The organism is Nocardiopsis baichengensis YIM 90130 (assembly GCF_000341205.1).
Taxonomy (GTDB): domain Bacteria; phylum Actinomycetota; class Actinomycetes; order Streptosporangiales; family Streptosporangiaceae; genus Nocardiopsis_A; species Nocardiopsis_A halophila.
Genome location: NZ_ANAS01000008.1, coordinates 1 through 54,576, shown reverse-complemented (window position 1 = coordinate 54,576; position 54,576 = coordinate 1). Strand labels below are relative to the sequence as shown.

Below are 54,576 nucleotides of genomic sequence, written 5' to 3'. Positions count from 1 at the left end.
CTCAGCGGCCCCGGTAGCACCATCATCCACCAACAGATCTCGGGGAAACCGGCCTTATCAGGGCACTCATAAAGCCGACTTCCCCGAGATCAACGCGGGCTCGGTGCGACGCATGCGCCGTTGCGGAGGGACCGGGCGCGGCCGACGCGCCGAATGGCCGGGGCGCCCCCTTCTGAGCTGCGGAGAGGCTGCCGCGCATGGTGCGCACGGGAGCATTGCGATCGACGGTCCCCTCGAAAGGGGAACCGCACGGCGTTCTCGGAACGCCGCTCGCCTTCTTTTTCGGTCGTTCGATTCCCATATTTCCCGAACGGCGAATTCCGGGACGACGCCCTCCGGCCGGGTCCGGCCGTCCCCGCGACGCGGTCGTCGGGGCACGCGGTGAGAACGGCGGAGCCGACGGGCGATAGCATCGCCGGGTCGCCCTTTCCCCTCCGATCGCGCCGCCGGGCGCCTGGTCCGCCGTGCCCGGGACTCCGAGGGAGGGGACGGGGCCGGTGGAACCACGAGAACCTCGGGATCACGGGAACGGACGCAACGACGCAGATGGAATCCGAAACGACCCAAGTCATGAGCAGGACCGGCGAATTCTCGACCGTCCTGAACTGGGAGGCCTCCACCCGGAACCGGCTCGCGGCGGCCATCGACCGCTTCTCCGGTCCCCTCGCCGACCTGGTGGAGCGCGACGCCAACGAGGGCGACACCCGGATGCTGGTCACCGACTTCCTCAGTTACGGGCTCAACTTCAGCAAGTACGAGGAGATGACCACCGAGTACCGCAACAGCGGCGACTCGATCGACTACGCCCTCAAGCTCGACGACGAGCTGTTCGCGCCCATCGAGGTCAAGCGCTGCGGCCAGGACCTGGACGCGCGCAACATCCAGCAGGCGCGCCGGCTCGCGATCGAGGAGGGGGCCGAGTGGATCATCCTCACCAACGGCCGCGCCTGGCAGGTGTACCACCTGCGCTCGGAGGGGGACGACGCGCCGCGCACGGTCCGCATCATCGACGTCGACCTGATGGACGAGGCGGAGGAGGCGCACACCCGCGCCGTCGACGCCCTGTTCCACATCACCCATGAGGCGATCGAGCACGGCCGCCTGGAGGAGCTGCGCAAGTGGCGTGAGGCCGTGGAGCCTGCGCCGCTGGCGGAGGTCCTGGTGTGCGCACCCGTCGTCGAGGCGATCCGCTCGGAACTGCGGGCACGGACCGGCCACGCAGGCCACATCGGGGACGCCGACGAGGTGCGCCGCTCGCTCGCCGAGAACGTCATCGCCCGCGGACTGGCGCCCGACCTGGAGGAGGACGCCGAGGCGTAGGCCGACCGGCACCGCCCGGCGCCGCTCCCGGCCCCCGGAACAGACCCCGGAGCGGGCCCCGGGCCGCCGGCGCCCCGTTCCTCGGGCGAGGGACCGGGCGCCGGGCCGGGCGACCGGCGTCGCCCCTCCCTACCGAAGTCCCCGCGCCCGCGGACCGGTATCGGCCACGGCCGCGGTCCTGCGCCGGGCGGGGGCCCCGGGGGTACGTTGGAGCCCGGACCGCACCCCGCCGAGAGGACGATCATGCCCGACTCCGTTTCGCGCCGCGGTACCACCGCCGACGCCCTGATCCGCTCTGCCCCGACCCTCCAGGTCCTCGGGCGGCTCATCGATCAGGCCGGACGCCAGAGCGGGTCCGAGGCGGTCTTCGGCCCCGCCATCGAGCACGACGGCGCCGTGGTCGTCCCGGTCGCCCGCACCCGCTTTTTCTTCGCCTTCGGCGCCGGGACCAGCCGCGCGTTCCGCATCGTCGGCGACGGCGGGGGCGGCCAGGGCTTCTCCAAGACCGAACCGGCCGGGTACCTCCTCATCCGCGGCGACGACGCCGAGTTCCGACCGGTGCGCCAGCCCGCGAAGGCACTCGTCCTGCCGCTGGCGGCCATCGCCGCCATGGCCTCGGTGAGCATCGTGCGCTCGGCCATGCGCCGCAAGCGCCGCGCCGAGACCGCCAAGGCCCTGGCCGAAGCGGCCCAGGTCCGCCGCCACGGCCGCCAAGACGGCGATTCCCCGGCGCGCACGCAGGAGGAGACCGGGGCACGCGCCTGAACCGAGGCGGGCCGTCGCGGGCGCGTCCGGTGTACACGGCCCCGGCCCTGCCTCCGGGCAGGACGGCCTTACGGGCCCGCGCGTTCGGGAACGTGCGACCGATGGGCGACCGGGCACCGGCCGAGCGCGGTGCGGCGTACCGGCGGCGCGTTGAGAGGACCGCCTGCGAACGGTCGGACCACAAGCCCCGTCCGTGAGCGGAGACGGTGCGCGCCCCCGGGGAGGAGATCGGGTCACACCCACTTGGCCGCCCGGCGCTGGGCACTCAGGACCTTGGGGTACACCTCCACCAGTTGGTCCGAATGGGTCGCGCTCCGCGCCACCCAGGACCACTCCCGGTAGTCCTCCATCAGGTCCGCGTGGGCGTGCAGGTCCTCGGGCGCCCACGGACGCCCGCGTTCGAGGAGCGAGCGCAGGCGACGCAGGGCGGCGTCCAGCCTGCCGCGCATCACCTCGTACCTGAGGCGCTCTTCGTTATCGGCGTTGCGGAACGCCCAGGCGGCGCTCCGCTCCCCCGCCGCCCGGAGCCTGTCCTGCAGCCGAAGTGCGAGCCGTCGCATACGGGGATTCTGCCCGGCGTGCCGCGCCCCTACATGGTCCATGGGAGAACGCTGAACCGGCTGCGGACACGGCGTAGGGCGGCCATGACGGGTGTGCGGCGGTGCACCCGAACGGCCTCGGCCCGGGGCGGTGGTGCGGGCGCCGAGCGTGAACGGGAGCGCCGCGCCGCCCGCGCCCCCCGGGCCGGACTCCCGTTGATCTCGGGGAAGTCGGCCTTATGAAGGCCCACTTGAGGCCGAGTTCCCCGAGATCAACGACGCAGGGGCAGACAGGGGGAGCCTCGGACAGGGCCTAGTACTGCACCGTCAGGTCGGCCGAGGACTCGGCGAACCTGCAGCTCCCAGCGGGGCCACCCATCGACGCCGTCGAGGGGCGCGCTCACCACGGACCAGGTCCCGGGGTCCGCCTCGGGGAAGTGCCGTCGCAGTACTAGGTCCTGTCCGGAGTTCAGCGACGCAACGCCGAGTGGGCGCCCCCCGTCGATGATCTCGACGAAAGTGCTGTCATTCCGGCGGATTCGGCACCACTTTCGTCGAGATCAACGCCTGAGACGCCGGGCGGGGGAACTCCATACAGGACCTAGTCGACATCGCCGAGCCAGGGACCGCCGCCGTCGCCCAACGCCGTCTCCATGAGCTCCCCTGCCCACGAAGGCGGCTCCACCGCCCCCAGCGCAGCGGTGAGGAGCTCCGGCGCCGTCCTCCCCGGCAGGTGCGTGTGCTGCGCCACCGCCTCCACGAGCCCGTCCAGCGCCACCAGGCGCACCGCCCGCGCGTAGGGGTCCGCGGCCCCGCCCGCGTCCGCCTCCTCGGCATCGAGCGCGTCGTTCGCCTCCGCCAGGGCCCTCTTCCCCGCCGGGGTCACCGGCGCCAGGCGCTCCGGCCCGGCGAGGCGGTCGATGAGCAGGACGGCCCCGATGATGAAGAACAGGACGGCCATGCCCCCCGCCGGTCCCGCCCACCACCGCTCCCCCTCCGGGGACACGGCCCCGGTCAGTGCGCCGGCGAAGAGCAGCGCCACTGCCAGCACCCCGGCCACCGCCATGCCGAGCCATCCGACCCGCAGGACCGAGCGCCGGCGGGTCAGGGCCTGGAGGACCTCCGCGTTCCCCAGGAAGTACCCGTGCCCGGTCACCGCCGCGCGCGCACGGGCCGAGACGTCCTCCTGCTCCAGACGGCGCAGAAGCCGCTCCAGCCCCATCGGCCCTTCCGCGCCCAGGCAGGCCAGGGCCGCCCGCGCCTCCGGGGACGGCTCGGGCGTCGAGGCGCCCGTCCCGGGCTCCGGCTCCATGCCCGGCTCCGCCGCCGTCTCGGCCGCCGACTCCGCCAGACGCCCACTGCCGTCGACGGCCGCCCGGCCGCCGAACACGGCCTCGGCGACCGCCGTCTCGGCCGTCCGCCACGCGCCTCCGGCCAGGAAGGCGGCCTCATGGACGCCGAGCGCCGCCGACCGCCCCTGCGGACCGCCGGGCTCCCCGTCACCGGGTTCACCGCCCCGGCCTCCCGACCGCTCCCCTGCCAGGACGTGGGCCCGCCGGACCCGGTACAGCGCGAAGGCCGCGAACACCGACCCGGCCACGAGCATCAGCACGGGATAGAGAGCCGCACCAGGGGCCTCACCGAGCACTCGTCCCTCCCCTCCCGCCGGTCACCGGCTTGACCGCGATGACCCGGCGGAGATCGTGTACAGGGGGAACGCTACCCTCGCGGCCGGATCTCGCCTGCCGCGATCTGCTCCGCGTAGTGGCACGCGACCCGGTGGCCCTCGCCGACCGTCCTCAGCTCTGGGCGCTCGGTCGCGCAGCGCTCCTCCTGCCGCCAGGGGCACCGCGTGTGGAACCGGCACCCCGGCGGAGGGGCGGCCGGGGACGGCAGGTCCCCCTGGAGCAGGATCCGCTCCCGCGTGTCCTCCACCTCCGGGTCGGGCACCGGGATCGCCGACACCAGGGCGCGCGTGTAGGGGTGCAGGGGGGCGGCGTGCAGGGAGTCGCTGTCCGCCTCCTCGACCAGCGCCCCGAGGTACATCACCCCCACCGTGTCGCTCACGTGCCGCACCACGGCCAGGTCGTGGGCGATCACCAGGTAGGTGAGTCCGCGGTCCCGCTGCAGCTCCTCCAGCAGGTTCAGCACCTGCGCCTGGATCGAGACGTCCAGCGCCGACACCGGCTCGTCGCAGATGATCAGGTCGGGCTCCAGGACCAGCGCCCGGGCGATCCCGATGCGCTGGCGCTGGCCGCCCGAGAACTCGTGCGGGTACCGGTTCAGCGCGCGCTGGGAGAGCCCGACCGCCTCCAGTGCGTCGAGCACCATCCCCCGCCGCTCGGCCCTCCCGGACCCGACGTTGTGCACCTCCAGCCCTTCGGTGAGCAGCGACTCGATGTTCTGCCGGGGATCGAGACTGCCCAGCGGGTCCTGGAAGACCATCTGCGCCTGCCTGCGGCGCCGCCGCATCTCCTCCTCCGGCAGGTGCGCCAGGTCCACGCCGTTGATCCACACCTCCCCGTCGGTCACCGGGACCAACCGCAGCACCGCGCGCCCCAGCGTGGTCTTCCCGCACCCGGACTCGCCCACCAGCCCGTACGTGGTCCCCGCATCGACCTGGAGCGAGACCCCGTCCACCGCGTACACGTGCCCGACCGTCCGGTCCACCAGCACCCCGCTCTTGATCGGGAAGTGGACCTTGAGGTCCTTGATCTCCAGAAGGCTCATCGGTCCTCCCCCTTGGGCGCGGACGGTTCAGGGGCCGCAGGGGACTGCTCCGCGGATACGGCCGCCGCGTCCGTGCGCACCGGGTGCACGCAGCGGAACCGGTGGCCCGCGCGCTCTCCGCGCATGTGCGGCGGCCCTCCCAGGCAGTCCTCGGCGTAGTTGTCGCATCGGGGCGCGAACGCGCACCCGTCGGTCCAGTCGATGGCGTCGTTGACGGTCCCCCTGATCGGCGTGAGGGGCACGTCCCGCGAAGCGTGCAGGCGCGGGATCGAAGCGAGGAGCCCGGCGGTGTAGGGGTGGGTGGGGGCCCGGAAGAGCTCGTGGCGCTGCGCGCTCTCGACCACCCGGCCCGCATAGAGCACGTTGATCTCATCGCACAGTCCGGCGACGATCCCCAGGTCGTGGGTGATCATCAGCAGGGCGGTGCCCTCCTCGGTGACCAGCTCCTTCAGCAGTTCGAGGATCTGCGCCTGGATGGTCACGTCGAGCGCGGTGGTCGGCTCGTCGGCGATCATCAGGCGGGGCCGGCAGGCGACCGCCATGGCGATGAGCGCGCGCTGGCGCATCCCCCCGGACAGCTCGTGGGGGTACTCGCGCAGCCGGCGCCCCGGGTCGGGGATGCCGACGCGGGCCAGCAGGTCGGCGGCGGCCGACCGGGCGGCCCCGCCCTTGAGGCCGCGGTGGCGGACCAGGATCTCGGTGACCTGCCGCCCGATCGGCACGACGGGGTTGAGCGAGGACAGCGGGTCCTGGAAGACCATCGCCAGCTCCCGCCCGCGCAGGTCCCGCATGCGCCGGGACGGCAGGGACAGCAGGTCCGCCTCCGTGTCCCCGCCGCCCGGCCGGAAGCCGGCCCGGCCCGCGACCCGGACCCCGCGCGAGGGCAGCAGGCCCATCAGGGCCAGCGAGGTCACGCTCTTGCCGCACCCGGATTCGCCGACCAGGCCCACCACGCTCCCCTCGTCGAGGGAGAAGGAGATGCCGTCCACCGCCTTGACGTCCCGCCGCCGGCGCTGCGTGAAGGTGACCGAGAGATCGTCCACGGCCAGAAGGGGTCCTGCGGGCATCTCAATTCCTCAGTCTCGGGTCGAGTGATTCTCGGAGCGCCTCGCCCATGAGGGTGAATCCCAGAGCGGTGACGATGATGGCCAGCGCCGGGTAGACGGCCAGCTGCGGAGCGCTGCTCAGGAAGCGCTGGGCGTCGGCGAGCATGGTCCCCCATTCGGGGACCGACGGGTCCGGGTTGCCCAGGCCCAGGTACGACAGGGCCGCCGCGTCGATGATGGCGGTGGCCAGGCTCAGGGTGAGCTGCACCAGGATCGGCCCCATGGAGTTGGGGAGGATGTGCGACAGGGCGATGCGGCGCCGGCGCGCCCCGATCGCGCGCGCCGCCAGGACGTAGTCGCGGCTCCCCTGGGCGATCATCGCCCCGCGCAGCAGCCGGGCGAAGATGGGCACCTGCGCGGTGCCCACGGCGATCATGACGGTGACCAGCCCCTGTCCCAGCAGGGCCGCGATGCTGACGGCCAGCAGCAGCGAGGGCAGCGCGAGCATCATGTCGACGAAGCGCATGAGCACGGCGTCGACCCGGCGGCCGACCGCCCCGCCGAGCGCGTAGGAGGCGCCGGACAGGCCGCCCAGCAGCGCCCCGGCGGTGAACCCGAGCCCGGCGGCCACCACGCCCACCAGCAGCGTCTGGCGGGCCCCGATCACCATCCGGGAGAACTGGTCGCGGCCCAGGTTGTCCAGGCCCAGCCAGTTCTCGGCCCGCGGTCCGACGAACACGTTCTGGTTGGGGAAGACCTCGTCGCCCCAGCTCTGCTCGGTCGGGCCATAGGGCGCGATCAGGTCCCCGAGGACGGCCACCACGATGAAGACCGCCACCACGGCGGCGCCGGTGATCGCCATGGGGTTGCGGCTCATCCGGGCGAAGGCCTCGCGCCAGACGCCGCGCCCCTCGGCCTCCTCTCGGCGGGCCGCGGTCAGCTCGGAGAGGCGGTCGATGCGTTCGGTCCTGGCCGACATCAGCTCACCCGCACTCTCGGGTCGAGGAGGCTGTAGGAGATGTCCACGATCAGGTTGATCAGCACGTACAGGGCGGCGATGATCAGGATGAACCCGAGGAGGACCGGGTAGTCGCGGGTCTGGGTGGCCGAGTAGATGAACTGGCCGATGCCCCCGAAGGCGAACACGCTCTCGGTGAGCACCGCCCCCGCCAGCAGGGCGCCGCTGAGCAGCCCGATCGCGGTGACCACCGGCAGCATGGCGTTGCGCAGCACGTGCCGGCCGCGCACGGTGCGCCGGTGCAGGCCCTTGGCCTCGGCGGTGCGCACGTAGTCCTCGCCCAGCACCTCGATCACCCCGGCCCGGGTCATCCGCACGATGACCGCCAGCGGGATGCTGGCCAGCGCCAGCCCGGGCAGCACCAGGTGCATGAAGGCGTCCCAGGCCGCGTCCCACTCCCGGGTGGCGATGCCGTCCACCACGAACAGTCCGGTGATGCGGGTGGCGTCGATGCCCGGCGTCTGGCGGAACGCCGAGGGGAACACGCCCAGCTGCTCGGCGAAGACCAGCTTGAGCACGAAGGCCAGGAAGAACACCGGCGTGCAGATGCCCACGAGCGAGCCGCCGACGACCAGCGAGTCCAGCGCCCCGCCGCTGCGGCGCGCGGCCAGGTAGCCCAGCGGGACGCCCGCCGACACGGCGATGATCATCGCCATGACGGCCAGCTCGACGGTGGCGGGGAACTTCATGGCGAACTCGGTCAGGACCGGGCGCCCGGTCTGCAGCGACTGGCCGAGGTCGCCCTGGAGCAGCCGCCCCAGGAACGCCCCGTACTGGACGATGACCGGGTCGTCCAGGCCCATGGCGCGGCGCAGCGCCGCCCGCTGCTCGGCGGTGGCGTTCTCCGGGAGCAGGGCGTACTCGGGGCCCCCGGGGAGCGCGCGCACCCAGATGAACAGAAGGATCGAGAGGCCGAAGAGGGTGGGAACGGCCTGCAGGACACGTCTGACGATGAAGCGGAGCACCTCGGTAACCGCCTGCCTGTCCGGGGCCCGCCCGGCCGGGGTCCCCGTCCGGGCGGGCGCTCTCGCCTGGTGGTCGCTTGGTGTCCGGCGCGGCGGCCCTCAGGCCGCCGCGCACGCCCTCACTTGAAGGACGCCTGGTCGAACTGCTCCTGGGTCAGGGGGCTGACCGGCGGGGGTTCGACGTCGGGCGAGAACACGATCGACGGAGGTGAGTGCGAGATCGGCAGACCCGGCAGGTAGTCCATGATCACCTCGTTGGCCTCCTGGTAGAGCTCGGTGCGCTTGTCGGGGTCGGGCTCGGAGGCGACCTCCTCCATCACGCTGAAGACCTCGTCGTCGCGGAAGCCCCAGGCGCTGTCGTAGCCGCCGAACCAGGTGCCGAGGAAGTTGTAGGCCTCGTTGAAGTCGCCGGTCCACCCGAGCAGGTACAGGCTGCAGTTGCCCGAGTCGGTGTGGGGGATGTACTCGTCCCAGGGCTTGGAGTCGGCCTCGATGGTCAGCCCGACGTCCTTCAGGTCGGACTGGATGATGTCGAAGATGTCCTTGGGGGCGGGCATGTAGGGGCGGGTGACCTCTGTGGGGTAGCAGAAGTCGATGGTCATGTCCTCCTGCCCGGCCTCCTCCAGCAGCTCCCGGGCGCGGTCGGGATCGTGGTCGTAGGTCTGCACGTCGGGCGACCAGCCGTCGACCGTCTCGGGGATGAACTGGCTGGCCACCTCCCCGCCTTCGGGCAGGATCGTGTCGACGATGCGCTGGCGGTCCACGGCGTGCGCGAGGGCCTGGCGCACCTGCGGGTCCTCCAGCTCCTCGGACGCCTCCTGGTTGTAGGCCATGTAGAGGACGTTGAACACGTCCCGCACCGGGACCTGGAAGCCCGCCTCCTCAAGGGGCTGCACGTCGGCCGGCGCGACCAGGTCGTAGCCGTGCACGTCCCCGGCCTCCAGGGCCTGCCTTCGGGCGTTCTCCTCGGAGATGGTCTTGATGATCAGCGTCTTGATGTTCGCCGGCTCGCCCCAGTAGTCGTCGTAGCGCTCCAGAGTCACCTCGCGCCCGTCGTGGTCCCACTCGGAGTAGGTGTAGGGCCCGGTCCCGGCGATGACCCCCGCCTCCTGGCTGTAGTCGGGCAGCACCGGTGCGCCCTCCTCGCCGCCGACCTCCTGGCCGGCGGCCTCCTCGATGGAGGCGGGGCTCATGATGGCGAAGGAGGACAGGGAGAAGGCGCCGGGGAAGACGGCCGAGGGCTCGGTGACGCGGATGACCGCCGTCAGCTCGTCCTCGGCGGTGCAGGAGTCGTAGATGGACTCGGGCAGCTCATCGTCCTCGTTCTCGGCGAAGCCGCCGAAGACGTTCTGCCAGTAGTAGGTCTGGTTGCTCGACTGGTAGTCCCCGGTGAACCCGTTCCAGCGGTCGAAGTTGGCGCAGACCGCCTCGGCGTCCAGGGACGCGCCGTCGTGGAAGGTCACCCCTTCGCGCAGGTGGAAGGTCCACTCGGTGCCGTCCTCGGACTGCTCCCAGCTCTCGGCCAGCCCGCCCTGGATCTCGGTGCCGCCGGGCTCGTGCTCCAGCAGGGTCTCCATGACCTGGCGGGTGACGCGGAAGGTCTCGCCGTCGTTGGCCAGGACGGGGTCCAGGGAGCGGGGGTCGCCCGTCCCTGCGAAGATCAGCGGCCGGGTCTCGTTGGGGTCGCCACCGGCGTCCCTCTCGCTCTGGGCGCACCCCGCGGCCACCAGGGCCAGGGCCGCCGCGGCCGCCGCCGGAGCGAGGAGCCGCCCTTTTCTCCTTGTGATCACTGTCCACCTCGTCAGGGGGGGGTCGGTGGCACTGCGACTGCTGGCACGAACTTTATTGCTTTCGCCCCTTATTTCAGATCCCGTAATGGATCGTCAACGGAACCGTGTCCGTTCCGCGCCATGGCGGCGCACCCGATAGGAGAACTTTTCAGCATTTTGGCGCACCGATCGGAGTTTGTGTCGCGAGTGACGGCGGTGGCCATTGTTTAATGAGTGATGGATTTCCCTTTGCCTCTCACTCGGACCCGAATGTCACCTCGACCGCGCATCCGCGCATGTCTCTCCCTGTTCACCCGGCGACAGACGCTTCGACCGTATTCTGCCGTTTTCCGGCGACATATGCCTCGATGTTCTCCCGTGTCGTCGTCAGGATCCTCCGCACCGCCTGCCGGGTGTCGAACCCGCTGTGCGGTGTGACCAGCACGTTCCTCATGCGCAGCAGGATGTGGTCGGCCAAGAGCGTGCGCATGTCCCGGTCCCGGCGCGCGGCCAGGGCGCGCAACAGCTCGGCCTCCTCCCGCAACCCGGGTTCGGCTTCGAGCACGTCCAGGCCCGCCGCGGCCACCCGCCCTGCCGCCTCTTTCCTGCGGTTCGGGCCCACTCCGGGCGCCGTCGGAACGGCTCGTTCCCTCCCCATGACGGCCCCCCTTCCCCGAACGTCCCGAGAGTGAAGTTTCGGCAGTCCGCACGGGGAGTTGATTTCCGCTGACAAGACGTAACGGGATGGCAAAGTTCGGGAGGCCCTGAAGCGCGATCCGGCGGCGGGAAAGCACAATCGTCCTGTCAGACGGTCGCCTCGAACCGTCATCCCCGCCGACCGAGAGGACACCGATGGCAGTCCCCCGCGCATTTACCCTGCGCGCCGTCGCCGCGGCATTCGCCGCGGCGGTCGCCGTCCCCATGGCCGCCGCCCCGGCTCAGGCCGACACCCTGCCCCCCGAGGAGCTCCGGAGCATCACCGACCGGCTGGTCTTCGAGCACACCCTGGACGAGTTCATCGCCGTCAGTGACCGACGCCCGCACGAGCCCCAGCTGGACTGGTCCAACGACGGGTGCAGCATGTCGCCGGACGAGCCGCTGGGCTACGACTTCAACCCCGGCTGCGTCCGCCACGACTTCGGCTACCGCAACTTCAAGCTCCAGCAGCGCTTCGACGAGGCCAACCGGCTGCGCATCGACAACGTGTTCCGCGACGACCTGTACGGGATCTGCGACGGCGACTGGCTGTGCCGGGGCGTGGCCGACATCTACTACTCGGCGGTCCGCGGGTTCGGCGGCGTCGCCTCCGACCTGGACGACGCCCTGCAGCGGGGCGATGTCGAGGAGAAGACCGAGCGGTTCCTCGCCACCGCCGAGCGGGCGGAGGAGGCCGGCTCCACCGGCGAGGCCCGGCGGCTCATCGCCGAGTTCGAGGAGGAGACCGGCGTGGACCTCGAGAGCGGGGCCGTCCCGACGGGCTGAGCCTCACTTGGCCTGGCAGCCCGGACACCAGTACAGGGTCCGGGCCGCCAGGTCCGCCGAACGCACGGGCGTGCCGCAGACCCGGCAGGGCTCGCCCGTGCGGTAGCAGACGTAGAGGGTGTCGGGGCGGGGCACCGGCCGGGCGTCCGGGTCGGGCCGGTGCTCGGGCCGTGTGGTGATGATCAGGCCGTCGCGCACGCCGTCCCGGAGCAGGCCGCACAGGTCCGCCCAGAGGGCCTCCCACTCCCCGGGGGTGAGGTCGCGGCCGGGCCGGTAGGGGTCGATCCCGGCGCGGAACAGCGACTCGGCGCGGTAGATGTTGCCGATGCCGGCCACCACGTCCTGGCGCATCAGCAGGGTGGCGATGGGCGACCGGGAGCGCGCCACGGTCCGCCAGGCCCGGTCGGGGTCGGCGTCGGCGCGCAGCGGGTCGGGGCCCAGCCTCTCCTGGACCCCGTGCTTGTCCTCCTCGGTGATCACCTCGCAGGCCGAGGCGCCGCGCAGGTCGGCCCAGCCGTCGGCGGTGACCAGGCGGACCCGGACCGCGCCCACCGGCGGCGGCGGAACGGCGTAGCCCTCGGTGTCCCGCTCCAGCGGGCACCCGCCGGCCCCGGCGGCGCGCGGCGCCCCCAGGTGGCGCTCGCCGTCGGCGTCGCCGAAGGTCCAGGCCCCGTACAGGCCGAGGTGGACACGGAGCCACTCACCGGTGTCGAACCCGAGGAAGAGCTGTTTGCCGTGGGCCTCGGCGCCCTCCAGCACCCGGCCGTCGATACGGCGGGCCCCGTCGGCGAAGCGCCCCTGCGGGCTGGTGACCCGCACCCGCGCACCGCCGTAGTGCTCGGTGAAGTGCGCCGCCAGGCGGTGCAGCGTGTGGCCCTCGGGCACCCCGCGCCCCCTCGTGTCGTGATCCGTGGGTCCCGCGGCACCCGGCACCGGTCGGCCGACCACGGGAGGGGCCGCGCAGGCGCGGCGGCCACCGGAATCGCACTCTATACGCCGGACATGCCCGCTTCAGGCGCCCGCCGACCGCGCCGGAAGAGCGACGGCCCCCAAAGAACCCGCGGGGACGCCAGTCCTGCGGGCCTGTGGGGCCGGGGCGGAGGGGCGGCGCCGGTGTCCGTGCGAGTGGTGGGAAGTGGCCGGCGCCCCGCGGCCGGGCGGCACGACGGAGGCCGGTCCCGGAGGCGCCCCCGTGGTGTCCCGACGGCGCCTCCTCCCAGCCGGATGCCGAACCTGTCGGAAGTCGCGTGGCGGGGAAGCGCCTCAGGCCGCCGGGCCCGAGACAGGCGGACAGCCCTGGGCGGGGTCCGTGCCAGGACGTCTGCCGGGGCCACAGGCCACTGATCGGCGCGATGCGCCGATCAGCCCGGCCTCCGCGCGGAACGGGCGCGAACCATGGCGTCCGTCCTCCCACCCACCGGACTTCCGAACGGCCCGGCAAGCCCAGCGCTGAAGTGGTCGGGGGCGTGGAGGAAGGAACGCCCGCGGCCGGACGGCGCCTCTTCCCAGGCTCCTGGGCGGACGAATCGCCACCGCCGATGCTTCAGACGGGGCCGATGCTTCAGACGAGGGCGGCGCTTCAGACGGGGTGGAGCGGCCGTTGCCTCCCGCCCTCTCCCTGGGCCATGGCCGTGATCTCCTCGGCCACCGCGGCGGGGTCCTGCAGGCACCTCCAGGCCGGAACGCACACCACCGGTCCTTCGTACAGCCCTTCCAGCATCCGCCCCCGGCGCAGGAGGCGGCGCAGCTCGGCCCCGTTCCTCGCCTGGTCGACCAGGACCAGTGCCGAGCCGCTGCGGGTCCGCACGCACAGGTCGCCGCGGTGCCCCCGCACCGAAGGCGCGGGCACGGCCTCGGCGGCGCGCTCCTGGAGTGCACGCTGCAGCACGCGCACGGCCGGGGTGGACGCGTCCTGCACCGCCTGCACCTCCTCGTCCCGGCCTTCGGACTCCGCCCAGCGGCACAGGTCGCCGCCGATCCCGCTCTGGCGCGCCCAGAAGGCCCGGTCCCCCACGGCGATCAGCCGCATGCGGGTGCGTGTGAGGGCGGTGGTCCACAACCGCGCCGACGCCTTCGGCCCGCCGGCGACCCCGGTCGCCGACACCACCATGACGTCGACGGTGCCGGCGTGCTCGGAGCGGAAGTGCTCCGGTCCGCCCACCCGCACCTGGCGGGAGAGGTCCTGGCGCTCGACCAGGCGGCGCAGCAGCGACCACTGGGCCTGGTGCGGAGCGACCACCCCGAGCCGCAGCCCGCGCGGCAGGCCGCCGTCCAGCTGGCGCAGGAGCACCGCCGCCCGGTAGGCCTCGTCGCGGTTGACCGCCGAGGCGCCCGGCAGGGGCTCGCACCGGCCCGGCGCGTGCCGCCACTCCACCGCCGGACCGGTGACCTCGGGCAGGGTGCGCGGGTCGGTCAGCACGTGCACGCGGCCGCCGTAGCAGTGCCGCGAGGCCAGGCGGGCGATCTCGGGGCGGGCGCGGTCGTGCTCGTCCAGGCGCAGCCGCGCCCCGTGACCGCCCTCGGCGGAGGCGGCGCAGGCGGTGTAGGCCGAGGCGCCGTGGCCCAGCCCCCACCGGCGCAGCCACTCCCGCCCCGTCCCCGAGGCCGAGCGGGCGGCCTCCTCGTCGTCGGGCTCCATCAGGCGGACGGGCTCCGGCTGGGCGGGGTCGCCCAGGACCAGCGCCCTGCGGGCCCGGTAGAGCAGCGGCAGCAGCCGGGCCACCGGGATGCGGTCCGCCTCGGCCACCACGACCAGGTCGAACAGTCCCGGGGTGCACGGCAGGGCGTGCGCCGCGTCGGCGCGCACCGACCAGGCCGGTACGGCGGTCAGCAGGTGCCCGAGACCAGGGCGGCGGGAGGAGTCGTTCCAGTTCAGCGCCTCGATCCGGGTGGCGATTGCGGAGCGGGCGCGCGCGGCGCGGCGCACCGCGGCGCTCTCCAGGTAGGCGGCGCCGGAGAGCAGGTGGCAGGCGAGGGCGGCGTCCAGGTCGGCGGCCAGATCGCTCAGCGGGGCCAGGCGGCGGCGCCGGTCGAGGCAGGTGCGCCACTCGCTCTCCAGGGCCGCGGCCCGGGCCAGCCGGTCGAGGTTCTCCGGGGCGGGGTCGACGCCCAGCTCCCTGCGGATGGCGGAGCGGTGGGCGCGGGCGGCCATCCCGGCGCCCTGGGCGCGTTCGGCGCGCCGCTGCCACGACTCGGGCTCGCCGGTGTCGACGGTGAACAGCGCCCCGGGGTCCCACCCGGCCTCGGCCAGGCGGCGCCGCTCGGCGCCGAGAAGCGCCAGGGCGTGGCCGCCGGCGGCGACCGCGTCCATGGCGCGCCGGGCCTCCTCGGCGCGGGCCCAGTCGTCGCGCAGGCTCTGCCGGTCGCCGACGGCGTCGGGCGGGTCCGCGCACAGCGCCGTCTCGGTGACCTCCGCCAGCGTCCGGGACTCCTCGTCCGCGGGGCCGCCGACCGGCAGCACCCGGTGGGCCCGTCCGGGGGCGCCGGCGATCAGCGCCGGGAGGCGGCCGTCGGGGGCGGCCACCAGCACGCTCTGCCCGGCGGCGCAGGCGGTGCGCACGGCGGTGTCGGCGACCTCGTCGGCGCCGGTGCCGGGCGGTGCCGCGGCCACGGTGAGGGGGCGGCGCATCGCGGAGGCGACGACCGCGTGGTGGGCCTCGGTCAGGCGGTGGGGCGCCACGGGCAGGACGGGCTCCTCGCGCGCGCCGGCGCCCTGCAGGAGCGCGGCCAGGGCGGTGGTCCCGGCCTTCTCAGGGCGGATCCCGGCCCCCTCGGGGTCCAGGTCGGCGACGAGCCCGGCGCCGGGGGCGGCCGGAGCATCGGCGCGGGTGTCCGGATCCGTTCCCGCACGGAAGAGCAGGGCGATGTTGTGGGCGCCCGGTCGCAGGTCGGCCAACGGCATGACGCCGCGCAGGCGGGCGGGGACGACGTCGTCGACGCGGTCGATCTCCAGGCGGGACAGGATCATGCGCGCTTTGGCCTCCAGGTCGGTGATCCTGGGCGCACGCTCCTGGCCCCCGTCGTGGTCCCCCAGGCCGGGGTCCGATCGGCCGCCGGCGGCCCCCTTGGAGGCGGTATCACCTTTCGCCGCGCGGACGATGCGGCGGAACTCGGCCAGCTCCTCTTGGGTGTCGATCCCGAGCCGACTCAGGAGTGCGGGGTTGACCTCGGGCCGTGAGGTGAGCCGGACCCGCGGGCGGGACGGGTCCTGGTCCGGCAGGGGTTCGGCGTCGGCCACGAACAGGGGTGCCGCGCGGCGGAGGCCGCGAGTGGACCCGTCGGCGCTCCCGGCGCTCCCGGCGCACTCCGTGCTCTCCGTGCCTTCGGGATACTCCGCGTCCTCAGGGGCACCGGGAAGGATCACCAGCGGGTAGCCGTAGCGGAGCCGCCCGCCGCCCGAGGCGTCGAGCGGGGCCGCGGCGCCCACGGGGACGTCGAGGACGCTGCGCTCCCCGGTGAACAGGACCTCCTCGCCGCCCGGCAGCGCCGCCCAGGCCTCGGGGCGCAGGGCGTCCAGGTCGACGAGGTGTCCGAGCACGTCCTCTCGTTCGGCGCAGGCCCTGTGGTAGGCGGCCAGGGCGGCCAGACGTCCGGCCGTGGTCTCGGGCCCGCGCACGGCCGCAGGGGTGACCCGCGCACCGGGACCGACCCTGTGCGCGGGCCGCGTGGGCCGCGCGGGCCGTGCCGTCGCGGTGCAGCGCTCCTCCGGTTCCGGAGCGGCGGGGGTCTCGGGCAAACGGGGTTCCTGCACGCCCTCCCCGGAGGGCGGTGCGACGTCCACGACCGGACGGGCGGGCTCGGCGGGCCCCTCACCGGGATGCTCGCGCAGGGACGGGTCGGATCGGGGGACCGCCACGTCACACCTCACGTATTCGATGGCATTTCGGGCGCTGCCGGACAGCGACCACGAGATTACTCAGGGCTATCGTCTTCATTCTGCGGCATCCCGTGCTCCTGCGCAGGAAGTCCGGAGAATTCCCTCCCCTCCCCCTCCCCGCCGCCCACCTGGGGAAGGGGCAACGACGGCGTGGCAGGTACCCCGCTCACGCCTGCTTGCCGGGCGGCGGGCCGCCGGAGTGCCAGGGGGAAGGACGGCGACGACGAAGCGCGGCGGTCCCCCAGGGCCGCCGGTCGGCCGCCGGGCCACAGCGGTACCGGCGATGAGCGGCGACGACGGCGGAGCTGGTGCCCCACTCATGGACCCCGGCCGGGCACCGGCCCGCTGGAGTGCCAGGGAGATGGCGGCAACGAGGAAGCGCCGCGGGTCCCCGGGGCCGCCGGTCGGCCGCCGGGCCACTCGCGGTCCGGCAACAGCAGCGGCAACGACGGAACGGCAGGTACCCCGCTCACGCCTGTCGGCCGGGTGCCGGGCCGCCGGGGCGAAGGGGGGAAGGCGGCGACGACGAAGCGGGGCGGGTCCCCGGCGCCGCCGGTCGGCCGCCGGGGGCCTGCCGTCTCGGAGGGCCCCTTCCTTTTCGCGTTCCGGGCATACCGGGCGCACCAGGCGGCGACAGGCCATCGAGAGTGGTGATATCGCCACCCAATTGCACATTACGTGGCGATACCACCACTCACGATGGAGAACACGCCCTTCCGGTCCGGTCTCCGGCGGGCACGGCCCGCCGGGCGCCCCGATTGTCCGGATCCAAAGGGGATGCGGGCCTCGCGCGCCCCCGGCGCGGCCCCCGGTACCGGGCAGGCGTGCGGCGGCGGCCAGACCAGAACGAGATTCGGTACCCGACACCCCCTCTACCGGCACACCGGACCCGATTGCAGCACCCTCGGTCACTCCGCGTAGCCGGGAAGGGGGCGACACCGGCACAAGGCCCGGCACGACCGGGCGCCCCACCCCTCCTCCGCCGCCCCACTCCCCTCGACGGGCGGACGAACATGGGCAATACGGGCACGGCCGCACCGAATCCCGTTCTGGTCTGGCCGGGATCGCACCCAGGGGCCGCCCTAGGGCGTCGATCAGCGCACCTCCGCCCGCCTCACCCTATGACGGTGCGTATTCCCGCAGTTCACAAGGGGGCCACTGATCAAGGGGCGCCCAGCGCGGGCCGGGCGGGGCGCCGCGAGCACGGACGGGAAGCGACCGGCCCCGACCGCGAGCCCGGCCCGGACCACCAGAGGCCCGGCTGCCGACCGCCGCCCCTGAGGAACGGGCCCCTTCTCGTCGTCGCTGCCCATCCCCCTGCACCCCGGCGGCCCGCCGCCCGGCCGACAGGCGCGAGCAGGGTATCCGCTGGGCCGTCGCCGCCTCCATCCCGCACCACCGACCAACCGGCAGCCGACCGGCGCCCCCGGGGAACCGCCCATCCTCGTCGTCGCCGCCCCTCCCCTGCACCGAAGGGCCCCGCCGCCCGGCAAGCAGCCCCGAGCGGGGAACCAGCCGTCCCGTCGTCGCCGCTGTTCCCGGACCGCGAGAGACCCGGCGGCCGACCGGCAGGCCAGGGGAACCGCCGCGCCCATTCGTCGCTGCTCATCGCCGACACCCCGGCGGCCCGCCGCCCGGCAGGCAGCCCCGAGCGGGGCACCAGCCGTTCCGTCGTCGCTGCTCATCGCCGGTACCGCAGCGCCCCGGCGGCCGAGGGACAGGCGGGCGACAGCACCGGGGAACCCTCTCGCCGTCGCCTCCCAAAGACCAGGAACCAGGGACCACCGGGGACCCGGCACCCGGTGAGCAGGCAGCCGGAGCCGGGTGCCTCCCCCTCCTCGCCCACACCTTCACCTCTTGGCGGCGTCCTCCAGAAGCCTCAGGGCGATCCACAGTTCGGTCCTGTAGTCCGGGTCCGACAGATCCCCCGGCAGGAGCTTCCGGATCCGGTTGATCCGGTAGCGCAGTGTGTGCCGGTGGATGCCCAACTGCTCGGCCGCCGCGTCCCAGCGGCCCGCCGCGGACAGGTAGCCGCGCAGGGAAGCGATCAGGTCCTCTGACGAGCGCTGCTCCAAGAGCGGCGCCAACACCTCGTCGGCCATGCGTCTGCCCGCCCGACCGTCCAGGAGGCCGAGGAACCCTCCCGCAAGCTCCGAGGCCCGCACCAAGGCCCTGCCCTCCCCTGCGGCCGCCTCCAGGGCACGCTCCGCCTCGGCCCGGGCCGCCGGCAGCCCCTCCAGCGCGGAGGGACGGCTCACCCCGACGCTCCCGGCCACCGCCTCGGCCAGCGCCTCCCCCGGGGCCGCCGACTCCGGACCGACCAGCACGGTCCTCCCGGCGATGCGTCCGGTCAGGCACCCCCGCGGAGCCCGGAAGGGGATCTCCTCCCCCTCCTTCTCCTCCCCGACAGGCGCCTCAGCCAGGGCGACCACGACAGGCGGGCGGGGCAGCGCCGCGCTCAGGCGATCCGCGTGCCCCTCCCTGAGGTCCAACTCTCCGTCGAGCAGCGCCTCCAACACCCCGGCGGCGAGTTCCCCCTCCTCAGGCACCCGGTGTTCCAGCTCCAGGGACATCAGCGACGCCGCCGCGTTCACCAGGGTGCGTTCGTCGGCGCCGAGCCCGTGCGCCGCCCCCACCGCAAGGAAGCCGCGCACGCGCCCGCCCACCCCCAACGGTTGGAGGGAGATGCTCTCCCCCCGGGAGGACACCGACGCCCCCGAGGGGCGGCGCGCCGCACGGAGCCGGGAGACTTCGCCCGTGAGTTCCCCCGCGCGCGCTGCGGCGTCCTCCGGGGCCGCGTGCCGCGCGCGCCCGTCGGGGTCGAGCAGCAGAACCCACCAGTGGGACGTCCCCTCTGCCCTGGAGCGCCCGGCCGTCCCCTTCGCCAGTTCCGCACTCAGGCGCTCCACCACGGCCCGGTCCCCGCGCAGCGCCGCCTGGGTGAGCCTGCGCTGGGCCGCGAACGCCTGGGTCAGACCCTCGTACTCCTCCTGGGCGAGCAGGCGCGACACCTCCTTGCCCACCGCGATGAAGGGGGTGGGCCCAGGCACCTCGATCAGCGGCAGACCTGCCCGCTCGGCCGCCGCGACCAGGGCCGGGGGGACGTGCTCATGGGCGACCCCGCTGCCGAACCCCAGCCCCGCGGCGCCGCTGGCGGCGAGCCTGCGGGTGTAGTCGGCCAGGTCGGCCTCCTCGCCCCCGCCCTCGGGCCAGCGGATGCCGGTGGTCAGCACCAGCTCTCCGCCCTCCAGGTAGGGGGTGGGGTCGGTGAGCTCGCTGATCGCGACCCAGCGCACCGGACGCCCCTCGGCGTCCGGGCCGCCGGCGCGCAGCCGCAGCCCCAGGCGGGGCGTCCGCAGGACGGCACCGAGTGTGGGAGGCACGGCTCCCCCTCTCCAGAATGGCCAATTCCGTCCCGCGATTTTATCCGGATGGGCGCGGGTCCGCCCCGCCGCTCCTCCGTAGGGTCGTGGCGTCGCACCGGTCGTCGGCGACCGGCGCCGGACCGTCCGGCGCGCAGGGGCGCGCCGCCGAGCAGAAGAGGGAGGACGGCACCCATGTCCAGCACCGAGGTCGCGCAGGCCCGGCGGATCGTCACCGAGATCCCCGGCCCCAAGTCCCAGGCGCTCCAGGAACGCCGGAAGAAGGCGGTCGCCCAGGGCGTGGGGAGCGTCCTGCCGGTCTACGTCCAGCGCGCGGGCGGGGGCATCGTCGAGGACATCGACGGCAACTCCCTCATCGACTTCGGTTCGGGCATCGCCGTCACCAACGTCGGCAACGCCGACCCACGGGTGGCCGAGCGCGCGGGCGAGCAGCTCTCCCGCTTCACCCACACCTGCTTCATGGTCAACCCCTACGAGGGCTATGTGGAGGTCGCCGAGGCCCTCAACCGGCTCACCCCGGGCGACCACGAGAAGCGCACGGTGCTGCTCAACAGCGGCGCCGAGGCCGTGGAGAACGCGGTCAAGATCGCCCGCAGCGCGACCGGCCGCCAGGCCGTGGTGGTCTTCGACCACGCCTACCACGGGCGCACCAACCTCACCATGGCGCTGACCGCCAAGAACATGCCCTACAAGCACGGCTTCGGGCCGTTCGCCGGCGAGGTCCACCGGATCCCGATGGCCTACCCCTACCGCTGGCCGACCGGCCCCAAGGACTGCGGGCGCGAGGCCGCGGCGCAGGCGATCGACCAGATCACCAAGCAGGTCGGTGCGGAGAACGTGGCCGCGGTGCTGATCGAGCCGATCCAGGGCGAGGGCGGGTTCATCGTTCCGGGCGAGGGCTTCCTGCCCGCGCTGGCCGAGTTCTGCGGCGACAACGGCATCTCCTTCATCGCCGACGAGGTGCAGACCGGCTTCGCGCGCACCGGCCGGATGTTCGCCTGCGAACACGAGGGCGTGGTCCCCGACCTGATCACCACCGCCAAGGGCATCGCCGGCGGCCTGCCGCTGGCCGCGGTGACCGGCAGGGCCGAGCTGATGGACGCGGTGCACGGCGGCGGCCTGGGCGGCACCTACGGCGGCAACCCCGCCGCCTGCGCGGCCGCCCTCGCCTCGATCGAGGCCATCGAGTCCGACGGCCTCGTCGAGCGCGCCGGGGCCATCGGCGAGCGGATGCTCACCCGCCTGCGCGCGCTGGCCGAGCGGCACGACATCATCGGCGACGTGCGCGGGCGCGGCGCGATGGTCGCGATCGAGCTGGTCCAGGGCGCGGACGACACCACCCCCAACGGCGAGGCCATGGGCCGGGTGGTCTCCTACTGCCACCAGCAGGGCCTGGTGCTGCTCACCGCCGGGACCTACGGCAACGTCATCCGGATGCTGCCCCCGCTGGTGATCGGCGACGACCTGCTCGACGAGGGGCTCTCCATCATCGAGGAGGCCTTCGACCGCCTCTAGCGGCGGACGGCCCCGCGCCGTCTCCGGGCCCGTACCCCTCCCGTGGGGTGCGGGCCCGTCGCGGTAGAAAGGGGAGTCGGGACGGCCCCGGCGTCGGAGGAGGCGGCATGGTGGACGTGGCCATCGGGCAGTTCGCGCCCGGCGAGGACAAGCGGCGCAACCTGGACACGGCGCGCGCTCTGGTGGGCGAGGCGGTGGCGCGCGGCGCGCGGGTGGTGCTGCTGCCCGAGTACGCGATGTTCACCGCGCCCCGGACCGACCACCGGTTCGTCGACTCGGCGGAACCCCTGGACGGCCCTTTCCCCTCCGGGATCGCGAAGCTGGCCGCCGAGCACGGCGTGCACGTGGTCGCCGGCCTGAACGAGTCCCTGCCCGCCGCGCCCGGCCGGTTCTCCAACACGCTGGCCGCTTTCGGGCCGGACGGCGCGGTGGAGGCGCGGTACCGCAAGCTCCACCTCTACGACGCGTTCGGCGCCCGCGAGTCCGAGGTGGTCGAGCCCGGCGCGATCACCGAGCCCGAGACCTTCACCTGCGACGGCGTCGTCTTCGGCCTGCAGACCTGCTACGACCTGCGGTTCCCGGAGGTGACCCGGCGGATCGCCGACGCGGGGGCCCAAGCGCTGCTGCTGGCCGCCGAGTGGGTGCCGGGTCCGCTCAAGGAGGACCACTGGACGACGCTGCTGCGGGCCCGGGCGGTCGAGAACACCCTGTACGTTGCGGCGGCCGGCCAGAACGCGCCGACGGGGGCCGGCAACAGCGCGATCGTCGACCCCATGGGGACGCGGATCGTCGCCCTGGGTGAGGAGACCGGGGTAGCGGTCGGCCGTATCAGCGCCGAACGTGTGGCCCAGGTCCGGGAGAAGAACCCTGCCCTCGGCCTCCGCCGGTTCACCGTGGTGCCGCGCGACCCGGATCCCACCCGGTAAAAAACCGGACAAAAGAAAATATTCACCGGGAAGCCTTGGCCAAGTCTTCCCGTGATGACTACCAAGAGTTAAGCTGCATGGGCTTAGAGTCACAGAAAACGGCCTGAGCCATTCCGGTCGCAGACCGTTTCTGGTTGAATAAGAGCCGATCTCTATAGGTCCGCCAGACTGTCCTAAACCACGGGGGGAGATGGGACGTTGAGCGGTCTGAGCATTGTGCCCCGACTGGGGGCCGCCGCCGACACAACCGACATCTACACGTTCGAACCGGAACTGCTGAGCACCGCGCAGTGCATGGGGGACGCCTGCGCCATCTGCCACGTCCGATGGCCGCGGCCGCGCCGCGCGCTGGGCGCCCTGCCCGACGGGAGCGAGGTCTACGGCTGCGACGAGTGCGCGGGCATCGCCGCCGCGCACGACGCGCGCGCCGGGGAACCCGAGCTCGCGGTCCGCTGACCGGGCCGCACCGACGAGCGCTCCTTCTCCGGAAGGACCGTCCCGGCAACACCGTCCGAGGGTCGCCGAAGGCGGGCGCCGCCGGGCCAGGGTCGTTCAAGGCCGGGCGGACGGATCAAGGGTCGACGAAGCGTCGACGAAGCGTCGACGGGACGAACGGGGAAGGTGGGTGCTCCGGGGCCAGGGGGAGAACGGCCCCGGAGCACCCGACGCGCTCGCTTTCCGTGGGGGGAGGAGGGGAAAAGAGCGCATCTCCCGGTGTGGTCCGCGGTCCGCCCGCACGGCGCGGCCGTGCGCGGCCGTGTGAGGTGAACCTTTCCCCACGATACTCCCTGTAGCGGCCGCCCGACCTTGGGTAGGGCGATTCCGTCGGTGAACGTTGGAAAAGGACCGGACCGCATCCCCGAGGCGTCTCGGGAACGCGGCCCTGCGCGCGCGTAGACGAACGACGGCCGGCGCCTCTGGGCGCCCGCCCCTCCTCACCCGCTGGTCGGGAACCCCAGGTTCACCCCGCCGTGCGAGGGGTCGAGCCACCGGGAGGTGACGGCCTTGGTGCGCGTGTAGAAGTGCACACCCTCCATGCCGTGCGCGTGGGAGTCGCCGAACAGCGACTCCTTCCACCCTCCGAAGGAGTAGTAGGCCATCGGCACGGGGATCGGCACGTTGATGCCGACCATGCCCACCTCCACCTCGTTCTGGAAGCGCCGCGCCGCACCGCCGTCATTGGTGAAGATCGCGGTCCCGTTCCCATAGGGGTTGGCGTTGACCAGCTCCAGCGCGCTCTCGTACGAGGGCACCCGCAGCATGCTGAGCACCGGACCGAAGATCTCGTCGGTGTAGCAGCCCATCTCCGGAGTGACGTGGTCCAGGAGCGAAGGGCCGAGCCAGAACCCGTCCTCCCCGCCGCCCAGGACCGGGTGCACGCGCCCGTCGATGGGCAGCGACGCCCCCTGGCGCACCCCGGTCTCCAGGTAAGAGGCGACCTTGTCCCGGTGCGCGCGCGTGACGAGCGGGCCCATCTCGCTCCGGTCGTCGTCGCCGGGGCCCACCTTCAGGTCGGCGACGCGGGTGCGGATGCGCTCCAGCAGCTCGTCGGCGACGGAGTCGATGGCGACCACGGCCGAAATGGCCATGCACCGCTCCCCCGCCGACCCGAACCCCGCCGAGACCGCGGCGTCGGCGGCCAGGTCCAGGTCGGCGTCGGGCAGCACCACCATGTGGTTCTTCGCCCCGCCGAGCGCCTGCACCCGCTTGCCGGTGCGCGCGGCGTTCTCGTAGATGTAGCGGGCGATGGGGGTGGAGCCGACGAAGCTCACCGCCTTGACGTCCCGGTGCTCCAGGATGCCGTCCACGGCCTCCTTGTCGCCGTGCACGACGTTGAAGACACCCTCGGGGAGCCCGGCCTCGGCCCACAGCTCGGCGATGCGCACCGAGGCCGACGGGTCCTTCTCACTGGGCTTGAGGACGAAGGTGTTGCCGCAGGCGATGGCCACCGGGAACATCCACATCGGCACCATGGCCGGGAAGTTGAACGGGGTGACCCCCGCGACCACGCCCAGGGGCTGAAGGATGGAGTAGGCGTCCACGCCGCTGGAGACGTTCTCCGAGTACCCGCCCTTGAGCAGGTGCGGGATGCCGCAGGCGAACTCCACGACCTCCAGGCCGCGCTGGACCTCCCCGGCGGCGTCGGAGACGACCTTCCCGTGCTCGGAGCTGATCAGCCGGGCCAGCTCGCCGGCCTCGGCCTTGAGCAGCTCGCGGAACCGGAAGAGCACGGCGACGCGCTTGGACAGGGAGGTGTCCCGCCAGCCGGGGAACGCCGCCTTGGCCGCCGCGACGGCCGCGTCCACCTCCGCGCTGCCGGCGAAGTCCACGGTCCCTGAGACCTTGCCGGTGGCCGGGTTGTAGATGTCCCCGCGGCGGTGCGCCCCGCCCTTCGCGGGGCCCCCGCCGATCCAATGGGTGACGTGCTTGCTCATCTGCGTCCTTCCGAATCCACGATGCCTGGGTGTGCGTGGGGCGGGCGTCAGGCGCGCGCGGCGGCGTCCACCGCGCGGACCGCGTCGATGACGGCGTCCCGCCCCTCGTGCGCCTCGTCCTCGCTGAGGGTGAGCGGCGGCGCCATCCGCAGGACGTTGCCGCGCAGGCCGCCCTTGCCGATGAGCAGCCCCCGGCGCCGCGCCTCCTCCAGCACCCGGGCGGCCAGCGCGGGCGCGGGCTCCCCGGTGGCCGGGTCGACCATGTCCACGGCGAACATCAGCCCCTTGCCGCGCACCGCCCCCACGGAGGGCAGCTCGGCCAGCCCGGTCAGCCCGCCCAGCACGGCCCGGCCCAGCCGGTCGGCGGCGGACTGCAGGTCGTGGTCGAGGACGTAGTCGACCACGGCGTTGGCCGCGGCCATCGCGACCGGATTTCCGCCGAAGGTGGACAGGCCGTTGGCGGGCAGGGCGTCCATCAGGTCGCCGCGGGCCACGACGCCGCCGACGGCGAAGCCGTTGCCGAGCCCCTTGGCGAAGGTCAGGGCGTCGGGCACGACCCCGTGGTTGCCGATGCCCCAGAAGGAGGAGCCGGTCCGGCCCCACCCGGTCTGCACCTCGTCGGAGATGAGCAGCGCCCCGTGCTCGTCCAGGACCTCCTTGTAGGCGGCGAGCAGCCCGTCGGGCGCCATGGTGAAGCCGCCCACGCCCTGGACGGGTTCGGCGATCAGGCACGCGGGGCTCCCGGCCACGGCGGTGGCCAGCACGTCCTTGAGGTCGGCGACGCAGGCCGCGGTGTAGGCGGCGTCGTCCATGCCCCGGAAGGCGGGGTGGTCGCGGTCGGTGCCGTGCAGGTAGTGCACGTTGAGCGGGGACAGCGAGGAGTTCTTCCACGCCCGGTTGCCGGTGACCGCGACGGCCCCGAAGGAGCGGCCGTGGTAGCTGTTGCGCAGGGCCAGCACCTGGTCGGTGCCGCGCGCGTGGGTGGCCAGGAGCAGCGCGGTCTCGTTGGCCTCGGTGCCGGAGTTGGTGAAGAAGACCTTGGCGTCGGGGATCCCCGACAGCCGGGCGGTCTTCTCGGCCAGCTCGACCTGGGAGCGGATCAGGTAGAGGGTGGAGGTGTGCACCACGCCGCGGGCGATCTGGCGCTCGACGGCCTCGCGCACCTCGGCCACGTCGTAGCCGAGCATGTTGGTGAGGATCCCGGCGAAGAAGTCGAGGTAAGTGTTCCCCTCGGCGTCGGTGACGCGGTTCCCCTTGCCGGAGACGATCTCCATGGGGTCGTCGTAGTTGAGGGCGAGCCAGGAGGGCATCACGGCGCGGTGGCGTTCGTGCAGTTCCGACATGACCTCAGTCTCACCCCCGGCGGGCCGCTCCACCAGCGCCACACTGTCGGTTCCGGGGACGCGGATCTGACAGTCCGTCAGGCGGTTCCGGCCCGGAGACCTTCCACTCTGTAAAGACGGAACCGCCTTCGCCTGACACTCCGCCCCGAACCGGGCCGTAGACTTCTCGTGTGCTCCCCACGCTCGCCGAAGTCCTCCGCATCCCCGTCGTCCAGCGCGCCCGCCCCCGCGTGGTGGTGGGCGAGGACCTGCTCGGGCTGACCGTGCGCTGGGTGCACATCGCCGAGGTCACCGACCTGGCGCACCTGCTGCGCGGCGGCGAGCTGGTGCTCACCACCGGCATCGCGATGCCCGACGCCCCCGAGGAGCTGCGGCGCTACGTCGAGGACCTCGCCTCGGTCGGGGTGAGCGGCATCGCCGTCGAGCTCGGGCGCAAGTACGGCGCGGAGTCGGAGCTGCCGCGCGCGCTGCTGGAGGCAGCGCGCGAGGCCCGCATCCCCGTCATCGCCCTGGACCGCGAGACCCGCTTCGTGGAGATCACCGAGGCGGTGCACGTGCGGGTGGTCAACGAGCAGCTCGACGAACTGCGCGAGTCCGAGCGGCTGCACGAGGTCTTCACCCGCCTGTCGGTGGAGGGCGCCCGCCCCGAGCACGTGCTGCGCGAGGTCGCCCGGCTCTCCGAGTGCCCTGTGGTGCTGGAGAACCTCAACCACCAGGTCCTGCTGTGCGAGCTGGCGGGAGAGCAGCCCGAGACCGTGCTGGCCTCGTGGGAGGGCCGCTCGCGCACGGTCCGCGGCGGCGGCCGCACCGTGCACGACTCCACCATGGGCTGGCTGGTGACCATGGTCGGCGCGCGCGGGCAGGACTGGGGGCGCCTGGTCCTGATCTGCGGAGCCTCGCCCTCCCCCCGCCAGTCCATGCTGCTGGAGCGCGCCGCCACCACGCTCGCCCTGGGCCGCCTGCTGGAGCGCCACCAGGAGAGCCTTGAGCGCCAGACGCACCGCACGATCATCGCGGGCATCGTCGACCGCTCCTACTCCGACCCGCAGGAGGCACTGGTCCGGGCACGGGCCGTCGGCGTCCCGCTGGACGGACGCTCGCTCAGCGGCCTGGTGCTGCGGCTTCCTGAGAGCGGCACGGGCCTGGCCGCCCAGGCACGCCTGTCCGACACCGCCGAGGCCACTGCGCGCGCGTGCCGCGAGGTCCGCCTGCCCGCGCTGGTCGGCTCGCTCGACGACGTCCGGGTCGGCATCCTGCCGGCGCTGCCCCAGGGGCAGGACCCCGAGCCGCGCCTGCAGCGCCTGGCCGAGCGCGTGCGGGAGCTGGTCGGCACCGGGCCGGTGCTGGCCGCCGGGTCGCCCACCGACGACATCCGCGAGGTGCGGCGCTCCTTCCTGGAGGCCCGGCAGGTGGGCGACGTCGCCCTGCACCGGCCCGAGCGGCGCCTGCTGTACCGCCTGCCCGACCTGCACCTGCGCGGCCTGCTCCACCTGTTCCGCGACGACGAGCGGCTGCAGACCTACGTCGAGCGCGAACTGGGGCCGCTGCTGGCCTACGACGCCCGGCACGGCAGCGACCTGACCGACATGCTGCGGCACTACCTGGAGTCGGGCCGCAACAAGGCGCTGGCCGCCTCGACGGCGCACCTGTCCCGCCCGGCCTTCTACGAGCGGCTGCGCCGTGTCGCCCGGGTGCTCGGCGCCGACCTGGACTCGGTGGAGACCTGCCTGTCCCTGCACGTGGCGCTGTTGTCCCTGGACTCGGTGCGCGACCGGCTGCCCGGCGAGCCGTCCTGAGTCGGCGCGGAACCGGCTCGCCCCCGGCTCGGCTCCGGCGGGGCGGTCCGGAGGGCGGCGCCCCATGCACTAGCGTGGATTCCGTGCCCCCGAGGGGCCTTCCCCACCGATTCCCGTGCCCCGCCGCACGGCCACCCGCGATCACGCCAGCGGAGAAGCATGTGAGTGACGAGCAGCAGGACAGCGCACCGGCCGTCCGGCGCACCCCCGCGGCGCCCGTGCTGGACGAGACGGCCAAGCGCATCATCGAGCAGCTCCAGGAGGACGGCCGACGCTCCTACGCGGCGATCGGCAAGGCGGTGGGGCTGTCCGAGGCGGCCGTGCGCCAGCGGGTGCAGCGGCTGCTGGAGACCGGGGTGGTCCAGGTCGTCGGGGTGACCGACCCGATGATGCTGGGCTTCAGCCGCCAGGCGATGATCGGGGTGCGCTGCAACGGCGACCTCAACCGGGTGGCCGACGAGGTCGCCGCGCTCGACGGGTGCGAGTACGTGGTCATCACCGCCGGCTCCTTCGACCTGCTCGTGGAGGTCGTGGCCGAGGACGACGAGCGGCTGCTGGAGATCCTCGGCTCGATCCGGGCGGTCCCCGACGTGGTGGGCACCGAGAGCTTCCTGTACCTGAAGCTGCGCAAGCAGACCTACGCCTGGGGCACCCGCTGAGCGCCTCCCCCGCGCACCGGGGCGCCCGGTGTTCCCGGACCGCCCCTCACCCCGGCCAGAGGCTGTGGGCCCAGGACAGCGCGCCCGGTGCGTAGACCACCAGCAGGAAGCGGGCGAAGCGGGTGGAGGCGGTCACCGCGCAGAACACGTCGACGCGCATGCGCACCGTCCCGGCGAACACGCACACCACCATCAACGGCGGAACGCTCACCAGGGACGACAGGCCCAGCAGGCCCGCCGCCCACCACGGGCGCTCCTCGCCCTTGCGGCGCCACCCCTCGACGCGCTCGCCCCACCTGCCCTTGGGCCGCTCGGTCCGGCGCTTGAGCCAGCCGACGTCCAGCGCCCCGCGCGCGGCCCCGTAGTAGGCCAGCTTGCCCGCCGTCTGGCCGACGGCGGCGGCCGCCGCCATGGCCACCAGCCCCGCGTCGCCCACGACCACGGCGGCACCGAGCAGGTACAGCTCGATGTTGAGCAGCGGCACCAGGGCCGCGACGGCCCCCGCCGCCAGTGCCGTGAGCACCTCCACGAGCGCCTCCGGGGGGTGGCGGCGCAGGTCAGTTCTGCGCGGCGAGCTGACCGCAGGCGCCGTCGATCTCCTGCCCGCGGGTGTCGCGGACGGTGACCGGGACGCCGTGGGACTCCAGACGGCGGACGAACTCGCGCTCGTCCTCGGGCCGCGAGGCGGTCCACTTGGAACCGGGGGTCGGGTTCAGCGGGATCAGGTTGACGTGCGCCAGGTTGCCCTTGAGCAGCCGCCCGAGCAGGTCGGCGCGCCAGGCCTGGTCGTTGATGTCGCGGATGAGCGCGTACTCGATGGACACCCGGCGGCCGGTGGTGTCGGCGTAGCGCCAGGCGGCGTCCATCACCTCGTCCACCTTCCAGCGGGTGTTGACCGGGACCAGCTCGTCGCGCAGCTCGTCGTCGGGGGCGTGCAGCGAGATCGCCAGGCGCACCTGCATGCGCTCGGCGATGAGCCTGTCGATGGCCGGGACCAGGCCGACGGTGGAGACCGTCACCCCGCGCTGGGAGATGCCCAGGCCGCCGGGGACCGGGTCGGTGATCCGGCGCACCGCCTCCAGCACGCGCTTGTAGTTGGCCAGCGGCTCGCCCATGCCCATGAAGACGATGTTGGAGATGCGGCCGGGGCCGCCGGCGACGTTGCCGCGCTCCAGGTCCCGGGCGCAGGAGACGACCTGGTCGACGATCTCGCCGGTGGACAGGTTGCGGGTCAGCCCCTGCTGCCCGGTGGCGCAGAACGGGCAGTTCATGCCGCAGCCGGCCTGGGAGGACACGCACAGCGTGGCCCGGTCCGGGTAGCGCATCAGCACCGACTCGAACATCACCCCGTCGAAGGCCTTCCACAGGGTCTTGCGGGTCATGCCGCCGTCGCACGAGATGTGCTTGACCGGGGTGAGCAGCTTGGGCAGCAGCGCCTCGCCCAGGCGCTCGCGCGCCTCGGCCGGCAGGTCGGTCATGCCGGAGGTGTCGGACTCCAGGCGGCCGAAGTAGTGCCGGGCCAGCTGCTTGGCCCGGAACGGCTTCTCGCCGAGCTCTGTGACGGCGTCCGTGCGCTCCTGCGGAGTGAGGTCGGCGAGGTGCCTGGGCGGCTTGGCCCGGCGCGGTGCGGCGAAAGTGAGCTCGGCAGGCATGTGCATCCAGTGGGACGGGTGGGAACGGCGGCCGCGCGACCGCCCGCCAACGGGTTGCTACAGGACCGATAACGCTCTGGTCCGGGCTAGTGCGGCGCCGGCGGTCGGGGCATTAGGTTCATACTATGCGGCGCCGGGAAGGGCGCGGCACGGCGCGCCCGCGGCGCCCCGGCGGCCGCAGGCGGCGAAGAAGGGAGCTCAGGTGGCCGGAGCCCGCGTTCTGCTCGACGAGTACAGTCCTTACCACAGCCGCCGTATCGTCGTCGAGTGCGACTCCCGCACCACCGCCGCCTACCTGATGGACGCCCGCGGGCGGATCCGGGTGCCGGTGTGGCTGGCCAACCACGACGTCGCCCCGGAGACCGGCGACCCCTCGGGGCTCTACCGGGGCGAGGCGCCGCTGATGCCCGCCGCGCACACCCGCCACCCCCAGGGCAGGGCGCCGTTCGCGCCGGGGGCGCTGCGCGCGGTGTGGTTCGAGGAGGGCGACGGCGTGGCGCTGCTGGAGTCGGGGCCCGGCGGGGACAGCCTGCTGGCGGTGGTGCCCGGGTGGGCCGAGGCCGACAGCGGCATCCCGGGGTACGCGCGCGAGGCCGTGGGGCGCAGCCCCTACGCCTGGGCGCTGGAGCCGGTGCGGGCGCAGCTGTGGCCGCGGGTGGTGCACGCCGAGGCCTACTGGGACTGGCGGGCCGCGCCCAACGCCTGGCGGTCGGTGCAGCGGACGGTGTTCAACCACCTCAACCGCGCGGTCGGGCCGCCGGGGCACTACTGGGACGTGTCCGACGGGCACGCGCCGCTGCTGCGGGTGACCGAGCGGCCGCCGACGGAGGAGCGGCCGTGCACGGTGCTGAGCACGGTGGGCATGTGCGGGCAGCGGATGCCGACGCTGGACCGGTACATGGCCGACACCTCCGAGTACGCGCGCGTGGAGCTGGCGCTGGCCACCACGCTCCCGGCGCACGTCGCCGCGCGCATCTTCCGGTGGATCGGGGCCTTCCCGTGGCGGGCGGTCACCTGGTTCGGCCCGGGGCACAGCGTCAAGTGGCTGGACGGCCAGGAGGACCGGCGGATGCGCGGGGACCGCTCGGCCGTGCTGCTGGTCGCCGACCCGGCCCCGCTGGCGTCCGGCGGCCCGCCCCCGCCCGACACCTCGGGGCTGACCTTCCACGGCGACCCGGTGCGGTGGCTGTGGATCGTCCCGATCACCCGCCCGGAGCACCTGTTCGCCAAGGAGCACGACGCGGCGACCCTGATCGAGAAACTCGCGGCCGAGGGCCGCAGCTGGGTCCTGAGCCAGGGGTGAGGGGGCGCCCCGGGGGCTCGGAGGCCTCGGGGCCCGCCGTCCCGCCCCGGTCGGCGACGCCCGGCCCCCGCGGCTCATTCCCCCGCCCGGGGGCCGCACCGAACCGACCTCCAAATAACTCTTTGACGGTCGGGCCCGGCTCGGCGAAGCTGATCCGGTGCCCACTGAACCCGCGCCCGGGGCCGTGACCCTCCGGGCCTTCGCCCATCCATTGCGGCTGCGGCTCCTCTCCCTGCTCACCGGTGCCCCGATGAGCGCGGCCGAGGCCGCGCGCGAGCTCGGCGAGAGCCAGGCCAACGTCAGCTACCACGTGCGGCGCCTCCATGAGGCGGGGCTGCTCACCCTCGCCGAGGAGGTCCCGGTCCGGGGCGGCCGCGCCTTGCGGTACCGGCACGACCCCGCCAGCGGGGCCGCAGCCGCGCAGGGCGGAACCGACGACCTGCGGATGCTGGCGGCAGCCCTCGCCGAGGAACTGCAGCGCCGCGCGCGGCTGCGCGCCCCCGAGCCGCCGCCCCACTTCACCGACACCGAGGTGTGGATCGCCCCCGAGGAGTGGGCCGCACTGGTCGAACGGGCCTCGGAGCTCGGCGAAGAGCTGCACCGCGCGGCGCGGGCGCCGCGCTCGCCCGGGGCGATCCCGGTCAGCGCCAGCCTGCTCTTCTTCGCGATGCACGCTGAGGACGCCGAGGACGCCGGCGGCGAGGAGGCGCAGGATCCGCCCGGCGCCGGCGGGGCGGACCGGTCGTGACCACGGTCGGCGACGGAACGGCGCCTTCCATGACGGCCATCGCCCCGCGAAGGGCGACCCGCTCGGCCCCGGAGCGCCCCCGCCAGGACGGCGAACGGCTCGAGAGCGGTCGTCCCCACCGTGTTCGCCCCTGCTGCGACCGTGACCGCCGAGCCGAACGGAACGGCGGGCCGGCACCGCCGCCCGCAGACGGGCGGCGCGATGTAGCGACCGCGCCCCTCGCGACAGGCCGCTCCACCTCCGCCCAGCGCCTGAGCAGCGTGACCGGACCAGAGAACCCCCCGCCCCGGAGAGATCCCGACCATGAGCGATGGCAACGCCAGTCCTTCCCGACACGACGGCCCGGCGCGGCCGCCCGACGGCTCCCCTCCCCCGGCCGGGATCCTCGCCCCGCTGCGCTCCGCCCCGTTCCGCGCGCTCGCGGCAGGGCGCGCGCTGATGTACTTCGGCAACGGCCTGGCCCAGGTCGCGCTGGCGTTCGCGGTCCTCGACGCCACCGGGTCGGTCCTGCACCTGGGGCTGGTCATCGGCACGCGCACGCTCGCCAACGTGGTGCTCCTGCTGGCCGGAGGCGTCCTGGCCGACCTGCTCCCCCGCGCGGTGGTGCTGCGCGGCGCGTGCGCCCTGGCCGCGCTCTCCCAGGGGCTGCTGGCGCTGGCGCTGGCGACCGGGACCGCGTCGATGCCCGTCATGCTGGCGCTCGCGGCCGTCAACGGGGCGGCGGCCGCGGCCAACCTGCCCGCGGCGGCCTCCCTCGTGCCGCAGACGGTCCCCTCGGGCCTGCTGCGCCAGGCCAACGGGCTGATGCGGATCGGCATCGAGACCGGCCGCCTGATCGGGATGTCGGCGGGCACCCTGCTCGTCGCACTCGTCGGCTCCGCCGGGGCGATCGCGGCCGACGCCGGGGCGTTCGCGTTCGCCGGGCTCTGCTTCGCGCTCGTGCGCCTGCCCGCAGCCGCGTCCGGCGGCCCCGGCGCCCGGCCCCTGCGCCGGCTGGCCGACGGCTGGTCGGAGTTCGTGCGGCGCAGCTGGGTGTGGGTGGTCGTCGTCCAGTTCCTCGTGGTGAACATGGTGCACTCGGCGATGGTGGCGGTGATCGGCCCGGTCGTGGCGGACGCCTCCTTCGGCCGGACCGTGTGGGGGCTGCTGCTCACCGTCAACAGCTGCGGCCTGCTGCTGGGCGGGTTCCTGGCCGCGCGGTGGCAGCCCCGCCGGGCCCTGCTCTTCGGCGTCGGGCTGACCGCGGTCGAGGCGGCGCCGATCCTGGCGCTGGGGCTGTCGCCGGCCCCCGCCCTGCTCTTCCCGCTGTTCTTCCTGGCAGGGATGGCCATGGAGCAGTTCAACGTGGCGTGGGAGGTGTCGCTTCAGGAGAACATCCCCCAGGACCGGCTGGCCCGGGTGTACTCCTACGACATGCTCGGGTCGCTGCTGGCCGTCCCGCTGGGGCAGGCGGTGGCGGGGCCGGTGGCCGAGTCCGCGGGGCCGGGGCCGACCCTGGCGGGGGCCGCCGCCCTGTCGCTCGCGGCGACCGCGCTGGCACTGTGCGACCGGGGGGTGCGCACACTGCGCCGGGCCCCCTCCCCTCCCTTGACATGAAGTGAGGTTGAGGTTGTTCCGTGGGAACCGTACCGCGCCGCCGGACGGCGGTGCGGCCGCGGCACACGAGCGAGGGGTTCCCACGATGATCCTGGTGACCGGCGCGACCGGAAACGTCGGCGGAGCGGCCGTGCGCAGGCTGTGCGCCATGGGCGAGGACGTGCGCGCCCTGGTGCGCTCTCCAGAGAGGGCGGACCTGCCCGCCGAGACGGACCTGGTCCGGGGCGACCTGTCGGACCCGTCGTCGGTCGAGGCGGCCATGCACGGGGTCGACGGGGTGTTCCTCGTGTGGCCGCTGATGGAGGCCGAGCCGGTGCTGCCGGTGCTGGAGGCGGTCCGGCCGCACGCCGAGCGGATCGCCTACCTGTCGGCGAGCGGCGTGGACCCGGCGGCCGAGGAGCAGGGCGACCCCGTCACGGGGGTGCACGCCCGGGTCGAGCGCGCGATCGCCGCCTCGGGGCTGCACTGGACCCTCGTGCGCGGCGGCGGGTTCGCCGCCAACGACCTGGGCTGGGCCGGACAGGTGCGCGGTGGCGGGTCGGTGGTGCGCACACCCTTCCCCGACGCGCGGCGGGCCGTGGTGCACGAGGACGACCTGGCCGACGTGGCGATCCGCGCCCTCACGTCCGACGGGCACGCCGGGAAGGCCTACACGGTCACCGGACCGGAGATGCTGAGCGAGACCGAGCGGGTGCGGATCCTGGGCGAGGCGATCGGCCGACCGTTGAAGACCGAGCGGCAGGGGCTGGACGAAGCCCGTGCAGGCCTGGCCGCGGCGGGCCTGCCACCGGAGGCGACCGAGGCCATCCTGGCGGCGCACGCGGATTTCGCCGCCCCTGGACACACCGAGGAACTGCACACGGCGGAGGAGGTCACCGGCCTGCCGCCGCGCTCCTACCGCCAGTGGGCGGCCGACCACGCCGACGACTTCCGCTGAGCCGAGCCGCAGAGGCGGCACGAGAGGGCGCCCCCTGGCGGCCCTGGAACAGCGGCGACGACGGCCCGGCAGGTGCCCCGCTCCGGGCTGCTGGCCGGGCGGCGGGGCCCTTCAGTGCCGGGAGTAGGCGGCGACGGCCCGGCCGGTACCCCGCTCACGGGCTACCGGCCGGGCGGCGGGCCGTAGGGGTGCCATGGGAAGGGCGGCGACGAAGAGGTGGGGCGGTTCCCCGGCGCCGCCCTCCTCCTGGCACTCCGATGACCCGCCACCCGGCCGGTAGCCCGTGAGCGGGGCACCACCTGTTCGGCTACCCGTCCGCCCCACCGACCGGCCTCCCTCCTTGCCCCCACTGGCTAATTAGATTAGCTTTATGGCTATCACCATTAGCCAGGAGGTCGGCCATGGAGCACCTGCAGCGCCCCGGCGGGCGCATCACCTATGACGTCCACGGGCCCGGCGGCGGGCCGCTCGTGGTGGGGGTGCCGGGGATGGGGGACGTCCGCGCCACCTACCGCCACCTGGCCGGCCCGCTCCCTGCGGCCGGATACCGCTTCGCCGCCCTGGACCTGCGCTCGCACGGCGACAGCGACACGTCCTTCGCGCAGCACACCACGCTGGACGCCGCCGCGGACACCGCGGCCCTCATCGACGAGCTCGGCGGCCCCGCGGTCATCATCGGCAACTCCCTCGGCGCGACCGCCGCCGCATGGGTCGCCGCGACCCGGCCCGAGCTGGTGCGCGGCCTCGTGCTCGCCGGCGCGTTCCTGCGCGGGGACGGCGTCCGCGGGGCGCAGGCCCTGGCCCTGAAGGCGATGCTGATGCGGCCGTGGGGCCCCTCGATGGCCGCGCGCTACCTGGAGTCCCTGTTCACCGGGCGCACCACCGACGACCACCCCGAACACACCGCCGCGGTCCGGGCCGCCCTCCGCTCCCCCGACCGCTACCCCGGCATCCTCGCCACCTTCGCCAACGCCTTCCGCCCGGTCCCGGCCCGGCTGGACGACGTGCACGCACCGGCGCTGGTGGTCATGGGCGAACAGGACCCGGACTGGCCCGACCCCGCGGCCGAGGCGGCGTGGATGCGGGACCGGCTCGACGGCGAGCTGCTGATGGTCCCCGAGGCGGGCCACTATCCACTGGCCCAGCGGCCCGACGTCACGGTTCCCGCCGTGCTGGACTTCCTGGCGACCGCGCAGGAGGCCGACCGTGCCTAGGGCGGGACTGACACCGGAGGCGGTCGCGGCGGAGGCCGCCGCCGTCGCCGACGCAGAAGGGCTCGACCGGCTTTCCCTCAAGTCCGTGGCCGAGCGCCTCGGCGTGGCGCCTCCGAGCCTCTACAAGCACGTCACGGGGCTGGGCGGGCTCCGCCGCGATGTCGGTGTACTCGCGGCCCGGGAGTTCACCGAGGTCCTGCGGGCCGCCGCGACGGGCCGTTCGGGGCCCGACGCCGTCCGCGCGGTCTCCGCGGCCTACCGCGAGTACGCGCGGACGCGGCCCGGGCGCTACGCGGCGCTCGCCACCGCCCCGCCCGCTGAGGACACCGAGGCGGCCGCCGCCTTCCGGGCGCCGGTCGACGTGCTCGCGGCGATCCTGCGGGGGTTCGGCGTCGCCGAGGTGGAGGCCGTCCACGAGATCCGCGGCCTCCGCGCGGCCCTGCACGGCTTCGCCGACCTGGAGGCCCGGGGCGGCTTCGGCCTCCCCGAAGACGTGGACCGCAGCTTCGCGGTCTTGGTGGAGCGGTGCATCGCCGGCCTCGAATCGCGCTGAGGCCGACCGCCCTTGGCCCGCTCCTCCAGGGACGTACGAGGGTCGAGGTGCTACGGGCGTCGGCCGCCTCAGGAATGGGTGACGACGTGTGCAGAGCACCTCGGTGAGGACGCCCCGAAACGGGCAGGGCCCCACCGGTGGACGTCCACCGGTGGGGCCCTGCGCACTCCTGCGCACTCTTCCGCGCACCCGGGCCGACCCGCCCGCCCCGGGCCGGGCCTCACAGCAGCAGGCCGAGCACCACCCAGGCGACCGGACCCGCGATCAGCAGCGAATCGACGCGGTCCATCAGGCCGCCGTGGCCGGGCATGAAGCGGCCCATGTCCTTGATCCCCAGGTCCCGCTTGATCAGGGACTCGATCAGGTCCCCCACGATCGCCGCCAGCACCACGGCCACGCCCAGCACCAGGCCCACCCACACGGGCCCGTCGAGCATCAGCGCCACCGTCAGCCCGCCGGCCGCCATGCACGCCAGGACCGAGCCGCCGAAGCCCTCCCAGGTCTTGTTGGGGCTGATCACCGGCGCCATCTTGTGCCGCCCGAGCAGGATGCCGGCGAAGTAGCCGCCGATGTCGCTGCTGATCGTCACGATGATGAACGCGATCAGCCGCTCCGTCCCGTCGCCGGGATGGGCCACCAGCAGCTGCCAGGTCCCCAGCAGGAACGGCAGGTAGCACAGCGTGAACAGGTTGGCCGCCGCGTCGCGCACGTAGCCGTCGGCACCGCCGCGCAGCCGCCAGGCCAGGGCACCGATCGCGGTCAGCGCCGTCGCGCCGACCAGCCACTCGGGACCGCCGAAGTGCGCGCAGAACTGCATCGCCACGCCGCCGACCGCCAGCGGGGGCAGGGCCAGCCGCGCCCCGCCGGCCGCCACCGCGCGGTTCAGCTCGCGCAGGCCGATGACCGTCGCGGCAGCCGTGATCAGAGAGAACGCCTGCGAGTAGGGGAACAGCGAGAGCAGGACGAGAGCGCCCAGGGCCACGCCGCTGGCGATGGCCACGGGGAGGTTGCGACCGGCCCGCACCGGCTCGCCGCCGGGCTTGGTCAACCGGAAGCGCGCGCCGCCGTCGTCGGCGGCCGCGCCGCCCGACCCTGACTCGGGCCCGCTCCCCTCGCCTCGTCTCTCCCGCTCGAAGCCCGAATCAGAGTTGGACACCGGGGTGATTTCCTCGAACTCGACCTGGACCGGACTAGACCTCCAGCAGCTCCGACTCCTTGTGCTTGAGCAGCTCGTCCACCTCGGCGGCGTACTTGTGGGTGGTCTCCTCCAGCTCGGCCTGGGCGCGGTGGCCCTCGTCCTCACCGATCTCGCCGTCCTTGACCAGCTTGTCCAGCTGGTCCTTGGCCCGGCGGCGCACGTTGCGGATGGAGACCTTGGCGTCCTCGGCCTTGGTGCGCACCACCTTGACGTACTCCTTGCGGCGCTCCTCGGACAGGTCCGGGAAGACCACGCGGATGATGGTGCCGTCGTTGGCGGGGTTCACGCCCAGGTCGCTCTCGCGGATGGCGCGCTCGATCGCCTGCAGCGAGCTCTTGTCGAAGGGCGAGACGACCACCATGCGCGGCTCGGGCACCGAGAACGAGGCCAGCTGGTTGATCGGGGTCTGCGAACCGTAGTACTCGGCCGTGATCTTGTTGAAGGTCGCCGGCCCGGGGCGGCCGGTGCGGATCGAGGCGAAGTCCTCCTTCGCGACCACGACGGCCTTCTCCATCTTCTCCTCGGCTTCGAGAAGTGTCTCTTCGATCATTGCGGCTCCCGTGTGTCGCTGCTGCTGGGGAAGGTTCGGCTCGTTCGGGGTCGGTCGGCTGGGGCGGACGGCTCGAATGGCTTGGACGGCTGGGGCGGCTCAGTCGGCTCGGGGCGGCCGCTCAGGCGTCCGCGGGACAGACGATGGTGCCGATCTTCTCGCCCCGCACGGCGCGGACGATGTTGCCCGTCCCCATGAGGTCGAAGACGACGATCGGCAACCCGTTGTCCATGCACAGGCTCACCGCGGTGGCGTCCATGACCTTCAGCCCGCGGGTGAGGACCTCGTTGTACTCCAGGCGGTCGAACTTCACGGCGGCGGAGTTGCGGTGCGGGTCGGAGTCGTAGACCCCGTCGACCTGGGTGCCCTTGAGCACCGCCTGGGCGCCGATCTCCAGCGCGCGCTGCGCGGCCGTGGTGTCGGTGGAGAAGAACGGGGCGCCCAGCCCGGCGCCGAAGATGACGACGCGGCCCTTCTCCAGGTGCCGGACGGCGCGCCGGGGGATGTAGGCCTCGGCGACCTGGCTCATGTGGATGGCGGTCTGCACCCGCGTCTCCACGCCCTGCCGCTCCAGGAAGTCCTGCAGCGCCAGGCAGTTGATGACGGTGCCGAGCATCCCCATGTAGTCGGCGCGGCCGCGCTCGACCCCGCTGGCCGAGAGCTCCGCACCGCGCATCATGTTGCCGCCGCCGACCACGACCGCCACCTGCATGCCCTCGCCGACCGCCTGGGCGATGGACTCGGCGATGTACTGCACGATCCCGGCGTCGATGCCGAGCTGCTCCCCGCCGGCGAAGGCCTCGCCGGACAGTTTCAGTACGACACGCCGCCAGCCGTCGTCGTGCATCTCCCGCATGCCCGGGACGCTGGGTCCCTCGTTCTCCGGCACGGCGCTCGGCCTCCTTCTGGTTCCCCCGAGTGGTTTGCGTCGCGGGGTCACCTGGGCCGTGTCCCCGCCTTGATCCACCGAAGGTGCCGGGGATCACTCCCCGGCACCTCCATCATGTCAAAAGACTTAGGACTGGCCGACCTTGAAGCGGACGAAGCGCTTGACGGTGACGCCGGCCTCGTCGACGACCTTCTGCACGGTCTTCTTGTTGTCCTTCACGAACGGCTGCCCGAGGAGGGTGGCCTCCTTGAAGAAGCCGTTGACGCGGCCCTCGATGATCTTGGGCAGGGCCTGCTCGGGCTTGCCCTCCTCGCGGGCGGTCGCCTCGGCGATGCCGCGCTCCTTCTCGACGATGTCCTCGGGGACCTCGTCCTTGGAGACGTAGCGCGGGGCCAGGGCGGCGATCTGCTGGGCGAGGTCCTTGCCGACCTCGGCGTCGGCCTTGTCCAGCTCGACCAGGACGCCCATCGTCGGGGGCAGGTCCGGGTCGGACTTGTGCATGTAGGAGGCGACGTAGGCGCCCTCGAACTTGGCGAAGCGGCTCAGCTCCAGCTTCTCGCCGATGACCGCGCTGCGCTCCTCGATGACCTGCTGGACGGTCTTGCCGTCGCCGAAGTCGGCCGCGAGCAGGGCCGCGACGTCGGCGTAGTCACCGGCGGCGACGAAGTCGGCGACCTCGTCGGCGAGCTGGATGAAGCTCTCGTTCTTGGCGACGAAGTCGGTCTCGCAGTTGAGCTCGACCAGGGCCGCGGAGCTGTCACCGTCCTGCTTGAGCACGACCAGGCCGTTGGCGGCGGTGCGGTCGGCGCGCTTGCTGACGGACTTGGCGCCCTTGATGCGGAGGAACTCGACGGCCTTGTCGAAGTCGCCGTCGTTCTCCTGCAGGGCCTTCTTGCTGTCCATCATGCCGGCGCCGGTCATGTCGCGCAGCTTTTTGACGTCGGCGGCGGTGAAGTTCGCCATAGCTTTCTCTGTTCCCTAAGACGTGGGTCGACGTGGACGCGGAGAGAGAGGGAGGAAGGGCGGCCCTCCCGCCCAGAGGGCGGGAGGGCGCGCGGAGGCTGCTCAGGCCTCCTTCGGAGCCTCCTCGGCGGGGGCCTCGGCAGCGGCGGCCTCGGCCGGAGCCTCAGCCGGCGCCTCGGCGGGGGTCTCGGCCGGGGCCTCCGGGGCCGGAGCGGCCTCGGCGGCGGCCGGGGCGGCCTCGCCCTCGCCCTTGCCCTCCAGGAGCTCGCGCTCCCACTCGGCCAGCGGCTCCTCGGCGGCCTTCTGCTCACCGGCGGCGGACCCGCCCGAGCGGACCAGCAGGCCCTCGGCGACGGCGTCGGCGACGACCCGGGTCAGCAGGCTGACGCTGCGGATGGCGTCGTCGTTGCCCGGGATCGGGTAGTCGACCTCGTCGGGGTCGCAGTTGGTGTCCAGGATCGCCACGACCGGGATGTTCAGCTTCCGGGCCTCGCTGATCGCGATGTGCTCCTTCTTGGTGTCCACGATCCAGACCGCGCTGGGGACGCGGGACATGTCGCGGATACCGCCGAGCGTGCGCTCGAGCTTCTCCTTCTCGCGGCGCAGGCCCAGGAGCTCCTTCTTCGTGAGCCCGGAGGCGGCCACGTCGTCGAAGTCGATCTCCTCGAGCTCCTTGAGCCGCTGGAGCCGCTTGTGCACGGTGGAGAAGTTGGTCAGCATGCCGCCCAGCCAGCGCTGGTTGACGTAGGGCATGCCGACGCGGCGGGCCTGCTCGTCGATGGCCTCCTGCGCCTGCTTCTTGGTGCCGACGAAGAGGATGGTGCCGCCGTGGGCCACCGTCTCCTTGACGAACTCGTAGGCGCGGTCGATGTAGGCCAGCGACTTCTGCAGGTCGATGATGTAGATGCCGTTGCGCTCGGTGAAGATGAAGCGCTTCATCTTCGGGTTCCAGCGACGGGTCTGGTGCCCGAAGTGGACGCCGCTCTCGAGCAGCTGACGGATGGTCACGACAGTGGCCATGACTTCCTCCTCGGTGCGGGCGAACTCCGCCCGCCTTGGTTGTGCCTGACGCCCCGACCGCTCCGCCGCGCCGCCGTGCGGCGCGGACCGTGGATGCGGCCCTCCCCGGAGAGGAGAGCGCGTGGGCGTGCGTGATGTGGTCGGCCCACAGGTGGACCGTTGATGATTCTAACCGGACCGGAGTCCGGACGCTGCCCTTAAGGACCTCGTCGGCGAGATGTCAAGCACATCGGACCGAAATCACGTCTGAACCGTTGTCCACAGGCGGAGGAGACCTCCTCGTGTCGCGTGGGCCCCGGGGGAGATCCTGAGCCCATGCTCTGCTTTACCCCCGCGGGCGCCCCGCACGCCTCCCGGTCCCGCCGCTCCCCTTCGCCGCAGGTCAGGCCCCTGCTCACCGTAGGGTCCCGGAGAGCGCGGGCCACGGCGGCGGCCCGAGCACTCGTCAGGGCGGCGGTCAGGGCGGCCGTCGGGGTGGTGCTCCCCACCGCCCTCACGCCGGCGGCCCTGGTCCTTCCGCCCCCTCCCGCCTCCGCCGACACCGGGCCCTGGCGCCCGCCCGTGGACGGCCCCCTCGATGTGCTGCGCCCCTTCGACCCGCCCGCGCGGCCGTGGCTGCCCGGCCACCGCGGCACCGACCTGGCCGCCGAGGAGGGTGCGGAGGTCCTGGCGGCCGGGCCGGGACGGATCGGCTTCGCGGGCGAGGTCGCGGGAACCGGCGTGGTCACGGTCGTCCACGGGCGGCTGCGCACCACCTACATGCCGGTTCGGCCGTCGGTGGCGAAGGGCGAGGCCGTCGCACCGGGCGGGGTGCTGGGCACACTGGCCGCCGGGCCCGGGCACTGCGGCGCCCGGCCGTGCCTGCACTGGGGCCTGGTGCGCGGGCGTCAGTACGTGGACCCGCTGTCCCTGCTCGGCCGCGGCGAGGTGCGCCTGCTCCCGCTCCCTCTTCCGCTCACCGCCGCCGGGGCTCCGGCCCCGCAGGAACGCGCCGGGCCCGGTACGCCCTCCAGAGAACGGGCCGCTCTGCGGCGGGCACCGCCTACGGGCGTCGGACCCACGCGGGCCGCGGCCGCCGGCACGGTGTCGTTCGCGCCCGCCCGGGACGGCACCGATGCAGCGCCGGCCGCCGGGCGTACCGGACAGGGGCACGGCGCCGGCCAGGGCCTCACCCGCCGGACGGCGGAGGGCCGCCCCGCGAAAGGCGGTCACGGCCACGGGAGGTTCCACCGCTCCAGGGGTCCCACCGTTCCAGCGGAGGAGCCCCTCACGCTCGCGGGTGCGACCGCCGGTACACCTCGGTCAGCCGCTCGATCGAGACATGGGTGTAGACCTGGGTGCTGTCGAGCGAGGCATGGCCCAGGTACTCCTGGACGCTGCGCAGGTCGGCGCCGCCGTTCAGCAGATGGGTCGCGGCGCTGTGCCGCAGGGCGTGCGGACCGGCGTCGCCGCCCTCCCCGCCGGTGCGCAGGAGACGGTGCACGTCGCGGCGGGCGCTGCGGGTGCCGAGCCGCCCCCCGCGGGCCCCCAGGAACAGGGCCCGCCCAGAGGCCGGGCCCACCAGGGCGGGGCGGCCCCCGTGCAGCCAGGCGTCGACGGCGTCGAGTGCGGGCTCGCCGACGGGGACCGCGCGCTCCTTGCCCCCTTTGCCCATGATACGCAGGGTGCCGCGCTCACGGTCGACGTCGTCCAGGTCCAGGCCGCACAGTTCCGCGACGCGCAGGCCGCCGCCGTAAAGGACCTCCACCACCGCCGTCCGGCGCAGGCCCTCGGGGGTGGCGGCCTCCTCGGTGTCCTCGGCGTGTGCGGCCAGGGCGTCGGCGGCCTGGTCCTCGCTGAGCACCCGGGGCAGCGACCGGCGGCGCACAGGGGTGGCGAGCAGCGGGCCGGGGTCGGCGGCCAGGCGTCCGGTGCGGTGCAGGTGGGCGGTGAAGGTGCGGGCGGCGGCGATCCGCCGGGCGAGGGTGGCGCGGCTCGCACCCGCCTCGCTCATCCGGGAGAGCCAGCCGCGCAGCAGACCCAGGTCGATGTCGCCGACGGCGGCGCCGACGGTGTCGAGGTGGTCCAGGAGCGACCGGGCGTCGCCGAGGTAGGCGCGCACCGTGTGCTCGGACCGCCCGAGCTCGGAGGCGAGCCGGCGGCCGAAGTCGCCGAGCAGCGCGTCGCGCTCCCCCTCGCGGGCGGCGCGCGCGGAGGCGTTACCGGCCGACGGCGCGGGCGGGGCCTCCCCGTCACCGGGCCCACCGGGCCCCTCGGTCTCCTCGGGCTGGTCGGGCTGGTCGGGCGCCTGCGGGCTCACCCGGCCTGGTCCTCTCGCGTGGGGCGGGGGGCGGTCGCGATCGCGTCGATCTCGACCAGGCACCGGGAGTCGGCCAGCCCGTTCACCTCCACCAGCGTGGATGTGGGCCGGGGCTCATGGACGAGGAACTCGCGCAGCACCTGCCGGACGGACTGCAGGTCGGCGATGTGGCGGAGGTAGTAGGTGAGCTTCACGACGTGCCGCAGGTCGGCCCCGTGCGGGGCCAGCGCCGCCTCGATGTTCCGGAAGACCTGCCGCGTCTGCTCGACGGCGTCGCCTTCGGCGAAGGTTCCGTCGGGGGCAATGGGCAGCTGCCCGGAGACGAACACGAAAGGCCCGTCAGCGAGAAGGGATGCGCTGTAGTTCTTCGCCATGGAGCCACCCTAACCACAGGCCCTCGCCTGGGTCCGCCTCGCTGTGAACCGATTCCGACGCCGAACCAGGGGCCCAGAGGTACCGCCGCTCAGAGTTCCCGGTACGCCCTTCACCGATGCGCAATCCGCAGTGGGGCCGGCTCTGAAGCGTTCGGAGGCCTGGCACCAGCCCCCATCCGTACTCGGTGGTGCAGCGGGCAAGTCGCAGACGCTTGGAGGCGCTCACGCGCCTCTGCCGCGGACGGCTCTCCACCTTCAACGGCCATAGCGCCCCTGTGGCGGAGTCGGCCGGCAGCGGCCCGCCCTTTCATCGCTCCTCATCGCCCGCCCCTCTGCGGACCCTCCATCCGGACGGCGCCCGTTCGATGAAGCCCCCCGCCGCCAGGAGGCCGAGGCGGCGCAGGGCCTCGTCCATGCCGACGCCCGCCGCGGTCGCGATCACCGCCGGGCCCGCGCCCTTCCTGTCCGGGACGGCCTCCAGCACGGTCCGGGTCGCCGGGTCCAGACCGTCGGCCGCCATCACCGTCCCGCCGCCCGCACGGAGCTCCTCCCCGACCGCCCCGAGCTGTTCGGCCACGTCCGCCGCGTCCGTCACGCACACCGCGTTCCAGTCCCGCAGCAGCCGGTGGCACCCCGCCGACAGCGCCGAGGTGACCGGCCCCGGCACCGCCATCACCGTGCGGCTCAGCTCCTGGGCGTGGCGGGCGGTGTTCAGCGCCCCGCTGCGCAGCCCCGCCTCCACCACGACCGTCCCCGGCGCCAGCGCCGCGATCACCCGGTTGCGGACCAGGAACCCGTGGCGCGTCGGCCGTGCCCCCGGAGCGTGCTCGGTGGCGACGACCCCCTGCTCGACCACCTCGGCGAACAGGCGCTCGTTCCCGCCCGGGTAGAGCCGGTCCGGCCCGCACGCCAGCACCGCCACCGTCGCCGCCCCTCCCGCGAGGCACCCCCGGTGCGCGGCGGCGTCGATCCCGTACGCCCCTCCCGAGACCACCGACCACGCGTCCCGCGCCAGGTCGTGCGCCAGCCCCGAGGCCACGTGCAGCCCGTACGCACTGGCCGAGCGGGCCCCCACGACCGCCACCGCCCGCAGGCACGCATGGCGCAGGTCGCCGTGTCCGCGCACCCAGAGCGCGTAGGGCCGGCCATCGCCCAGTGAGTCCAGCCGACCGGGCCACTCGGGGTCGCCCGGCACCACCAGCCGCGCGCCCGCGTCCGCCGCCTGCTCCAACAGCCGGTCCCCGTCGACGTCCCGGGCACGGGCCTGCCACGCCTCCGGCCTCCGTGTCCGCCCCGTCCGCTGCGGCGGCCCCGCCTCGTCCGCGATCGCGCCGCGCCGAACCAGTTCCCACGCCTCGGCCGACCCCCGGGCGCGCAGCACCGCTCCGACGAGCGGATGCCCTGGATCGGTGGCCGCCGTGAGCATCGCGCGCGCCAGGGCGTCCTCCTCGTCCCGCTCCGTTCCGCGCTGCGCCTGCGGGGCCTGCCGGGGATCCTGCTCGGGCTCTGCGGCAGCGGTGCCGGTCGCGTCCCCCGCGTCGTGGGCGTCGGTGCTTCGCTCCTCCCCCTCCGGCTCCGTGCTCACCGGGCCCCCTTCCGCTGCCCGTTCCGGGGCCCGTTCGAAGGCCCGTCCCGGTTCGCCTTCCACTCCCCCGCTCCGACCACAGGCGCGCTCACGGGTACCTCCCGGACCAGAGGGCGAACGCCATCGCCGCATCCTCGGGATCGGGGACGTCCCGACCTGCCAGGTCGGCCAGGCTCCAGGCCACGCGCAGCGACCGGTCCACGCCGCGCGCGCTGATCTCGCCGCGCTCCATGGCCGAGGCGAGGATCGAGCGGGCCGCGTCCGGCACCGGGAACCGGCGGCGCAGCTCGGCCCCCGGCACCTCCGCGTTGACGCGCCACGGCGTCCCCTTGAGCCGGTCGGCCGCCCGCTCGCGCGCCGCCGTCACCCGCTCGGCCACCTGCCCGGAGGTCTCCGCGAACGGCTGGTCGGCGAGCAGCTCGCCCCGGGTCACCGGCTGCAGCTCGATCTTGAGGTCGACCCGGTCCAGCAGCGGGCCCGATAGCCGCGCCAGGTAGCGGCGGCGCTGCGGCGGCGGGCAGATGCACGCCGGCCCGGGACGGGCGCAGGGGCAGGGGTTGGCCGCCATGCACAGCTGGAAGCGCGCGGGGAAGGTGACCGAGCCCAGGGCCCGGGAGACGGTCACCTCCCCGCTCTCCAGCGGCTGCCGGAGCGAGTCGAGGACCGAGCGCTCGAACTCGGGCACCTCGTCGAGGAAGAGCACGCCCCGGTGCGCCCGGGACACGCACCCCGGCCTGATGCTGGTGCTCCCGCCGCCGACCATGGACGCGCGGGTGGCGGTGTGGTGCGGCGCGCTGTAGGGCGGCTCGGTGATGAGCGGCTCACCGCGCGGCAGCGCGCCCGCCACGCTGTGCACCGCCGTCACCTCCACCGCCTCCTGCCGCGACAGCCGCGGCAGCACCGAGGGCAGGCGCTCGGCCAGCAGGCTCTTCCCGGTCCCCGGCGGACCGAGCATCATCAGGTGGTGCCCGCCGACGGCGGCGATCTCCACCGCCCGCCGCGCCATCGGCTGCCCGAGGACGTCGGCCAGGTCCGGGCGGGGGCCTCGGTCAGCGGCGGGTTCGGGACGGGCCGCCGTTTCGTCCTCGAAGAGCTCGTCCGGGGGCGGCGGCTCTCCGCGCAGCCGGGCGAAGAGCTCGGCCAGCGACCGCACGGCGATCACCTCGACGTCCGGGACCAGCCGCGCCTCAGCGGCGTTCTCCCGGGCGACCGCATAGACGGTGTGTCCGACCCTCGCTCCGGCCAGGACGGCGGGGAGCACCCCCTCCACCGGCCGCGTGCGCCCGTCCAGCCCCAGCTCGGCGAGGAAGACGCACTCGTGCACGCTCTCCAGCGGCACCGAGCCGTCCGCGCCGAGGACCGCCGCCGCGATCGCCAGGTCGAAGCCGCTGCCCCGCTTGGGCAGGCTCGCCGGGGAGAGGCTGACTGTGATCTGGCAGTCGGGCCAGGACTCCCCGGAATTGGCGACGGCGGCCCGGATACGGTCACGGGCCTCACGCAGAACCGTGTCGGGCAGGCCGACGAGGGTGAGCGCGGCCTGGCCGGTGCCCAGGTGCGCCTCCACCTCCACGGGGTGCCCCTCGACGCCGATCAGCGCCATGGACAGGGTGCGCGACAGGGGCATTCACGCCACCCCCCGGTCGTGCCGGAGGTAGGCCCGCCCGTCCCGCCGGACCAGGACGCCCACGACGTCGATCCGGGTACGCGGCGGGGCGTCCCGCGCCTGGGCCCGCCACCGCCGGGAGAGGCGGCGCAGCCGCCGGACCTTCATCGGCCCGACCGCTTCGAGCGGCGTGCCGAAGCGCTGCCCGGAGCGGGTCTTCACCTCCACGACGATGAGCGTGCCGCCCCACCGGGCGAGGATGTCGATCTCGCCCTCGGGACACCGCCAGTTGCGCGCGAGGATGCGCAACCCGGTCCGCTCCAGATGCGCGGCGGCCAGATCCTCCCCGTACCGCCCGAGCGCCGCCTTGGTCCACCCTGCTCCGGCCCTCGCCGATCCCATGGGCCCTCACCTCCACCCCCAACGGTGAAGGCGGAGGGGTCCCCCTGGCGGATCGATCACCCTGCTTGTGGATAAGCGGGTCCACGGCTCACGGTCACGCCCGCCGGAGTGGTGTCGCCGCCGGGAACGTGACCGCCTTGCGCCGGGCGGCCGGAGCCAGTAGGGCAAGGGGGCGGTGTCCATGCCGCCCTGGGCGTGGGCCGCGGCTCCACGTGGACACGGCAATCGGTAGTGGTGGTTTCACCACTATCGATGACCGGCGGAGGAGCCGCACGCCCAGTGGGCCGAGCTGGAAACGCCACCGCTCCAGAGGATGTGGTCCCGGTCGTCCCCGCATGCGCGGGGAGCATGTCACGCCAGCTGGGGTGCGCGCCGCCGTCCGGGGACCATCCCCGCGTGCGCGGGGAGCATGCCAGGTTCCGCTCCTGCTCGGGGCCGTCGTAGGGACCATCCCCGCGTGCGCGGGGAGCATCTGCAGTTGCTGCACACGGTGCTGCACGTGGGGGGACCATCCCCGCGTGCGCGGGGAGCATCTGACCTTCGACTACTACGCCAAGGGGCTGTCGGGACCATCCCCGCGTGCGCGGGGAGCATTCGGAGTACTCCAGCTCGGTGGCGATGGGGGTGGGACCATCCCCGCGTGCGCGGGGAGCATCGCACCTCGGCGCGGCGCACCAGCACGGTCATGGGACCATCCCCGCGTGCGCGGGGAGCATACCCGTTGACCTGGGGCTTCATTGTGAGCAACCGCTTGTTTTCAACCACTCGGCACCCACTCCCCCTACGACGGACGGAGGGCGGGACCGGTGGTTCCGGTCCCGCCCTCCGTGGGTGCCTCATGTGAGGGCCCGTCTAATCCTGGCCGGGGCGGCCTGACGGGACCTCCAGATCGGACTTGGTGATCTCCTCGACGTTCACGTCCTTGAACGTCACCACGCGCACGTTGCGGACGAACCTCGCTGGGCGGTACATGTCCCAGACCCAGGCATCCTCCATGGAGACCTCGAAGTACATCTCGCCGTTCTCGGTGCTGCGCGGCTGCAGATCGACGTGGTTCGTCAGGTAGAACCGCCGCTCGGTCTCGACCACGTACGAGAACAGGCCGACGACGTCGCGGTACTCCCGATAGAGCTGCAGCTCCATCTCGGCCTCGTACTTCTCCAGGTCCTCAGAACTCATCTCGCGCTCGCTTTCGTCGTGCACCCCAGGTCCGCCGGCCCGGCCCCCTTCGCCCCGTTCGGCGCCTCTTGGTCCTGCCATGCTCGAAAGCGGATGTCTTCCGCTACAGATCCATCATGCGCCATATGTCAACCGCGCGCTGTCATTCTCCGGAATCCCCGGCGTGTGACTTCGCGGACCCCCGACGCGGCCTCCGTCGGGCCCACCCCGGACGGCGTCGCCACAGGCCCCGGCCCGTCCGGTGCACCGGCACCGCGGCCGCCGCCCCCAGCAGCAGCGGCGCCGCCGGGGCCGCCGCGGCCGCGACCGGCTCCGGCCCGCCGTCCGCAGAGCCGGCGGCCCCGCCGTCTCCCCCTCCGGCGGTCTCACCTGCGGCCTCGCCCTCGGCGTTCAGGGACTCGAAGGTGTCCGGGATCGGCAGCGTCCGCACCCGGTCCAGCGGCCACATCAGCACGAAGGCCCGGCCGACCACCTCGTCCTCGGCGATCGTCCCCTCGCCCGGGTCGGTCTGGTGCAGGCGGGAGTCGTAGGAGATCTGACGGTGGTCGCCCATCAGCCACAGCCGCCCCTCGGGCACCTCGACCGGACCGAACTCGGTGTGCGTTTCCTGGCTGCCCGGGAACAGGTAGTCCTCGTCCAGCGGCTCACCGTTGACCATCACCCGGCCGTCGGAGTCGCAGCACTCCACGGTGTCGCCGCCCACGCCGATGACGCGCTTGATGTAGTCCTTGCCGGTGGGCTGCACCCCCAGTTGCTGGCCCACCCAGGTGAACACCCTGTTCACCGCGTTCCCGGTCTCGGGCGCCTCCACCCCCGGCTCGTCCCACGTCCCGGTCCCGTTGAACACCACGATGTCGCCGCGCTCGATGCCGCGCACCTGGTAGACGAGTTTGTTCACCAGCACCCGGTCGTTGATCTGGAGGGTGTCCTCCATCGAGCCGGACGGGATGTAGAAGGGCTGCACCACCCATGTCTTGATGACGAACGCCAGGACCAGCGCGATGACGATCAGCAGTGGCAGTTCCTTCCAGAAGGAACCCGACTTCTCGCCCGTCTGCTCTTTCTTGGCGCCCATCGCGTCCTCCGCACTCCCCGTGGGCCGTCCGGCGTCCGATCCGGCACCCTCGGCCTCCGTCCCGGCCTCCGCCTCCGGGGCGGCCGGCTCATCGGGGCCGGACACACGTCTGGCTCCCCCGCGTTCGTCCGCGGGGGAGCCAGAGGAGTGCGTGCCGGATTCTTCGTTGCTCATCGGGAACGAAGCCTATCCGAGCGGCGCGTCGCGCGCCGATAAAGTCAACGCCCGATCGGGCGCCGGTCCTCGACGGACCGGCCGGACCGCTACTTGGCGGCCGGCTCGCGGCGCTCGGGGATGCGGGCGGCCTTGCCCCGCAGGTCCCGCAGGTAGTACAGCTTGGCGCGACGGACGCGGCCGCGGGCGGCGACCTCGATCTTGTCGATGGCCGGGGTGTGGATCGGGAAGGTGCGCTCCACGCCGACGCCGTAGCTGACCTTGCGGACGGTGAAGGTCTCGCGGTTGCCGCCACCCTGCCGGCGAATCACGGCACCCTTGAAGACCTGGACACGAGACCGGCTCCCCTCGGTGACGCGCACGTGGACGTTGAGCGTGTCGCCCGGGCGGAAGTCGGGGATGTCGGAGCGCAGCTGGGTCTTCTCCAGCTCCTGGATAGCGGTGTGCATCTCAGCGATTCCTCATCGGTTGCGCGCCGCGGCGACGGCCATTGCGGTTCGCGCGGGCGGATTCTGCTGCCGGTGTCGATGTGTGCCCGTGTGGGCGGAGTCGATTCCGCCGCCTAGGCGTCGGCCGACAGCATGCGGACGAACGTCTACGGCAGGGGCAACTCGTCTTAGTCTGCCATAGATTCCGGCCCGGCCTGTAACCGGGCCTCGGCGAGGACTTCCTGGTCGCGGCGGTCGAACCGGGAGGGGTCGCCCTCCTCCAGCAGCTCCGGCCGCATCCTCGCCGTCTTGCGGAGGGCCTGGTCGCGGCGCCAGCGGTCGACCGCCCCGTGGTTGCCGGACAGCAGCACCGGCGGCACCTCGCGTTCCCGCCACACCGCGGGCTTGGTGTAGACGGGGCCCTCCAGCAGGTGCTCCATCTCTCCCGGAGCGAAGGAGTCCTGGTCGACCGAGTCGCGGTTGCCGAGCACCCCCGGCAGCAGCCGCGACAGCGTCTCGACCATGACCAGGGTGGCCGACTCGCCGCCGGCCAGGACGTAGTCGCCGATGCTCAGCTCCTCGACCGGCATGCGCTCGGCCGCGTACTCGGCGACCCGGCCGTCGATGCCCTCGTAGCGTCCGCAGGCGAACACCAGCCACGGCTCGGCGGCCAGCCGGTCGGCCCGGGCCTGGGTGAACGGCGCGCCGCTGGGGGTGGGCAGGATCAGCCGGGGGACCGCCCGCTCCTGCCCGGGCTGCCCCGGGGCGGTGACCGCATCCAGGGCCTCGCCCCACGGCTCGGGTTTCATGACCATCCCCGGCCCGCCCCCGTAGGGCGTGTCGTCGACGGTGTTGTGCCGGTCGTGGGTCCAGTCCCGCAGGTCGTGCAGGCGGACGTCGAGGATCCCCGCCTCGCGCGCCTTGCCGATCAGCGACAGCTCCAGCGGCGCGAAGTAGTCGGGGAAGATGGTGACGATGTCGATGCGCATCGGCGGTCAGTCGCCCCCCTCGGCCCTGGCCGCGCCCTCGGCTCCCTTGGCGCCCCCGGAGGGGCCCCCGGCGCTCTCCGAACGCCCGCTGCTCTCCGGGCCCTCGGCGACGGCCTCCTCGGCCGCCTCGGGGTCGAGCAGGCCGGGCGGGGCGTCCACGGTGAGCGTCCCGGCGGCGGTGTCCACCTCGGGAACGATCTCGCGGACGAAGGGCACCAGCGCCTCGCCGCCCCCGCCGGTGTCGACCACCAGCAGGTCCTGGGCGTTGTGCAGCACGTCGGAGACGACCCCCACGTCGCGGCCGCCGACGGTGACCGCGCGCAGCCCGATGAGCTCGTGGTCGCGGAACTCGTCGGGGTCCTCCAGCGGCTCCAGCACGGCGGAGTCCACCTGCAGGACGGTGCCGCGCAGCCCCTCGGCGGCGGTGCGGTCGCCCACCCCCTCGAAGCGCACGAGGAGGCGGCCGGAGTGGGTGCGGGAGGACGCCACCACGAGCGGGCCCGCCGACTCGGGGTCGGTGAGCAGCCGCGCACCGGGCGCGAACCGCTCCTGCGGCTCGTCGGTGCGCACGTCGACGGCGACGTCGCCACGGATCCCGTGGGCTCGGCCGATCCGGCCGACGACCAGACGCATCGCGGTCCTCCCCATCCCTTCCCGGGTCCACCCGGTTCTCCCACCGGGTCCCCCCCCGGACACGACGCCGGGGGCGCCGACCCTCCCGGATCGGCGCCCCCGGCGCACGGTTCAGCGCACCTCGTGCAGGTCCAGCAGGTCCACGCGGACGTACTTGCCGCCGGCGAGCGAACCGACCACGGTCCGCAGGGCCTTGGCGGTGCGGCCGTTGCGGCCGATGACCTTGCCGAGGTCGTCGGGGTGCACCCGAACTTCGAGCACCTTGCCCTTGCGGAGCCTACGGGCTCTCACCTGGACATCGTCGGCGTTCACCACGATGCCCTTGACCAGGTGCTCTAGCGCCTCTTCCAGCACTTTAGGCCTCGCCCTCGGGCTTGCTCGACTCGTCGGTCGCCTCGTCGGCCTTCTCGGCCTTCTTCTTGGCCTTGCCCTTGCCGCCCTTGTCCTCGTTGTCCGGGAGCACGAGCTCCTTCAGGACGGCCTGGAAGGCGGCCTCCTCGGCGTCCTTGTCGCGCGGCTCGGCGACCTGGATCGGCTTCTGAGGCTTGGGCAGGCCCTTGAACTCCTGCCAGTCGCCCGTCTTCTTCAGGATGCTCTTGACCGGGTCGGTCGGCTGGGCCCCCTGCGACAGCCAGTACTGCGCCCGCTCGGAGTTCACCTCGATGAAGCTGGGGTGCTCCTTCGGGTGGTACTTGCCGATCTCCTCGATCGCCTTGCCGTCGCGCTTGTTGCGGGCGTCGGCGATGATGATGCGGTACTGGGGCGTACGGATCTTCCCCATACGCTTGAGCTTGATCTTGACAGCCACGGAGTGGTTCTCCTGAATTGCGGAACGTGTGTCCGTTCGGGCGCCTCCGCGTGGGGTTGCGGGGACCGATCGGACCGGACGTGGGCGCCGGGCAAGTAGAGGGCCGGCCCGGGCACCGTGAGTCGCACCCCTGATTATGCCAGAGCCGGGGCACCCCCGTGTGCGTCCGAGCGCCCGGGCGGGTCGCGCGGGCGCACACGGGGGCACCGCCCCGGCCGGCTACTTCTTGGGGAAGTCGACGTTGGACAGGTCGGGCATCTTCCCGCCGCCGAGGGCGGGCGGGAGCTGCCCGCCGCCCAGGCCGGGCGGCAGGTCGGGCATCTGCTGCTGCCCGGGCCCGCCCTCCTCGCGGCGGCGCTCCCGCTCGGCGGCCTTCTCGGCCTCCTGCTGGCGCGCCTTGAGCGGGTTGCCGCTGCGCTGCTTGCCCTTCTTGGCCTTCTTCGCCTGGGCCTTGGCCTTCTTCTTGTTGCCGCCGCCCATGCCGGGCATCCCCGGCATCCCGGGCATGCCGCCGTTCTTCATCTGGCGCATCATCTTCTGCGCCTCGAAGAACCGGGTGACCAGACCGCTGACGTCGCCCACCTGGGTGCCCGACCCGTTGGCGATGCGCAGCCGGCGCGAGCCGTTGATCATCTTGGGGTTGGCCCGCTCGTCCGGGGTCATCGACCGGATGATCGCGGTGATGCGGTCCAGGTCCTTGTCGTCGACGTTGGCCAGCTGGTCCTTCATCTGGCCCATGCCGGGCATCATGCCCAGCAGGTTGCCGATGGGGCCGAGCTTGCGCACCATCCCCATCTGCTCGAGGAAGTCGTCGAGCGTGAAGTCGTCGTCGGAGGCCAGGGTCTTGGCCATCCGGTCGACTTCCTCCTCCTCGAAGGTGCGCTGCGCCTTCTCGATCAGGGTGAGCACGTCGCCCATGTCGAGGATGCGCGAGGCCATCCGCTCGGGGTGGAAGAGGTCGAAGTCGTCGAGCTTCTCACCGGTGGAGGCGAACATGATCGGCCGGCCGGTGATGTGCCGGATCGACAGCGCGGCGCCGCCGCGCGCGTCGCCGTCCAGCTTGGTCAGCGCCACCGCGTCGTAGCCGACCCCGTCCAGGAACGCCTGGGCGGTGGCCACCGCGTCCTGGCCGATCATGGCGTCGACCACGAACAGGACCTCGTCGGGCGTGACCGCCGCGCGGATGTCGGCGGCCTGGCGCATCATCTCCTCGTCGACGCCCAGGCGCCCGGCGGTGTCGATGACGACCACGTTGTGGTTGTTGCGCTCGGCGTGCTCGATGGAGCGGCGCGCCACCTCGACCGGGTCGCCCACCCCGTTGCCCGGCTCGGGGGCGAACACCGGGACCTTGGCGCGCTCGCCGACCACCTGGAGCTGGGTGACGGCGTTGGGGCGCTGCAGGTCGGCGGCGACGAGCAGCGGGGTGTTGCGCTGCGAGGCCAGCCACTGGCCGAGCTTGCCGGCCAGGGTGGTCTTACCGGCGCCCTGCAGGCCGGCGAGCATGATAACGGTCGGAGGGTTCTTGGCGAACCGGATCTCCCGGGTCTCGCCGCCGAGGATCTCGATGAGCTCCTCGTTGACGATCTTGATGACCTGCTGCGCCGGGTTCAGCGCCCGGGAGACCTCCTCGCCCCGCGCGCGCTCCTTCACCTTGGCGATGAAGTCACGGACGACCGGCAGGGCGACGTCCGCCTCCAGCAGTGCGAGACGGATCTCGCGCGCGGTCGCGTTGATGTCCTCCTCGGACAGCCGGCCCTTGCTGCGCAACGAGCTGAAGACCGATGTCAGCCGGTCGGAAAGCGTCTCGAACACGAGTCTGGACCCGTCCTTCGTTCTC

At 73.5% G+C, this 54,576-nt stretch carries 46 protein-coding genes, 2 pseudogenes and 1 CRISPR repeat array; of the genes and pseudogenes, 15 read left to right on the top strand and 33 right to left on the bottom strand.

Translation table 11 applies throughout. The features are described from left to right. Positions 1-570 precede the first annotated feature (570 nt). Both C892_RS0108630 and C892_RS0108625 read left to right on the top strand, forming a co-directional pair. On the top strand, positions 571-1,320 hold the full coding sequence (locus tag C892_RS0108630) for a hypothetical protein (RefSeq protein WP_017556862.1): 750 nt from the start codon (positions 571-573) through the stop codon (positions 1,318-1,320). A gap of 243 nt (positions 1,321-1,563) precedes the next feature. Next, a complete protein-coding gene (locus tag C892_RS0108625) occupies positions 1,564-2,085 on the top strand; it encodes a hypothetical protein (RefSeq protein ID WP_017556861.1) in 522 nt (173 codons plus the stop codon). Positions 2,086-2,318: 233 nt separating this feature from the next. Here the strand turns inward: C892_RS0108625 and C892_RS0108620 are convergent, their stop codons facing one another. From C892_RS0108620 to C892_RS28690, 8 genes are all read right to left on the bottom strand, one after another. After that, the gene (locus C892_RS0108620; RefSeq protein WP_017556860.1) at positions 2,319-2,645 is read right to left on the bottom strand and encodes a hypothetical protein; all 327 of its coding nucleotides are present in this window, start codon (positions 2,643-2,645) and stop codon (positions 2,319-2,321) included. Positions 2,646-3,225: 580 nt separating this feature from the next. Then, positions 3,226-4,230 (bottom strand): hypothetical protein, encoded by a 1,005-nt coding sequence (locus C892_RS0108615; protein WP_239647314.1) that lies wholly within the window; start codon positions 4,228-4,230, stop codon positions 3,226-3,228. A gap of 113 nt (positions 4,231-4,343) precedes the next feature. Beyond that, positions 4,344-5,354, bottom strand: coding sequence for an ABC transporter ATP-binding protein (locus C892_RS0108610; RefSeq protein ID WP_017538889.1), 1,011 nt, complete (start codon positions 5,352-5,354; stop codon positions 4,344-4,346). Next, the gene (locus C892_RS0108605) at positions 5,351-6,421 is read right to left on the bottom strand and encodes an ABC transporter ATP-binding protein (RefSeq protein ID WP_051060504.1); all 1,071 of its coding nucleotides are present in this window, start codon (positions 6,419-6,421) and stop codon (positions 5,351-5,353) included. Before C892_RS0108605 ends, C892_RS0108610 begins: the two co-directional genes overlap by 4 nt. Before the next feature lies 1 nt (position 6,422). Beyond that, entirely contained in the window at positions 6,423-7,379 is a 957-nt protein-coding gene (locus C892_RS0108600) for an ABC transporter permease (RefSeq protein WP_017556857.1), read from the bottom strand. Beyond that, positions 7,379-8,383: an ABC transporter permease gene (locus C892_RS0108595; protein ID WP_017538886.1), complete on the bottom strand. Its 1,005-nt coding sequence runs from the start codon at positions 8,381-8,383 to the stop codon at positions 7,379-7,381. Before C892_RS0108595 ends, C892_RS0108600 begins: the two co-directional genes overlap by 1 nt. Positions 8,384-8,502: 119 nt before the next feature. Continuing rightward, positions 8,503-10,173 carry an ABC transporter substrate-binding protein gene (locus C892_RS0108590; protein WP_017556856.1) on the bottom strand — a complete coding sequence of 557 codons (1,671 nt, stop codon included), beginning with the start codon at positions 10,171-10,173 and terminating at the stop codon, positions 8,503-8,505. Between the two features lie 289 nt (positions 10,174-10,462). Continuing rightward, positions 10,463-10,810 (bottom strand): Rossmann-fold NAD(P)-binding domain-containing protein, encoded by a 348-nt coding sequence (locus C892_RS28690; RefSeq protein WP_239647313.1) that lies wholly within the window; start codon positions 10,808-10,810, stop codon positions 10,463-10,465. A gap of 194 nt (positions 10,811-11,004) precedes the next feature. Here C892_RS28690 and C892_RS0108580 point away from each other — a divergent pair, with 194 nt between their 5' ends. After that, positions 11,005-11,634: a phospholipase gene (locus tag C892_RS0108580; RefSeq protein ID WP_017556854.1), complete on the top strand. Its 630-nt coding sequence runs from the start codon at positions 11,005-11,007 to the stop codon at positions 11,632-11,634. Between the two features lie 3 nt (positions 11,635-11,637). Here the strand turns inward: C892_RS0108580 and C892_RS0108575 are convergent, their stop codons facing one another. The 3 genes from C892_RS0108575 to C892_RS0108565 form a co-directional block, all read right to left on the bottom strand. Beyond that, complete coding sequence (locus tag C892_RS0108575) at positions 11,638-12,519, bottom strand: Fpg/Nei family DNA glycosylase (protein WP_017556853.1); 882 nt, start codon at positions 12,517-12,519, stop codon at positions 11,638-11,640. A gap of 694 nt (positions 12,520-13,213) precedes the next feature. Beyond that, the gene (locus tag C892_RS0108570; protein WP_026124235.1) at positions 13,214-16,489 is read right to left on the bottom strand and encodes a DEAD/DEAH box helicase; all 3,276 of its coding nucleotides are present in this window, start codon (positions 16,487-16,489) and stop codon (positions 13,214-13,216) included. Positions 16,490-18,360: 1,871 nt separating this feature from the next. Further along, complete coding sequence (locus tag C892_RS0108565) at positions 18,361-19,893, bottom strand: PucR family transcriptional regulator (protein WP_017556851.1); 1,533 nt, start codon at positions 19,891-19,893, stop codon at positions 18,361-18,363. Between the two features lie 174 nt (positions 19,894-20,067). Here C892_RS0108565 and gabT point away from each other — a divergent pair, with 174 nt between their 5' ends. From gabT to C892_RS0108550, 3 genes are all read left to right on the top strand, one after another. Continuing rightward, entirely contained in the window at positions 20,068-21,408 is a 1,341-nt protein-coding gene (gabT, locus tag C892_RS0108560; protein WP_017556850.1) for a 4-aminobutyrate--2-oxoglutarate transaminase, read from the top strand. 107 nt (positions 21,409-21,515) lie between these two features. After that, a complete protein-coding gene (locus C892_RS0108555; protein WP_017556849.1) occupies positions 21,516-22,334 on the top strand; it encodes a carbon-nitrogen hydrolase family protein in 819 nt (272 codons plus the stop codon). A gap of 216 nt (positions 22,335-22,550) precedes the next feature. Further along, positions 22,551-22,790, top strand: a complete 240-nt coding sequence (locus tag C892_RS0108550) for a hypothetical protein (protein ID WP_017542073.1) — start codon at positions 22,551-22,553, stop codon at positions 22,788-22,790. Positions 22,791-23,269: 479 nt separating this feature from the next. Here C892_RS0108550 and C892_RS0108545 read toward each other — a convergent pair whose 3' ends face one another. Both C892_RS0108545 and C892_RS0108540 read right to left on the bottom strand, forming a co-directional pair. After that, positions 23,270-24,769, bottom strand: a complete 1,500-nt coding sequence (locus tag C892_RS0108545; RefSeq protein WP_017556848.1) for a CoA-acylating methylmalonate-semialdehyde dehydrogenase — start codon at positions 24,767-24,769, stop codon at positions 23,270-23,272. A gap of 47 nt (positions 24,770-24,816) precedes the next feature. Next, the gene (locus C892_RS0108540) at positions 24,817-26,112 is read right to left on the bottom strand and encodes an aspartate aminotransferase family protein (protein ID WP_026124234.1); all 1,296 of its coding nucleotides are present in this window, start codon (positions 26,110-26,112) and stop codon (positions 24,817-24,819) included. Positions 26,113-26,282: 170 nt separating this feature from the next. On the opposite strand from C892_RS0108540, the gene C892_RS0108535 reads away from it, so the two are divergent. Next, the gene (locus C892_RS0108535) at positions 26,283-27,908 is read left to right on the top strand and encodes a PucR family transcriptional regulator (protein WP_017542070.1); all 1,626 of its coding nucleotides are present in this window, start codon (positions 26,283-26,285) and stop codon (positions 27,906-27,908) included. 161 nt (positions 27,909-28,069) lie between these two features. After that, a complete protein-coding gene (locus C892_RS0108530; RefSeq protein WP_017542069.1) occupies positions 28,070-28,567 on the top strand; it encodes an Lrp/AsnC family transcriptional regulator in 498 nt (165 codons plus the stop codon). 46 nt (positions 28,568-28,613) lie between these two features. On the opposite strand, the gene C892_RS0108525 is transcribed toward C892_RS0108530, so the two are convergent. Both C892_RS0108525 and rlmN read right to left on the bottom strand, forming a co-directional pair. After that, positions 28,614-29,096: a VTT domain-containing protein gene (locus C892_RS0108525; RefSeq protein WP_017556846.1), complete on the bottom strand. Its 483-nt coding sequence runs from the start codon at positions 29,094-29,096 to the stop codon at positions 28,614-28,616. 28 nt (positions 29,097-29,124) lie between these two features. Then, on the bottom strand, positions 29,125-30,219 hold the full coding sequence (gene rlmN, locus C892_RS0108520) for a dual-specificity RNA methyltransferase RlmN (protein ID WP_017556845.1): 1,095 nt from the start codon (positions 30,217-30,219) through the stop codon (positions 29,125-29,127). Between the two features lie 202 nt (positions 30,220-30,421). Here rlmN and C892_RS0108515 point away from each other — a divergent pair, with 202 nt between their 5' ends. The 6 genes from C892_RS0108515 to C892_RS0108490 all read left to right on the top strand — a co-directional run bounded on the left by C892_RS0108515 (position 30,422) and on the right by C892_RS0108490 (position 36,570). Continuing rightward, positions 30,422-31,522 carry a suppressor of fused domain protein gene (locus tag C892_RS0108515; RefSeq protein ID WP_017542066.1) on the top strand — a complete coding sequence of 367 codons (1,101 nt, stop codon included), beginning with the start codon at positions 30,422-30,424 and terminating at the stop codon, positions 31,520-31,522. 157 nt (positions 31,523-31,679) lie between these two features. Further along, on the top strand, positions 31,680-32,270 hold the full coding sequence (locus tag C892_RS0108510) for a helix-turn-helix domain-containing protein (RefSeq protein WP_040685338.1): 591 nt from the start codon (positions 31,680-31,682) through the stop codon (positions 32,268-32,270). A gap of 303 nt (positions 32,271-32,573) precedes the next feature. Next, positions 32,574-33,866 (top strand): MFS transporter, encoded by a 1,293-nt coding sequence (locus C892_RS0108505; RefSeq protein ID WP_017556843.1) that lies wholly within the window; start codon positions 32,574-32,576, stop codon positions 33,864-33,866. Positions 33,867-33,951: 85 nt separating this feature from the next. Then, positions 33,952-34,803 (top strand): NAD(P)H-binding protein, encoded by an 852-nt coding sequence (locus tag C892_RS0108500; protein ID WP_017556842.1) that lies wholly within the window; start codon positions 33,952-33,954, stop codon positions 34,801-34,803. 401 nt (positions 34,804-35,204) lie between these two features. Further along, on the top strand, positions 35,205-36,017 hold the full coding sequence (locus tag C892_RS0108495) for an alpha/beta fold hydrolase (protein WP_017556841.1): 813 nt from the start codon (positions 35,205-35,207) through the stop codon (positions 36,015-36,017). After that, positions 36,010-36,570, top strand: a complete 561-nt coding sequence (locus tag C892_RS0108490; protein WP_017556840.1) for a TetR-like C-terminal domain-containing protein — start codon at positions 36,010-36,012, stop codon at positions 36,568-36,570. Before C892_RS0108495 ends, C892_RS0108490 begins: the two co-directional genes overlap by 8 nt. A 220-nt stretch (positions 36,571-36,790) precedes the next feature. Here C892_RS0108490 and C892_RS0108485 read toward each other — a convergent pair whose 3' ends face one another. From C892_RS0108485 to rpsB, 5 genes are all read right to left on the bottom strand, one after another. Continuing rightward, positions 36,791-37,726 carry a phosphatidate cytidylyltransferase gene (locus C892_RS0108485; RefSeq protein ID WP_017556839.1) on the bottom strand — a complete coding sequence of 312 codons (936 nt, stop codon included), beginning with the start codon at positions 37,724-37,726 and terminating at the stop codon, positions 36,791-36,793. A gap of 34 nt (positions 37,727-37,760) precedes the next feature. Further along, positions 37,761-38,318 (bottom strand): ribosome recycling factor, encoded by a 558-nt coding sequence (gene frr / locus C892_RS0108480; protein WP_017540079.1) that lies wholly within the window; start codon positions 38,316-38,318, stop codon positions 37,761-37,763. Positions 38,319-38,439: 121 nt separating this feature from the next. After that, a complete protein-coding gene (gene pyrH / locus C892_RS0108475) occupies positions 38,440-39,207 on the bottom strand; it encodes a UMP kinase (RefSeq protein ID WP_017556838.1) in 768 nt (255 codons plus the stop codon). Between the two features lie 126 nt (positions 39,208-39,333). Further along, on the bottom strand, positions 39,334-40,170 hold the full coding sequence (gene tsf / locus C892_RS0108470; RefSeq protein WP_017540077.1) for a translation elongation factor Ts: 837 nt from the start codon (positions 40,168-40,170) through the stop codon (positions 39,334-39,336). A 102-nt stretch (positions 40,171-40,272) separates the two neighbouring features. Next, positions 40,273-41,190, bottom strand: coding sequence for a 30S ribosomal protein S2 (gene rpsB / locus C892_RS0108465; protein ID WP_017540076.1), 918 nt, complete (start codon positions 41,188-41,190; stop codon positions 40,273-40,275). Positions 41,191-41,505: 315 nt separating this feature from the next. Here rpsB and C892_RS30440 point away from each other — a divergent pair. Further along, positions 41,506-42,081, top strand: a pseudogene (locus C892_RS30440) (peptidoglycan DD-metalloendopeptidase family protein); the annotation flags it as partial. A 376-nt stretch (positions 42,082-42,457) separates the two neighbouring features. On the opposite strand, the gene C892_RS0108460 reads toward C892_RS30440, so the two are convergent. The 13 genes and pseudogenes from C892_RS0108460 to ffh all read right to left on the bottom strand — a co-directional run bounded on the left by C892_RS0108460 (position 42,458) and on the right by ffh (position 54,551). Next, complete coding sequence (locus C892_RS0108460) at positions 42,458-43,348, bottom strand: tyrosine recombinase XerC (RefSeq protein WP_026124231.1); 891 nt, start codon at positions 43,346-43,348, stop codon at positions 42,458-42,460. A gap of 137 nt (positions 43,349-43,485) precedes the next feature. Continuing rightward, positions 43,486-43,863 (bottom strand): RidA family protein, encoded by a 378-nt coding sequence (locus C892_RS0108455; RefSeq protein WP_026124230.1) that lies wholly within the window; start codon positions 43,861-43,863, stop codon positions 43,486-43,488. Between the two features lie 307 nt (positions 43,864-44,170). Beyond that, positions 44,171-45,448 (bottom strand): DNA-processing protein DprA, encoded by a 1,278-nt coding sequence (gene dprA, locus C892_RS0108450; protein WP_017556836.1) that lies wholly within the window; start codon positions 45,446-45,448, stop codon positions 44,171-44,173. Positions 45,449-45,536: 88 nt separating this feature from the next. Continuing rightward, a complete protein-coding gene (locus C892_RS0108445) occupies positions 45,537-47,072 on the bottom strand; it encodes a YifB family Mg chelatase-like AAA ATPase (protein WP_017556835.1) in 1,536 nt (511 codons plus the stop codon). Continuing rightward, positions 47,073-47,453 carry a YraN family protein gene (locus C892_RS0108440; protein WP_017556834.1) on the bottom strand — a complete coding sequence of 127 codons (381 nt, stop codon included), beginning with the start codon at positions 47,451-47,453 and terminating at the stop codon, positions 47,073-47,075. A 382-nt stretch (positions 47,454-47,835) separates the two neighbouring features. Then, positions 47,836-48,169: a CRISPR direct-repeat array (repeat unit 29 nt; unit sequence GGGACCATCCCCGCGTGCGCGGGGAGCAT). A 136-nt stretch (positions 48,170-48,305) separates the two neighbouring features. After that, entirely contained in the window at positions 48,306-48,632 is a 327-nt protein-coding gene (locus C892_RS0108435; protein ID WP_026124229.1) for a DUF2469 domain-containing protein, read from the bottom strand. Positions 48,633-48,774: 142 nt separating this feature from the next. Beyond that, the gene (lepB, locus tag C892_RS0108430; RefSeq protein WP_017556833.1) at positions 48,775-49,812 is read right to left on the bottom strand and encodes a signal peptidase I; all 1,038 of its coding nucleotides are present in this window, start codon (positions 49,810-49,812) and stop codon (positions 48,775-48,777) included. A gap of 158 nt (positions 49,813-49,970) precedes the next feature. Then, the gene (gene rplS / locus C892_RS0108425; protein WP_017540068.1) at positions 49,971-50,330 is read right to left on the bottom strand and encodes a 50S ribosomal protein L19; all 360 of its coding nucleotides are present in this window, start codon (positions 50,328-50,330) and stop codon (positions 49,971-49,973) included. A 167-nt stretch (positions 50,331-50,497) separates the two neighbouring features. Further along, positions 50,498-51,298 (bottom strand): tRNA (guanosine(37)-N1)-methyltransferase TrmD, encoded by an 801-nt coding sequence (trmD, locus tag C892_RS0108420; protein ID WP_017556832.1) that lies wholly within the window; start codon positions 51,296-51,298, stop codon positions 50,498-50,500. Between the two features lie 117 nt (positions 51,299-51,415). Continuing rightward, positions 51,416-51,931 (bottom strand): annotated as a pseudogene (rimM, locus tag C892_RS0108415) (ribosome maturation factor RimM); the annotation flags it as partial. 111 nt (positions 51,932-52,042) lie between these two features. After that, positions 52,043-52,285, bottom strand: coding sequence for an RNA-binding protein (locus C892_RS0108410; RefSeq protein ID WP_017540065.1), 243 nt, complete (start codon positions 52,283-52,285; stop codon positions 52,043-52,045). Position 52,286: 1 nt separating this feature from the next. Next, positions 52,287-52,739, bottom strand: a complete 453-nt coding sequence (gene rpsP / locus C892_RS0108405) for a 30S ribosomal protein S16 (protein ID WP_017556830.1) — start codon at positions 52,737-52,739, stop codon at positions 52,287-52,289. A 219-nt stretch (positions 52,740-52,958) separates the two neighbouring features. Further along, positions 52,959-54,551, bottom strand: a complete 1,593-nt coding sequence (gene ffh, locus C892_RS0108400; protein WP_017556829.1) for a signal recognition particle protein — start codon at positions 54,549-54,551, stop codon at positions 52,959-52,961. Positions 54,552-54,576: the final 25 nt, after the last annotated feature.

Excerpts from the sequence above, each read along its gene's own strand:
- C892_RS0108495 (WP_017556841.1), top strand. The coding sequence starts at position 35,205 with ATGGAGCACCTGCAGCGCCCCGGCGGGCGCATCACCTATGACGTCCAC.
- frr (WP_017540079.1), bottom strand. The coding sequence starts at position 38,318 with ATGATCGAAGAGACACTTCTCGAAGCCGAGGAGAAGATGGAGAAGGCC.
- C892_RS0108610 (WP_017538889.1), bottom strand. The coding sequence starts at position 5,354 with ATGAGCCTTCTGGAGATCAAGGACCTCAAGGTCCACTTCCCGATCAAG.
- C892_RS0108435 (WP_026124229.1), bottom strand. The coding sequence starts at position 48,632 with ATGAGTTCTGAGGACCTGGAGAAGTACGAGGCCGAGATGGAGCTGCAG.
- C892_RS0108540 (WP_026124234.1), bottom strand. The coding sequence starts at position 26,112 with ATGTCGGAACTGCACGAACGCCACCGCGCCGTGATGCCCTCCTGGCTC.
- C892_RS0108445 (WP_017556835.1), bottom strand. The coding sequence starts at position 47,072 with ATGCCCCTGTCGCGCACCCTGTCCATGGCGCTGATCGGCGTCGAGGGG.
- C892_RS0108620 (WP_017556860.1), bottom strand. The coding sequence starts at position 2,645 with ATGCGACGGCTCGCACTTCGGCTGCAGGACAGGCTCCGGGCGGCGGGG.
- C892_RS28690 (WP_239647313.1), bottom strand. The coding sequence starts at position 10,810 with ATGGGGAGGGAACGAGCCGTTCCGACGGCGCCCGGAGTGGGCCCGAAC.
- C892_RS0108455 (WP_026124230.1), bottom strand. The coding sequence starts at position 43,863 with ATGGCGAAGAACTACAGCGCATCCCTTCTCGCTGACGGGCCTTTCGTG.
- C892_RS0108615 (WP_239647314.1), bottom strand. The coding sequence starts at position 4,230 with ATGCTCGTGGCCGGGTCGGTGTTCGCGGCCTTCGCGCTGTACCGGGTC.
- rlmN (WP_017556845.1), bottom strand. The coding sequence starts at position 30,219 with ATGCCTGCCGAGCTCACTTTCGCCGCACCGCGCCGGGCCAAGCCGCCC.
- C892_RS0108580 (WP_017556854.1), top strand. The coding sequence starts at position 11,005 with ATGGCAGTCCCCCGCGCATTTACCCTGCGCGCCGTCGCCGCGGCATTC.
- tsf (WP_017540077.1), bottom strand. The coding sequence starts at position 40,170 with ATGGCGAACTTCACCGCCGCCGACGTCAAAAAGCTGCGCGACATGACC.
- C892_RS0108545 (WP_017556848.1), bottom strand. The coding sequence starts at position 24,769 with ATGAGCAAGCACGTCACCCATTGGATCGGCGGGGGCCCCGCGAAGGGC.
- rplS (WP_017540068.1), bottom strand. The coding sequence starts at position 50,330 with ATGCACACCGCTATCCAGGAGCTGGAGAAGACCCAGCTGCGCTCCGAC.
- C892_RS0108625 (WP_017556861.1), top strand. The coding sequence starts at position 1,564 with ATGCCCGACTCCGTTTCGCGCCGCGGTACCACCGCCGACGCCCTGATC.
- C892_RS0108555 (WP_017556849.1), top strand. The coding sequence starts at position 21,516 with ATGGTGGACGTGGCCATCGGGCAGTTCGCGCCCGGCGAGGACAAGCGG.
- gabT (WP_017556850.1), top strand. The coding sequence starts at position 20,068 with ATGTCCAGCACCGAGGTCGCGCAGGCCCGGCGGATCGTCACCGAGATC.
- C892_RS0108605 (WP_051060504.1), bottom strand. The coding sequence starts at position 6,421 with ATGCCCGCAGGACCCCTTCTGGCCGTGGACGATCTCTCGGTCACCTTC.
- C892_RS0108500 (WP_017556842.1), top strand. The coding sequence starts at position 33,952 with ATGATCCTGGTGACCGGCGCGACCGGAAACGTCGGCGGAGCGGCCGTG.
- C892_RS0108440 (WP_017556834.1), bottom strand. The coding sequence starts at position 47,453 with ATGGGATCGGCGAGGGCCGGAGCAGGGTGGACCAAGGCGGCGCTCGGG.
- C892_RS0108505 (WP_017556843.1), top strand. The coding sequence starts at position 32,574 with ATGAGCGATGGCAACGCCAGTCCTTCCCGACACGACGGCCCGGCGCGG.
- trmD (WP_017556832.1), bottom strand. The coding sequence starts at position 51,298 with ATGCGCATCGACATCGTCACCATCTTCCCCGACTACTTCGCGCCGCTG.
- C892_RS0108630 (WP_017556862.1), top strand. The coding sequence starts at position 571 with ATGAGCAGGACCGGCGAATTCTCGACCGTCCTGAACTGGGAGGCCTCC.
- rpsB (WP_017540076.1), bottom strand. The coding sequence starts at position 41,190 with ATGGCCACTGTCGTGACCATCCGTCAGCTGCTCGAGAGCGGCGTCCAC.
- C892_RS0108600 (WP_017556857.1), bottom strand. The coding sequence starts at position 7,379 with ATGTCGGCCAGGACCGAACGCATCGACCGCCTCTCCGAGCTGACCGCG.